This window comes from Streptomyces sp. Y20 (assembly GCF_043195475.1).
GTDB lineage: Bacteria > Actinomycetota > Actinomycetes > Streptomycetales > Streptomycetaceae > Streptomyces.
Genome location: NZ_JBIDDP010000003.1, coordinates 57035 through 112798, shown reverse-complemented (window position 1 = coordinate 112798; position 55764 = coordinate 57035). Strand labels below are relative to the sequence as shown.

Below are 55764 nucleotides of genomic sequence, written 5' to 3'. Positions count from 1 at the left end.
GCTGCGATGGCACGACTGCGGAGCACCCGGCTTCCAGTGCGCCACGATGAAGGCCCCGCTGGACTACGCCGCACCGGGCGCGGGTTCCGTCCGGCTCGCCGTCGCGCGCAAGAAGGCCACCGGGAAGGGCAAGCCGCTCGGGTCGCTGCTGGTCAACCCGGGTGGTCCGGGCGGCTCGGCGGTCGGCTACCTCCAGCAGTACGCCGGCATCGGCTACCCGGCCCGGGTCCGGGCCCGTTACGACATGGTCGCGGTGGACCCCCGGGGTGTCGCCCGCAGTGAGCCCGTCCACTGCCTCGACGGGCAGCGGATGGACGCGTACACGCAGACCGACATCACCCCCGACGACCAGCGGGAGCGCAGCGCGCTGGTCACCGCGGACCGCGAGTTCGCCGAGAGCTGCGGGGCCCACTCGGCGAAGCTGCTGCGGCACGTCTCCACCGTGGAGACGGCCCGTGACATGGACATCCTGCGGGCGGTGCTCGGCGACCGGAAACTGAACTACGTAGGAGCGTCGTACGGCACGTTCCTCGGGGCGACGTACGCCGGGCTGTTCCCGGCGCGGGTCGGCCGGATGGTGCTCGACGGGGCCATGGACCCGTCCCTGGACGCCCGCAGGCTGAACCTGGACCAGACCGCGGGCTTCGAGACGGCGTTCCAGGCGTTCGCGAAGGACTGCGTACGGCGCTCCGGCTGCCCGCTCGGCGGGAAGGGAACGACACCCGCACAGGCCGGTGGCCACCTGCGGGCGTTCTTCCGCAAGCTGGACGCCCACCCCGTGCCCGCCGGCGACGCGGACGGCCGCAGGCTGGGAGAGGCGCTGGCCACCACCGGGGTGATCGCGTCGATGTACGACGAGGGGTCCTGGGCGCAGCTGCGCGAGGCGCTGACCTCGGCGATGCGGCACAACGACGGCGCGGCACTGCTGGCCCTCTCCGACAGCTACTACGAGCGGGACGCGAACGGCCACTACAGCAACCTGATGATGGCCAACGCCGCCGTGAACTGCCTCGACCTGCCGCCGGCCTTCACCGGCCCGGAACAGGCGGAGAAGGCGCTGCCCGCGTTCGAGAAGGCGTCCCCGGTCTTCGGCCCGGGTCTGGCCTGGGCGTCGCTGAACTGCTCGTACTGGCCGGTGAAGGCGACGGGCGAGCCGCACCGCATCGAGGCGAGGGGCGCGGCGCCGATCCTGGTGGTCGGCACGGTCCGCGACCCGGCGACCCCGTACCGCTGGGCGCGGTCCCTGGCCCGCCAGCTCTCCTCAGGCCGCCTCCTCACCTACGACGGCGACGGCCACACCGCCTACGGCCGCGGCAGCGCCTGCATCGACTCGGCGATCAACACCTACCTCCTCCACGGCACCCCGCCGCCCCCCGGCAAACGCTGCGCCTAGCCCGCCCCGCCCGCCCGGCCCGCCCCGGAACCACCCCCTCCGGGGCAGGTGCGAAGCACCCCGCGAAACTGTGTAGACTTACCGTCGTTGCTGATCGCACCATGGTGCGGACAGCGCGCCGCTTTAGCTCAGATGGCCAGAGCAACGCACTCGTAATGCGTAGGTCTCGGGTTCGAATCCCGAAAGCGGCTCTTTCTAGGCCCAGCCCAGACACTGTCTGAGCTGGGCTTTTCCGTTCAGCGGATGCGGCGGCGGCGCAAGGAGCGTGCCGCACGGGTGTCGGTGGTCTCACTTATGGTCTCAGTGGGGCCCGGAACCGGGGCCGACGGAGGCGACTGTGGCGGTACGAAGAACTCGCCCATCCGCCGCATGGCGTCCTTGGACAGGTGGAACCGGCCCTTGACGTACCGCCTGGTCTGACTGATCTGCGTGTGCCGCAGGATCTCCATGATCGTGGGCATGTCGACGCCCAGCTCGTTCAGGATCGTGCCGGCGGTGTGGCGGCTTCCGTCGTACAGGCGGCGGTCATCGATTCCGGCCTCCTTGAGCAGTTCCTTGAACTCCTCGTAGTCGGCGCGAGGATCCAGTGGCCGGCCGTCCGGACGAGAGAACACGACATCGTGCTCCTGCCACAGTTCCCCGGCGGCCTCTCGTGCCCATTGCTGCTGGGCCCTGTGATCGTGCAGGAAGGGAATGAAGACGGGCGGGATCGGTACGGCGTTCCGGCTCTTTTGGTCTTGGGCCGGGTGAAGGTGAGCCCGCCCTCCTTGCGCTCCGGGCATGTGCTCGCGTGCTTCGTGCATGTCTTGGCGCATGGCTTAGGGCAGCCACGCTTGTAGCCCTTGTGTGCGGTGCAGTGCGGCGGGCACGGCTCGAAGCGGTGCAGACGCATCCCGCAGGCGTGCGGGTCGTCGCAGCCGTGTCGCCACGTGAGGCGCTGAAGCTGCCACTCGGGGCGGAACAGCTCCGCTTCCAGGTCGACGTACGACCAGCGCAGCCCGAGCGTCTCGCCTTGCCGGAACCCCATGCCGACACCGACGATCCACCGCATGAAGGTGGGCCGCTTCGCCGCGGCTTCGAGGAACGCTTTCGCCTCGTCCTTGGTGAAGGGGTTGGCCTCGGTCTCGTCAATGCTCGGCGGGTCCACGAGCGTGGCAACGTTCTCGCCGACGATGCGGCGGCGATGGGCGATCTTCAGGGCGCGGGACAGGATGCGGTGCACCTTAACGACATGCGAGGGAGCGTGCCCGGCGTCGAGCATGGCCCGGTACATCCGCTCCAGGTGCTCGGGCTGCAACTTGTCGATGCGGTGCTTGCCGACGCCGGGGATGATGTCGTTGCGGGTCTTGGACCAGTAATCATCAAGGGAGCGCGGCTTGAGCTTCAGGCTCGCGATGTCGGTGAGGTAGGTCTCCATCCACGCCGCGACGGTCGGCTTACGGCCGGCGGCGGGCGCGCGCCCTTGGTCCCGTTGGCGCTCCAGCTCCTTCACCTTGCGCTTGATCTCGGCCTCGGTCCGGGCCCGGCGGTGGCGTCGGTCGGGGCCACCGTCACTCTTGACGCCCATCGTCACGCGGCCGTGCCACCAGCCATCGGCGCCGAAGTAGATGGACGACTCCATGTTGGCCTTGCGGGGGCTCATGTGCTCCTCCGTACGAGAGGCGCCCCGAGCGAGATGCTCGGGGCGCCTCGGTGACGTGCTCGGGTCAGTTGGGCAGCGGGGCGAGGTTGGCCACGTACGCTTCGAGGTCGGCCCGCCGGATCCGGCGAGTGCGACCCAACTTGATGTACTTGAGGGTGCCTTCGGCCATCAGCTCGTAGACAGTCGAACGGCCGATGGCGAGCGCTTCGGCAGCCTCTTCGGGCTTGTACAGGAGTCGGTCAACGGGAGCGGCAATCGCGGTGCTCATCCGGGTGTCTCCTAAGCGGGAGTGTTCTTGGCCCCCTGTCAGGCTCGCGTCTGTCCGAGGCGGGGATTTCTGCGTCATCGCGTCACGCACGTCATTTGTGGGTCTGGCCTGCGGCTCTGCGGTGACGCGGGCCGCGCGGTGCGTGTCACCGGGCGGGGCGAGGCTCTGTCACCTGTGACGCGGGTGGCGCGGGATGACGCAGGTGTCGGCCGTCTGCGTCACCGATCTCCCGGCAGGCCAGGGGCCGTTTTCTGATCCGTGGTGACGTGGGTGACGCAGCATCTCTTCTCTTAGGACAGAGAGAGGGGGGTGCGCGGCTCAGGGCGTGAAGAAGGAGCCGCTGCGCGGCGCGTCTTGCGCAGCAGCGGCAAGCCGCCGGAACAGCAAGAGGAGCACCCCTGGGCGCTGGGTGCTCCTCTTGCTTGTCCGGTGCGGCGCCGGGTGGCGCGGGTCAGAACGCTGCTTCCTGCTCGTGCGGGAGCGTTGTCGCGACGCTGCGGGTCATCTCGATGTAGCGGGCGGCGCTGGTACGGCCCCAGTCGATGAGGACGCCGCGGGCGGCGAGGGTCGGCTGCAGCCGCTTGAGCCGGTCCGAGAGGACCTTGCCGGTGGTGGGCCAGCCCTTGGGCAGGGGACGGCACTCCTCGCCGCTGTAGAGGACGGTGAGGCAGTGCAGCCACTCCGACGACGTCATGCGGACTTCCGCGCCCGCCTCCAGCCCCGCGGCGTGCTTCAACACCGTCTGCGCGAGGAGGTCACCCTCGATCACGTCATCGTTGAGGTCATCCAGGCTGGCCCGGTAGGCGGCCAGCGAGCCGAAGCCGGTCGCCGCATCGAGCTGCGCGCACAGGTGGGCGAAGTCGGCCATCCGCAGGTCGGTGGGGGTGCCCGCCTGGGCGGCCCGCACCTTCACCGTCAGGTCCAGCAGGGAACCGAGAACGACCGGCAGGATCTCCGCGTACTCCGCCCACAGCTCTGCGTCGGTGCGCCGCACGCGGGGCCGCACGAGCCGGAGTGGGAGGAGCCGTTCGGCGAGGTCGGGCCGGATGACGCCAACGTCAATGCCGGTCAGCAGCATGGGGCGCCGGTAGCGCGAGCGCACGACATCACCGTCGGTGAAAAGCGCGCGCTTGATGCTTTCGGCGCCGGTCACGATGCAGCACATGAGGTCGGACAGGTCCGGGGGTAGGTGGGAGAGGTTGTCCAGGGCGGTGACCCATCCGGCGGCGACGGCCGTGATCATGTTCTCCTCGTCCTTCGGGGCCCGGCGCAGGTCACCGCTCATGCCCTCGATGACCCGCACGAGCATTCGGCCGCCGGTGGACTTGCCCGCGCCCTGGGGGCCGGTGAGGAACGGGGCGGGGACGGGCACGGACGGCTCCAGGCAGCCGATGAGCCAGGCCAGGGCCAGGCACTCGGTCTCGGCGCTGGCGAAGTTACACAGGCGCAGCAGAAGGTCGATGCCCTTGCCGTCGGTGTCCTTGGCCGGCAGGGGGAGTTCGCCGGTGAGCTGGGTGCGCCGCCAGCAGACTTCCTGCGGGTCAGGGGTGAGGATGTCCCAGCCGGTGGGGTGGATACGGACGGACTTGCCGTCGTCGCGGCCCAGGTCGAGCCAGGTCGCGCCGTCGAATCCGGGCGCGACGCGGATGTGGGTGGGCTGCACGTCCTCGGTCAGGGCGAGTGCTTCGATCAAGTCCAGCGCCTCCTTGAGCGCGGTGCCGTTGAACACGCCGATCCCGTCCTTGAAGAGGCCGACCATGAGTTCCTGCCGGTGGCTGCCGGTCGTGCCCTGGGAGCGGATGGGCCGGGCGACGGGGTGGCCGTTCTTCTGCGCGTAGACGGTGCCGTCGATGGTGCGGAAGTACCGGAAGTGCGCCTGTGCGTAATCGGTGATGATCTGGCGGGCCGGGGTCTTCTCGTCCTCGGACACGGTCACATCCCCAGTGCGGTGCGGGCGTTGGCCCACGCTTCGGTGCAGTGCCGGACGGATTCACCCTTGTCCTGGGCGGCGGTGAACAGCCGGATGACATGGGCGTCGGTGAGGCAGCCGCATCGGCCGTGCGTGGACAGCACCGCGAGGAACGTCCGGTACACCGTCACGTGCACCGCGCTGCGGGCCTCGGTGATGCGCTGCACCGCCATGGCGATGCCGCGTTCCAGGTAGGCGGGCGTGCGGTGCGGGCACACCCCGCCGGCGCGTGCGGGCACGGTGACGACGTGCGGCGCCGGGCGGACCGGGGACGGCGCCTTGACGGCCAGGGCGCGCACGGCGTCCGGCAGGTCGGCCATGTGGCCGGTGCCGGGCCCGAGGTGGCGGGCGTAGGCCATGGACGACTTGATGTCGACACCCGGGCGGACGGCGTTGCGGGAGGGCATGGCGCCTCGGTAGATCCAGTGCTGCCCGCGGGTGGTCGGCACGGTGCGGGTGGCGGGCAGGGCGGTACGGGCCCATGCGATGGCGTCCGCGTCGTCCAGGTCCACCACGGTCACCCCGGCGCCGCCGGGGTGGTAGGCGACGGCGACGGCCCGCCGCCATGCGGCCGTCCATGCCGGGGAGGTGAGGACGGCCGGATCGGTGGTGGCGGCGGCCCAACCGTGGCACGGGGCCGGGCAGTGGCAGGGTCCCGGCACCTTCATGTTGGGCCGGTCCCCGCAGATGCTGTTCTTGCAGGCAGGGCAGTTGCCGAACGGCACCTTGCCTCGCCGCAGGGGCAGCACCGGCACGCCGGCAGCGGCCAGTGTCAGTGCGGTCCGTAGAGCTTCGGACAGCGTGCTCATGCCGCCGGGCCCTCGCCCGATCAGAGTCGGTTGCGTCATGCTGGAAGACCTCCACTGTTCAGTTGGATAGGTGGAACGAGGGCGGCCCCGGTTCTTGGCGGAATGGGGGGCCGCCCTCGGCGTAGCTAGAAGGGCGGTTTGTCGCGGTAACCGCCGGGCGTCCACGGGTCACGGCCGGTGTCGCGGCGGCGCAGCCACCGGGGCCGCCGCGGGATGGGCAGCAGGACCCGGTGGCGGGTCTCGTCCCAGCAGGTGCAGGGCTCCCAGTTGGTGCCCGCGTACTCGCCGGTCTCCGGGTCGCCGTAGTCGCGGTTGGCGCCGCCCTCCCCGTGGCACAGCTGGCAGTTCGGGCGGGGGGTGTCGGTGAGGATCAAGGCCCGGCGGGGCCAGTGCGTGAGCTGGATACGGAGTCGGATCATGGGTGGTCTCCTGTCAGCGCTTGGAGCCGAAGAGCTTGACGGTGATGCCGCCGACGCTGATCGGGCCGATCGCGGCGGCGATGGACACGGCGGTGTGGACGGCGAAGTCCAGCAGGGCCAGCAGCGCGGCGATGGTGGCCAAGATGCCGATCGCGCCGGCGCCGGCGACGGCGAGCGGGTACAGGAAGTGGCTGAGCGGGCGGCCAGTGGCGTCGGTGGTGTGGACGACGATGACGACCGGCTGTCCGGTGGCTTCGGCGCGACGGTAGGCGCCGGCGGGGATGTGGGCGGCGATGGTTCCCGGCGGGTCGCGGTGCGGCATGGTGGGGCTTCCCTTCGAGTGAGCCGGCCGGCCCGCGCCGGGGTGGCGCGGACCGGCCGGTTGGGTGTCAGGGATGGGTGCGAGACGGGTGTCACGGCGGTGTCAGGTACGCGTGACAGCGGGTCTGCCTAGGGGTTTGGGTGTCAGGGGCCCGTGACGGTGTCAGGTGTCAGGCGGCGGCCAGAGTGGGGACGATGCGCCAGCGACCGGTGGCGTTCGTGGGCTCCAGTCGTCCGTCGATGGCGGCTTCCTTCAGACGTGCGGACACCCACGGACGGGACAGGTTGTGCCGGTCGCACCAGTCCATGAAGTCCTTCGGGCCCACGACCATCTGCCCGGCCCGCTCGAACTCCTCCAGGGCGACCGCGAACAGTTCCCGGGCTTCGTCTGGAGACGGCTTGCGGCCGGTCTCCCGTCCGAAGATCGGCGCGTCGTCGCCTTCCTCGTCGCCCGGCAACTCGGCTTCGGGGTCGATGCCGGCGTCCTCGGGGTCGACCAGCAGTCCGTGTCCCTGCCCGTCGTTCATGTCGTGGTCTCCCTGTACGGCGGTCAGCCGCGGGCTGCCCGCGGCCGGGGCGGGGTCGGGGGTGGTGCGGCCGGTGTAGGCGCGGCCGGCGACCGCGGTGACCGCGTCGGCCGTGACCGGGTCGGCGATCGCGCCTTCCCGCAGTGCCCACGCTGCGAGCTGTTCCATGAGCGGGACGGCGCGGGCGGGGAAGGCAAAGGTGCGGCCCGGGGAGGGGTAGCGGTCCTCGGGGATGCCCGGGGAGACGACGTAGCAATAACCGGGGCGCCGGTTGCCCCACGCCCCGGGGTGCGCGCCGGCGTCGATGACCGCCTCAGGCAGCGAAAACCCTTCGTCGCGGGGGTCGCAGCCGAGCGCAACCACGGACGGCAGAGAGGCCCGGGTGCTGGTGGACATCTGGTCGTACGAGGGACGCTGCAAAGACACGATCAGGGAGACGCCGGCGGAACGGGCTTCCTGCGCGATCCCGGTGAACGCGTCGTCGCCGAGGTTGCGCAGGGTGTTCGCCGCTTCCTCGAACCAGGCCACCAGAAACGGCATACCCGGGCAGCCACATGACCGGCCGGACTGGCAGGAATGGTCGACGCTGTTCTGGGTCTCGGCCGCGGCAGGGACCCACTGCCGGTAGCCGTGAGCGCCGAGCCAGCGGGTCCGCGCGGGGATGACGGCCTTGACCGCCTCCACCATGACTTCCGTCTCCACCCCGCCCTCGGCGGACCAGTCCATGCCGGGCCGCAGCGGCGCGAAGTCCTGGAAGGCCTTCGGGTCGGACACCCAGAGCAGCACGTCCCGACGAGACAGGATCTCCGTCTGAAGGTTCAGGGCGGTCTCGCCCTTACCGGACCCGGTGCCGCCCGCGATCAGGACGTGAGTGCTGTTCCGCTTGGCTTCCGGGTCACCAGGGAGCCAGATCACGAGAGGGGAGCCGTCGTCGTACCGGCCGATGACCAGGGGCTCCGCGATCGAACCCCCGAGGTTCGACGGACCCTCGTACTCCGCGGGCTGCGCGAGCATGTCTTCGGGGACGATGACCAGTTCCCCGCGTCGGCTGGAGTCCGGCGAGGGGTGGTAGCGGACGGCGGAGACGGGCAGGTCCAGCGCGGACGCGATCCGGGCCAGTGCCTTGGAGACGTCGTCGTTGGTCTGCTCGCCCGGCTCCAGCGCCAGCGGCGCGGTGACCCGGTTCGGCTCCACCTTCGTCTGCCCGATCTGCGCACGGGCCAGACCGACCTTCTCCAACAGCCCCTTGTCGCCGCCGCCTCCCTGCGGGTCGGTGTCGTTGCGGCGCAGGATCATGCGGACGTTCCAGGACAGGGCCACGACCGGCCCGCCCATCAGGAACAGGTCACAGAGCGGTTCGGCGGTGGGGCCGGCGAGGCAGGCCGCGGTCACCCACGCCGATCCCGCCGCCACGGTGATGGCCGAGTGCAGGCGGCGCTGCTGGGTGGTGGACTTCCCCGCCCACCAGGTGGCTCCGGTGAGGGCGACGGAGGCCAGGGTGAGGCCCACCCCGGCCGGAGCGGACGCCTCCCATCGCAGCGAACCGAGCGCGCCGGCCAGCCCCGTGCCGCCCCAGCCGAGCCAGGGCGGCAGGTGCGGCATGACCCGGTTGAGCAGGTAGACACCCACGCTGCCGCCCGACCTGGTGGCGTACGGGTCGGCGAGGTAGGCGGTGGCTCCGTCGTGGCCGTAGGCCACCGAACGGCTGTTGCGCGCCATGAACGATCACCCCTTCCCTACTGCTGAGCCCAGTTCATGACCGGCTGCTGCGGCCGGCGGGCACGGTGACGGACGCGGTTGATCTCCTCTTCGAATTCCTGCTGGAAGGTCGCGTAGCAGGCGGCGGCGTTCTTCGCCGCGTCCCGCAGCGCGTCCGCGCTGCGCTGCATCTTGCGCGCGACCTTCTGCGCCCGGATCCGCGAGCCGAACGCCCTTCCCTCCGGGTCCGGCACGGCCGCCAGGACGCCCTTCATGATTTCGGCGCCCATGGCCACCTCGATGGACAAGGTCACCGCGGCGGCTCGCAGGGCGTTGCAGTACTGCCGCACCTGGGCCGGGGAGGTGAACTCCGGTGCCGGCAGCAGGGTTTCGGCGTGCGGACGGCCCCCGCTGCCGGTGCCGCCGCGGTGGTTGTTGGTGGTCCGGTTGATGGTGACGTTCACCGGGGGCGCGAACGAGCTGCCCAGTCCGCCGACGAAGCCGCCGGCCGCGGCCCCGACGTTGGCGAACTTGTTGGACTTCGTTCCGTTGGCGTTGCTGCCGCCCCGGCTGTTGCTGTTGGTGGAAGCCATCGGTCGACTCCTTCGCGGGTCAGTGGGTGCGGCGGACGATGAGCCAGACGGTCTGCGCGGTGCTCCAGATCAGCAGCCACAGCCAGCCGAGCGGGCCGGTGAGCGGCCCGAACCCGGCCGCGGCGGCGAGCCAGCCGCCCGCCAGCGTCGCGAGCAGGGCCAGGCCGATGCGCCAGGCCAGGACCGTGCCGGTTCCGGGGCGGCGGCGCTGCATGAGCGGCACCCACACGGCCGGGCCGACGGCGAGGACGGTGAGGACCAGGCCGGCCCACGGCGCCACGACGTGCAGCACACCGGCCGCGGCCAGGGCGAACACGGCGAGGCCGGTCGGGGCGAGGGCGCCGCGGTGGCGCCACAGCATGCGGCCCACCCATCCGGCGGCCTCCCAGGTGAGGGAAGGCCGCTCGGGGACGACGATGACGAACGGCTGAGCGGCGCGGCGCCCGCGCTGGCGGGGGATGTGGACGGTGTGGACGCCCGCGGCCTTGACGCCGCGGGCACGGGTACGGCTGGACACAGCGAATCTCCTCGTAGGAGGTGGTTGATGGGTGTGCTGTGCTGTTCAGGCCGCGGCGGCCTGGTCGTCCGGGTAGGCGCACGGGGTGCACATGCCGAGCGCGGCCGGGATGACGTATCCGGCGTCCCGGTGGCACTCAGGACAGGTGCGGCGGGCGGTGTTCGCCCGCTCCAGCGCGGCCCACTTCGCCGGGGTCATCGGGCGCACCGGCCGGGCCTGGTCGACGCGGTAGAGGTAGGCGACCAGAGGCGGGCGGCCCCGCCGCCGGGGCCTTTCGAGCTGAGCGGCCACCTCCTGACCACCAGGCCGCAGCCCGCGGGCACGCAGTTGGCGGCGGGTGGCGTAGCCGTCCGGAGCCAGGCGCCACCGGAAGACGGGCAGCGTGCTCACGCCGCGCCGCGCCGTCCGGGACGGCGGCCGGCGACCGACCCGAGCAGCCGCCCGAGACGGGCCCGGCGAGGACCGGGCCGGCCGGACCGCTTCGCCGCGTACATGGCCTCATCGGCGCGGCGCAGCAGCGCGGACAGGTCCTCGCCCGGGTGATCGACGGCCCGTACCCAACCCAGGGACACTGTGGTGTGCACCTCGGGGGCGGCGTCGACCGGCCGGGCCAGGACGCGGGTGAGGGTGTGCAACCGGTCGGCCATGGTGCCGTCGCGGTCGACCACGACGGCGGCGAACTCATCCCCACCGAGCCGCCCGGTCACTCCGCCGGGGGTGGCGCCGTGGGCGAGGCGGGCGGCGACCGTAGTGAGCAGAACGTCACCGGCCGCGTGACCGTGGGTGTCGTTGATCTGCTTGAAGTGGTCGACGTCCGCCAGCACGACCACGGCGCGCGGGTCGCGCAGCAGGCGGCGGGCCCGCCTGGTGAACGCATCCCGCGTCCACAACCCGGTGAGCGGATCACGTCGGGCGGTGGTCAGCCGTCCGTGCAGCCAACGGGCATGTACCGCCCACCCGATGACGGACGGCACGGCCGGTAAGAGCGCGGCGAGGGTACTCACGCGACCACCCGCTTCCACGCAGCCCGCAACCGGACCTCCGAAGCGGAGTGGCCGGCGGCGCGGAAGCGGGCAGCCGTCTCGCGGTAGGACAGGGGCGGGGTCTGGCTGTGCCGGATGTCGTGCACCAGAACATCCAGCGCGTCATCGGTGAGGGCGGGCGCCGGCTCCAGCGCCGGCACGGGCTCGCTGGGGCCCCACACGGGCAGTTCCCAGCGGGCCGTGACGTCGGGCGTGACGGGGGTCGTCACGCTGGTCAGCGCCCTGCCGGTGTCCTCGCCCCGCCGTGCCGCTTCCAGCGTCGACCAGGCGCCGGCGAGGGTCGCGGAGGTCTTGGCCTGGACGCGTGCGACGCGGGCCCCGGCCCCCGTCACGGCCACGAGCCGCGTCTCTTCGGTGGCCGCCTCGGCACGCAGCCGGGCACGAGCCACGGCCGCCTCATCCCGCGCTTCCTGCTGAATGCCGCGGATGGCGTCCAGCGCACCGGGGGTGAGAGCGGTGCGCTCCCACAGCCCATGGACCAGCCACAGAGCCTTCGCGGCGAGAGGCAGCCACGCCACGGCCAGCCACGCGGCGGTAGAGCCGTCGGTGGTGAGCGCGTGGGCGACCAGCACACCGGTGGCGAGCAGGCCAAAGGACCAGCCGACAACGGTCACCGGTGTGCTGTGGTCACCCTGGGCGGCGAGGCGGCGCTCGTAGGCGAGGGTGGCCAGCCATCCGCCGTCGATCCCGAGACCGACGACCAGAGCGACCGGCCACGGCACCGCCCCGCCCAGCCACATCACGACCACCGCAAGGGTGAGCACCATGGACACCGCCGTCATCACGGCGGCCGGTAGAACGGTCCTGGCCTTCATGCCGCACCGCCCGGAAGGCTCGTCGCGGCCGTGCGGTTTGCCAGCGCCGCCCGCTCGGCCAGCACCCGGCGGCGGGCCCGGCGCAGCCGGCGCTCGTCCAGCTCGGACGGCGTGCGGTCGAGGGTGATGATCTGCGCGTCAAGCAGGTCGACGTCCGCGAGGATCAGCGGCATCTCCTGCTCGATCGCGTCCAGCTCCGCGCTGGTGGGCTCCATGAAGTCGGCGAACGCGGTAACAGCGCCCTGAAGTGTGACGATGTGGCTCATTGGGTCGTGGTCTCCCTCGCAGGTGGAACGGCCCGAACAGCGCCCCCGGTGTTCCAGCACCGGGGGCGCACGCCGTTGAAGTCGGAAGGTCCGGCTCCCCACGCCCCGCCCGTACGGACACCGCGTAGCGGGTTCGGACGGGCGGGGGAGGCAACCGGCCGCAGCGCCGACGACGTTGCGGCATGACCCCGCGCACGACTGGCAGCACCCGGCAGACCAGGGCGCCCCGTACACGGGAGGGTCGGAAAGACTCAGGTGGCATTGCCGCGCCTGTCGGTCCCACACGGCGGCGCCTGGCTATGTCGAGACACGACAACCCCCAACTGCTCTGATGACTAGGGATGAAGCACTGCAAGGGGGATCGCGTCCCCACTCTCCGGCCGTTGCTCGCGGTCGCCGGGCCACCTCGCCAGTACGGGTCGAAACCCTGTTCTGTCTGGCCTTCAGCGGGATTGCAGCGTCCCCGCCTTCTGCGCATGCGGCATGAAGCCGCCAACCAGTCGAGTTGTTTGCGTTCGACTGTGCAGTACCTGTTTTACAGGTACTGCATGAGGGGTCGTCAAGTAGCTTGGCGGATCCTCCTGGTGTCGCGCCGGAACTTCCCGACGCACACTCAGCATCGCTGCACGTCACGAGAGTTGATTACCCCCTGCGTAGACAGCCGTGGGACTTCTGGCTACGGTCGAGAAGTCCCTAGACGTCCCGACGGGGGTGCAGATGTCGAACGAGCGGTTACGGTCGGCCCTTCTCGCCCGCGGTATGACCGTGCAGAGCCTCGCTGAAGCGATCGCGGTCAGCCCGAAGACGGTCGAACGCTGGATCACTCAGGGCAAGGTGCCGTACCGACGTCACCAGTACGCGACAGCGGCGGTACTCAAGGTCGACGTCACGACGCTGTGGGAAGACGGCAGGACCATCGACAGCGCGACGGATCTGACCAAGGCCGAGATAGCAACCGTCTACCCGCACCGGCACACCGTGCCGGCGGGGCTGTGGCGAGAGCTCTACGGTCGCGCCGAGCGGAACTTGGACGTACTCGTGTACTCCGGCTTGTTCCTCTCCGAGGATCCCTTGTTCCACGACCTGGTGAAGGCCAAGGTGGAGGCCGGCGCCCAGGTGCGCATCCTGCTCGGAGACCCCGACTGCGCAGCCGTCCGGCAGCGCGGCATCGACGAGGGTCACCAGATCATGGACGGCAAGATCCGCAACGCCCTGTTGCTGTACCGCCCGCTCATGCGCAGCCACCCGGACATCGGTTTCCGGCTGCACGACTCGACGCTCTACAACTCCATCTACCGCGCCGACGACGAGATGCTGGTGAATCCTCACGTCTACGGCATCGGCGCCTATCTGGCGCCCGTCCTGCACCTGCGTCGCCTACCGGGCGGGGGACTCTTCGACACGTACGCGAATAGCATCGACCACACGTGGGAGAACGCCCGTCCGATCACCGCCCAGGACATAGCCAGCATCACGGGAGCCTGAACCATGGGACGCATCGACTACCTGCACGACCCCGACGCCCCGCCGGCCAACTCGGTGGTGCCGTCCGTTGTCGCCTTCGTCCAGAACGATGCCGGCCAGGTGCTGATGATCCAGCGATCCGACAACGGGCGCTGGGCACTGCCGGGCGGTGGCCACGACGTGGGCGAGTCCATCAGCGACACCGTCGTCCGTGAGGTCTGGGAAGAGACCGGGATCAAGGTCGAAGTGGTCGACGTGTCCGGGCTCTACACGGATCCCGGACACGTGATGCAGTACGACGACGGCGAGGTGCGCCAGCAGTTCAGCATCTGCTTCCGTGCGCGGCCGGTCGGCGGTGAACTCCGTACGAGTAACGAGACGACTCAGGTCCGCTGGGTCGCCCCGGCGGACCTGACGGAGCTGGACGTGCACCCCACGATGCGGCTGCGCATCGAGCACGCCCAGGACAAGGCCCGCACGGCGCCCTACATTGGCTGACGCTTGGCGGCACCGACGCGTTCGAGCACCCGGGACGTGCACGCCAGGATTTCGGGTTCGGCTCGGCGGATGAACGTGCCGATGAGGCTGTCCGGACCGTACCGGCCGGCAATCTCGTTGATCCGATCAACCGGGTTCGTGGGGGTGCCGTCCGGCGTGGTGTTCATGTCGCAGTAGCAGAGCGCGTCATTGAGGTGCTCGTGCTCCCGTGGGAACTCGCCGTCCAGCTCCTCGCGCATGCCGCGCGCTTCCGCCTCCATCCAGGCGCAGGAGTGGTGAGCGACCAGGTTGATGACTCGCTCGTCGGCGCCGGCAACGTCGCGGAGGTAGCGCGCACCGTCCAGCGGGTGAAAGCCCGTCTTGGCGAGGTCCGGCGCGTACCCAATGTCGTGCAGGACCGCCGCGGCCTCCAGCAGCTCCGCGTCCTGGTCAAGGACGAGTGCGATTGTGCGCGCCCTGTTGGCGACTCCCAGGCAGTGCTTCCACCGTCGCGGCAGCGGCTCGGCGAGCAGGGACTCAGCCAGGGGATAGGCCCACTCCGTCAACTTCGGCAAGCTACGAACGCTCCTCTCGCGTCGGCACGGCCCGGACCGTCCGCACCCTGCCCTGTCCGCCCCCCGCCAGCACGCCGGCGGCTTCCAGTTTCTCCAGCGCCTTCGTCACCGTGGGACGTGAGACACCGAATCGCTCGGCAAGCGCCGAAGCACTCGGGAAGGCTTCCCCCACTTCGAGCCCGTCAGCCGTGATGACGTCCGCGATCCGCTGATGCAACGGACGCCGATCGACTCGCGCGCCCGAGCGCACGACGTGCCACCGCTCGCCCGGCGCCGGTTCGGCGAGACCGCCCTGCTTCAGTACCCCAAATGCGCGGACAGCGACGCCCCGCGAGACCTTGTAATCGCGCACAACCTCGGTCAGTGACGGCAGCACCGTCATGTCCGGGTCCTCTTCGATCCGCGTCTTCAGCGCATCAGCGATCTTCAGGAAGGTTCCCCGAGGGTTGGCCTGCTGCGACACCTGCTCTCCCTCTCCGCTCGCCCGTCATCCCTCCAAGACTCCCATGACTCGCGGCTGCCACAGAGAGGCCAGAACGTACTGCTGTCGTATCGCGTGCGAGCCTTCTGCCTCGGGGAGAACTTCTCTACCTCATCAAGCCCCGGCTGCGCTCCGCTCCGCCGGGCGCGCTCCCGGCTCCGCTGCGGGCGCCGCTCCTGCCTCGGGCCCGCTTCGCCCGCGCTGCGCCGACGCGCGCTCTTGTAAGGGTTGGCCGGCGGCATGAGGTCAGAACACGTCATGGCTGGGGCGGTCGGCTCCACGGCTTTAGGCAGCCACTTTGGCGCGAGCCTCGCAGATCATGCCTCAACGTCGTGCTTTACCGGGCCGGTCCACAGACTGCCCGACGCGCCGGAAGCTTACGGGGCCGTGATCACTCACGCCAAAGCAGCTCCAGCCCAAAGCCGCTCCACCGACCGCGTGAGGATCTGCACGTATGAGCCGGGCGAGAGTATCGGCGAAGGCGAACCCGAAGGGAAGGGCCGCCATGGATATGCCACCCGATTGGGTGAACGACCTATTAGGCAAGCTCTGTTGCCAGGGAGACTTGCGGGGCAATCAGGAGCGGCACCGGCCAATGCCTCATGCCGCCCCAGCACAGTCAAGAGCCCAGGGAACTGTCCCACGCCAGCAGTTCAGCTCCCTGGGCTAGTCCGGCCCCTCTGAAGATCCATTGGAGCCCTCATGAACGACGGTACGCGGACGAGCCTCGCAAGGCATCTTTCAGCGATTGAGCGAGAGAGATTGTTCCGTTACGACAAAATCGCGTCCCGAATGTGGTATACGAGCGTCGGCCTGCTGTACTCGTCTGGGCTGGTCTCGTGCGTTGCCCTACTGATGGAGATCGTCGAGGGCGACGGCGCGATGGCTGCCGTGTACTTGGGCATGGCAGTCGCTCTGTTCGGGGCGGGCGAGAAGGCCCGCCGTGCCGCAGCGCGGGTCCAGCGACGTCTCCTCCGGGTCGCACAAGCGGCAACCTCGGTGTGAGTTCGGGCCGTCCCTGGGCCGTCCAGCGGCGCACGGCGATGACCAACGACGACAAACGTCGACGGCTCCGCCGCTGGTCAGAGAGCTGACCGGTGACGGAGCCGCAGATCGCAGGCGTGCGAGTTCAGAACTTGTTCTTCTGGGGTGGGCTACTTCTTGAAGGTTTCCGCGAGTGATTGCAGCAATTTAAGAGCCTCCGGTGTTACACCATCCGGCAGAGTAGTTGCGCCACTCTGTTGCTCGCTCACTGATGTGCCGTCACTCGCACCCCGCTCCACGAAGAGACGGGAAGCAGCGGCCGCCTTAATAGACTCACGTTGTTCCGGCGGCAAGTTCACGATAAACGGATCGAGGGCAGCCAAGTCCAGCTGAACAGATTTGGCGCGGCGCTCTTCTTGGCGATGTTGAGATGATTCCTTAGCCATATAGACGCCACCCGCGAGCAGGGCAAGCGAGCCGCCAAATCGGACAGCCATGAACTGCCAAGGAGTCTTTTCATCAACGTTGCTAACCAAGAGGGTGACGAGAAAGATAAGAAAGCTGCACGCGAACACGCTTACCGCACCAAAGCGCCAACTATTCGCAGACTTTCGCTCCTGTTCGGCGTATCGCCCGTATTCGGTTGCAGTACTAGCCAGACCAACTGCATTCACAAGTTCAACCGCTTGATCACGAAGTGCAGCCACCTCGTCTACGATCCGTTGACCTGCTTCTTTCTGTGCATTTAGGGCTTCGTCGGACTGGGCTCGAACCTTCTCTGTAGCGCTGAGCGTATCTTCGGCCAATTTCTCAAGGGCTCTTTGATGAGATTCGCTCCGCGATGCCTCAGCCTCCGAATAACTCGTTTGGTAAGAGTTGATGGCTTGGTCGAGACGCTGACTCTGTGCGGTAACTGTTGCAGTCACAGAGGAAACCTCTGACCGCAACTGTTCCACTTCAGCTTGAGTGGCCTGTATGTTGCCCTGCGCCTCAGTCAACAGCTCTGAGAAATCCGCTTGTGTAGTTGCGGTCAGCTCGTTGATCTTATTTTGCAGACCCTCGACTTGCCCTCTGATGCCTTCAATGGCATTTTGGGCGTCTGTGACGAAATCCGTGGCGGCGGCCCGGAGGCCGCGCGTGTATCTATCCTTCGAGGGCGGCCAAGTTCGGACTGTATCGAATGCCGCATCTAGGTAGCCCTCTGCAGCTGAGACCAAGTAATTCGATCCAGATCCCGTAGCCCACGCGTTTACGTGCTGCTGGACGTTAACGAGATTCTGCTGAAGAGCGCTGAGAGCCTGACCGGTTACGACCATCACCGGCTCTTGGCCCATTTCGGCTATGTACGACAGGCCCATATTTAGGCGGTCGTAATGGTCGCGGTCCTCGGGCGTCACGCGTCCCTCATGGCTTTTGAGGAGGCTACGGAGGTCGGCCACCAAAGACCACACTGGGTGAGCCTTATATTGAATCTCCCACCGCTCAATCCCCATTACAGCACTCCTTGTCCCCACCCAGCCCTCCAAGGCAGGCGCTCAACCGTGCTCTGCCTCAGTTGCAAGATAGTAGCTTCAACCATCAAGAGTGACAGCAAGCACAGTGCCACCTCATACCCCAGAAACACGCATGCACGAGCGCCCTCCCGGGCCGCCCTCGGGCTGTGGAAGGGCGCTGAATGGTGACCGACGTCGACAGCTCGGCAGCAGGTCAGGACGTTGATCGATTAGGCGGCCGCAGGTCACAGCCGCCGGTGATCAGTTGTGGCTGACCTGAGGAAAGTCGCCTGTGGCCGTTGCGTGGCCAGATCGCTCCCTTGTGTGCGCTTTGTCTACGTGTCACACAGTTGAGAGGCGGCGTGATACGGCGGAGGGGGACTCTGCATGTCCGTGTCGAGTGACGAGCCGGTAGCACCGTCGGCCTGGGCGATCGAGAGGTTCGGGCGGCATGCCGGCGCACTGGCGGCAGCCGTGCCGGTCCAACTGGCCAACGCGCACGCGAAGGCTCATGCCGCCCACCTTGCGGTAGGGCTGAAGAAGCGGAGCCCCTACGGGGTCGCCCTCGCAGGACTCGTGCGCGAGTACCTGGCGCAGACGGCGCGGGAGCTGGGGGAGTCCGTGCGCGACGTGCGCGGGTACGAGTACGCAGTGATCAACGATCACGCGCTCTTCCCTTTCAGGTACGCAGACAAGCCGAGGCCGCTTGAACGTGCCCGGTTGCCTTCGAACGCGTCACCCACCCGGCGCCGACTGTTCCGGGCGCACGGGCCCCAGCCGCCAGAGGGGCTGTTCGACCTCGATGACGGGCTGGTGACGGAGGAGTACCTGGGGCTGCACGAAGCGTTCGAGGAGCTGGGAGCTTCTACCAAGCTGATCTGTGTCTTCTTCACGGCCGACGCGGAGAACGGCATCCACGCCATTCACTGGGGAGAAGCCCACCTCGAACCGGACCGGACCTTCCGGTGGCTGTACAAGGAACAGCTCCCCGTCGCTCCCGTGCCGCTTGAGTGACCTGGGCTTCGCCGCTCTCGGTAGAGAGTCCGGCTGACATCACCAGCTGACATCAAAGGCGTCGGACCAGGGCAGACAACGACGGCCTCAGCTGGAATGCCGGGCGGCCACAAGCGCCCGTTCCGAGATGCCACCTTATCTAGCGAACGAACTTGTAAGGCGAAGGTCACCGGAAGTGCTCTACGCGAGAGTGCTGGGCTCCTCGCAAGCTGTTGCGCTGCGTTGTTGTGAAGGGATGCGGTGCTGGGCGGTCCGGCGGGTCTCGATGAGCGTGCGAAGGTCCTTAGGTGTTGGCCAGGGCGCCCGGCGGTGGATCATTCGGTGGCAGTTCGCGCAGATGAGTGCGAGGTCGCTGAGTTTGGTCCGGCCTTTGCCGGCCTCATGCAGCGGGACTACGTGGTGGCACTCGATGTAGCCGTCTCCGCGGTCGCCGTAGACCTGTTCGAAGTCGAATCCGCATGCCTCGCAAGCGAGCCTTCCACCCTGCCGAAGGACTGCGGTGATCTTCTTCTTGCGTAGGGCCTTGTTCCGCTCGCGGCTCCTGTGGCGGCGCATCAGCAGCCGCCCTTCAGGCGCGCTGTAGTCGTCCAGCTCTTCTTCCTCATCTAGAGGAAGACCCTGGAGATCGCCCGCAGCGATGCCCTGCCGGATGAGCTGAGCCACCTCGGTCATCTCGGCTGGCATGGCAAGGAAGTCGTTCAGCACTGCAACATCAAGGGCTCCGCCGTTGGTGGGCTTGCCTTGGTAGTCCGGGTGCCGCGTGGCGATGTCGAACGTCTTCCGGGCAACCCCGTTGGGGTTGCGAAACTTCTCGTTGCGGTCGGCCTCGGCGTGGATCGGCATCAGTTGCAGGAGGCCAGACAACTCGATGACGCGCTGGTCGTTCGCATCGAGCCCCTTCCAGCCGTTCGCCATCACGAGATGACAGGCCAGGATGATCTCGTCACGCGCCCAGTCAGGGTTTTTGACGGTTTTGACCTTGAACCCGGCGCGCTTGAGCCAGGCCGCTGCATGGTCCCTGCCGCCGCTGAACTCCGCGGGCAGCAGTGCCCGGCCGTGATCCCACTTGTGAGCCACGCCGGCGATCGCCTTGGAGTCGTACCATCTGCCCTCGTGTACGAGGACGTATGAGAGTGACGCCTTGAAGCCGTACTTCGCGAGGAACTCCGTCCGGCCCATCTGGTCGTACTCGGCGATGACTTTGAGTACGGCGTCCCGTGTGATCGCACCTATGCGCATGGCTGAAGGCTACGGCCAGGCACTGGCAGCGGGCATCGGTGACTGTACAACCGTGCCTGAAACGGGGGAGTGTTGAGATCTGGCTGGTGTCACGGCTGGCAGCTCCCGGGGGCGTGACGCGCAGCCGAGCACTTGGGCCTCCACTCGTCTGGCGGATGCGATCCCCGAGCCATTCAAGGCCGGGGACGGTCTCAGTCGCGGTCTCGATCGTCGGTTCTTCCGTGAACACCCGCCATAGTCCGCCGGCGTCCAAGACCCCGTGTGACCAGGAGTCGAGTGCGTTTCGCAGACTTCCGCGGACATCCACGGACCAAGATCAGACAACTCGTAATGCGTAGGTCTCGGGTTCGAATCCCGAAAGCGGCTCGGATCAACCCCAGGACTCACTCGCCGTGACCTGGGGTTTTTTCATGTGGCGGATGCGGCGCCGGTCCCGGACCTCGTCAGTCGCCGTTGCCGGGTGGGCCGGCGCGGAGTCCGCCTCCCTCTCCGGGGCGCCGACCCCTGCTCCGGCCGTGCGCCGGGCGGCGCCGCCTGCCGCCTGGCGCACCGGCTCCCCACCGGGATCCGCTGACCGCCGCCTGTCACCCCGGTCGCTTCACGGTCGACGCTCCGGCGTCACCGCTCGTCGTGTCCGCCGTGGCGCTGGCCGCCTGCTCGTGCGCCCGGCGCTCCGGCCGGGCGGAGAGCCAGGTGAGCAGCGCCGCCGCGAGGACGCAGACCGCCGCGACCGGCAGCAGCGAGGCGGCGCTGCCGAACGAGTTCAGGCCGATCGCGCCGATCACGCTGGACAGGGAGATCGCCAGGTACATCACGGCCGCGTTGAGCGAGACCCCCAGCGCTTCGGCCCCCGGCTGGGAGAGCGCCATGACGCGGTGCTGCTGGGGGGCGGTGACCGACCACGAGCCCACTCCGCTGAGCGCCACCACGACGACCGCGGCGGCGAACGACTTCTGGCTGGGCAGCATGGCGAGGAACACCGCGGACAGACCGAGCGTGGCGCAGATGACCACATTCCGTGGCCCGTGCCGGTCGGCCAGGCGGCCGGCCATCAGGTTCCCCGCCGTACCGGCCAGTCCGAACACCAGCAGCAGCAAGGCCACTCGGCCGCCGTCGCCGCCGGTGGCCGGTGCGAAGACCGAGCTGATGTACGTGTACGGCAGGTAGATCCCGACGAAGGCCAGCAGCGTGACGGTGAGGACGCCGGCCACCCTGCGGTCGGTGAGCGGCGAGAGCCGCCGGCGCAGGCCCGTCCTGGCGCCGAGCTTGATCTCGGGCAGCCGCAGCGCGATCACCGGCGCGATCACGACGGCGAGTGCCGTGACGAACCACATGGTCGCCCTCCACCCGAACGCGTTCCCGATGGCGGTGCCCAGTGGCGCGCCGAGGGCGAGCGAGGACGTCAGGCCGACGGTCACGATCGCGATCGCCCGCCCGCGCCGTTCATCGCCGGCGATGGCGGCGGCGGTGGTCCCCGCGTTGGGCGTGAACATCGCGGCTCCCGCCGCGGCCACCACCCGGGATGCCACGACCAGCGGGTAGCCGGGGGCGAGTGCGGTGACGACGTTGCCCACCGCGAAGACGGCGAGCGCCGTGACCAGCACCCGGCGCCGGGACCACGTGCCGGTCAGGGCCGCCAGGACTGGTGACAGCAGTGCGTAGGCGAGGGCGAAGACGCTGACCAGCTGACCCGCGGCGGCGATGCCGACGTGCAGTGAACGGCTGATGTCGGGAAGCAGGCCGGCGATCACGAAGGCGTCGGTTCCCACCGCGAAGGTGCCCAGGGCCAGAACCATCGCATGAGGGCGCCAGCGCTCGCCGTGATCGGGCTGCGCGGTGTCGGTCATCGGGTGCTCCTTTTCCGATGGACATCGTCTGTTACGACGAGCATCGTAATAAGAGTCGATCGTGATCGTAACTACCGACGTACATTGACTCTCTTGCCGGACGGCGGCCAGATGTGATGTGTACGGTCAGAGGCGATCACCATGGAGGCCGTGATGCGCGACACGAAGGACACCTGGCTGCCGGAGCCCGACCTCGACGAGGTCGACGTCGCTACGGTCCTGCAGGCTCTGGCCGACCCCGTACGCCTGCGGATCGTCCGGCTGCTCGACGGCGCGGGTGAGGGTTCCTGTACCAGCCTCGACGTCCCCGTCAAGCGGTCGACCGTCTCCCATCACCTGCGCACGCTGCGGGAGAGCGGCGTCGTCGCGACCCGGCTGGTCGGCAACTCCCGGCTCAGCAGGCTGCGCACGGACGAACTCGAACGCCGCTTCCCCGGCCTGCTGACGTCGATCCTGACGGCCTCCGCACCGCAGGAGCGGCGACAGCACGGCGGATGACCCGGCGGGGGGCAGGGCCACCGCGCGACGAGCGGCGCCGAGCCGACGGGCCGAACTGCTGGGGCCGGCCGGTGGAGGGCGGGGTGCGCGGCGGCTCGGGCGTCTCGTCGGTGTTTCGCGCCGGCACCGGTGCCGGGAGCGGCTACCGGGTACCAGGAAGCGGACCGGTGCGGGGAGAAGAAGGCGGGACGGGGCCCCGGTCGTTCACCTCCGACGGCCGGGGCCCTGTTCGTCCCCGGACCCGGCCTGCGGCGACACTCCCCCGAGTTACGCGACATACGCGCGCGCCGTCGGGCCGGACCCGATGGAATGATCACATCAGGATTCGCCAACGGATCGCTAACATGTGGCCAACGGTTCGTCGGGGGTTGGCGAGCCGGCTGGCCGGAAGTCGCCCGGCGGCGACGGACGCACCCCGCATGCACGGGCGTTCCGGAACCGGACCGGCGGACGGAAGGCGGCGGGAAACCGTTGAGGACAGGGCGGAAATCCGCCAGACAACGGCGGCGGGCACACGCCCGCCGCGGTGCGCGGTCGGCCCCGACCGCGCGGAAAGGCAGTGAAGCGGCGTGATGCGGCGGTGCGAGCTGCGCTTCGGGCTGCTGGGGCCGCCGGTCCTCTACGACCGACCGCCGGACGGGATGCCGGACGCCACATCTGCGGGGCCCCGGCAATCCGGCCGAGCGGACGCGCCCGCGCGCCCGGCGCCCCCCGGCGACGCCGCCGACCGCGGTGTCCGTGCCATCGGCAGTCCCAAAGTCCGCGCCCTCCTCGCCGCGTTGCTGCTGGAGCCCGGGCGGGTGGTCTCGGTCCAGTCGCTGAAGGACGCGCTGTGGGGCGGCGCACCGCCCGTCTCCGCGAAGGCATCCCTGCACAACCACGTCACCCGGCTGCGCCGCCTCCTGGACGACCCCGAACGGCTCAGGGCCGTACCACCGGGGTACGTGCTGCGGGTCGACCACGGCGAGCTGGACGTGCACGTCTTCGACGCCCTGGTCGCCGAGGCGCGGGCCGCGCACACGCGGCGTGACTGGCCGGGCGTCGTCCGCGCCTGCACCACCGGGCTCGGGCTGTGGCGCGGCACCCCGCTCAGCGGACTCCCCGCCGACCTCGGCGGCTACGCCCTCGTGCAGCGCCTCCAAGAAGCCCGGCTGTCCCTGCTGGAGTGGTGGTACGACGCCGAGATCGCCGTCGGCGGAGCGCGGTTGGCGGCGCTCGTGCCGGAGCTGGCGGCCCTGGTCGCGGAGCATCCGCTGCGCGAGGCCTACCACCGTCAGCTGATGCTCGCCCTCCACCGCACCGGCCGGCGGGCCGAGGCCCTCGCCGTCCACCGTGACCTGCGCGCCCGCCTCGTGGAGGAACTCGGGGTCGAACCCGGTCAGGCGGTCCGCGAGGCGCATGTCGAGGTACTGCGGGGGAGTGACGAGGGGCGGCGGCGGGAGGACGGCGAGCACGGCGGTCCCGGCCCGACCGGTGGTGACGGGCGCCGGCCGGGCGAAGACGGCCGGGTGGGCGCCGTCGGCAAGGCCGACGCGACCCCGTCGGCGTCCGCGCCGTGCGACGCTGACGGGCCGGATGCGCGGCAGGCCCCGCGTCCGGCCCAGCTCCCGGCCCCCCCGGCGCATTTCACCGGTCGTGCCGACGTGTGCCGCGCGTTGCGCCACGCGCTGACCGAGCCGCCCGCCCCGGCACCCGCCGTGGCCGTGATCAGCGGCATGGCGGGCGTCGGCAAGAGCGCGCTGGCGCTGCATGTCGGCCATGAGCTGAGGGAACGTTTCGCCGACGGTCAGCTCTACGTCAACCTGCACGGCGCCACCCCCGGGGTGGCCCCGCTGACCACCGCGCAGGCGCTCGCGGCGCTGCTGCGTGACCTCGGTGCCGAGCCGCGGAACATCCCCGAACACCCGGACGCCGCAGCCGCTCTGCTCCGCTCGCTGCTCGCACCGGCGCACCTCCTGCTGGTACTGGACGACGCGGCCAACGCGGCCCAGGTACGGCCCCTCCTCCCGGCCGGCCCCGGCTGCGCGGTGATCGTCACCAGCCGCTCGCCGCTGACCGCGCTCGACGGCGTCCGGCGCTTCCCGCTCACCCCACTGACCGGCGAGGACAGCGCGGCCCTGTTGCGCGCCGTGAGTGGACGGGAGGGGCTGGACGCCGGGCACGCCCTGGTCGAACTGACCGGCCGGCTACCGCTGGCGCTGCGCGTGGTCGCGGCCCGGCTCGCTGCCCGGCGCGCCCTCACCCCCGACGTCCTGGCGAGCCAACTGGCCGACACGGACGGGCGATTGCGCCATCTGGAGTACGACGACCTGAGCGTGCGGCGTTCCCTGGCCGTCGCCCACGACGCTCTCGCCGCCGCCGAGCGCGAGGCCGACCGGGACGCGGCCCTCGCCCTGCGCCACATCGGTGCCCTCGACCTGCCCACCTACGGCGCCCCGCTCGTCGCCCGCCTCACCGGCACCGACGAGCGCCGCGCCGAGGCCGCCCTGGACCGCCTGGTCGACGTCGCCCTCCTGGAGGAGACGGCGTACGGCCGCTACACCCCCCATGACCTGGTCCGTGACTTCGCCCGCGAACTGGCTGACGCCGCCACACCCGCCGGCCTCGCCCCGCCCCCGGCCGCTCGCCCGGCCGGGACCCCGGACGCGGCCGCAGGCGCCGACGCGCCCGGGAACTCCGCCCCCGACACGGCCGCCGCAGCTGCCGAGGTGTCCGGTGACTCCGTGCGCGGCACGGCCGGTACGGCTGCGGATACGGCCGGCACCGCCGTCGCGGCTACCGACGGGGGGACGACCCCCGCTCCGGGCCGACCGGCAACAGGCCGGCCCGCCCCCGGCCGTTCCGGCCCAGGTGTCCCCGTGGTCCCGGCCGCCGGGCCGGGCGCGAGTACCCGCCCCGCACTCGCCGGGGCCGCCCCCCAGGACCCCACCGGCCCCGATCACACCGCACTGCGGTGGTACGCCGCCGTGGCGGAGCGGGTGCTGACGGCCGTCGTGGAACCGGGGCTCGACCAGGACGACCGGCGGCGGCCGACCGGTGCGCAGCCGCTGGAGCACGCGGCGGACGTGGCGGCCCTGGCGTCCTTCGAATCGGCCGAGGAGGCCTACGCGTGGGGCGAGATGGAGCTGGAGAACGTCGTCGCGCTGGTGGAGCGGAACGCCGGAACGCAGGACGCACGCACGGCCGCCGCGCTCTCGGTGCTCGTACGGCTGCTCTTCCCCTATGTCCAGCGCATCGGCCGGGTCGCCGAGATGGAGGTGCTGGGGCGGGCGGCGCTCGCCGCCGCGCGGCGGCTCGCGGACCCGGCGGCCGAGGCGTACGCGCTGGGTGACCTCGCGGGCCTGCATTTCCTGACCGGCCGGCAGAACGACGCCCTCACCCTCACCGACCGGGCCCTGGAGATCTGGCGGCGGCTCGGCGACGCCTCCCGCATCCGGCGCTGCCTCAACAACCGGGGACTGCTGCTGGAGGGGCTCGGCCGGTTCGAGGAGTCGGGGCAGGCGCTGCGGCAGAGCCTCACGTACTCCCGGCTGCTGAACGACTCCTACGGCGAGGCCGTCACATACAGCCACCTGGGCAACCTCTACGAGCACACCGACCCGCGCGCCGCCATCGAGCAGCACCGGCGCTCGCTGGCCATCGGCGACGCGATCGGCGCGGTCATCGTGCAGCACTCGGCGCACTGCAACATCGGCTACGCCCACCTCACTCTCGGCGAACCGGCCGCCGCCGCCCGGCACTTCGAGGAAAGCCTGCGCATCCTGGGCGGCCACGGCGACTGGCACGGGGAGTCGCAGACCCGGCTCGGCCTGGTCCGGGCGCTGCGGCAGCTGGGGGAGACCGGGCGGGCGGCCGGTGAGTGCGCCGAGCTGCTGCGCCGCGCCGAAGCCCGCGCCGACCGCTACACGGGCGGCCTGGCCCTGCACCAGCACGGGCTGCTGCTGTGCGGGGAAGGACGGCGGCCCGAGGCGTGCGACGCCTGGCGCGCGGCACTCGACGCGCTGGACGGCACGGACGAGCACGCGGTCCTGGCCGAGCTGACGGCCCTGCTGAACGGCGGGCCACCCGCATCGCGGTGACAGTCCATCCGCTGCGCGGCCCCGTTCACTTGGCGTCGGCGTAGCACTCCACCACCGCCGTCGTGAACGGGAACCGCACCGGTGTCTCGCCGAAGGTCAGCCGGCCGGCGAGGTCGGCGGAGTCGCGGATGGCCTGGACGACGGTGTCGGCCTCCTCGGCGGGGCAGTGCACGATCACCTCGTCGTGCTGGAAGAAGACCAGCTCGGCCCGGAGCGGCGCGCAGGCGCGGCGCAGCGCGGCGAGCAGCAGCAGGGCCCAGTCGGCGGCGCTGCCCTGGACGACGAAGTTGCGTGCGAAGCGGCCCCGCGCGCGGGAGTCGCCGGAGGAATGGCCGGGAGTCCAGCCGGTACGGCCGTCGGGCTGCGCCTCGGTGCCGTCCTCGCCGACCGGGATGCCCGCCTCCTCCGCCGCGTCCTCGCCCGACCCGGCGGCCGGCGGGCAGGTGCGGCCCAGCCAGGTGCGCACCAGCCGGCCCTCCTCGCCCGCGCGGGCGGCGTCGTCGACGTAGGCGACGGCCTTGGGGAAGCGGCGGCGCAGCGCGGCCAGATTCTTCAGTCCGTCACCGGAGGTCTGGCCGTAGACCGCGCCGAGGACGGCGAGCTTGGCCTGGTTCCGGTCGCCGGAGAATGCGCGCTCGGAGACGGCCTGGTAGAGGTCGCTTGCACGGCCGGCCACCTCCATCAGGCCGGGGTCGCGGGAGATCGCGGCCAGCACGCGCGGCTCCATCTGGTCGGCGTCGGCCACCACCAGCCGCCAGCCGGGGTCGGCGACCACGGCCCGGCGGATCACCTTGGGGATCTGGAGGGCACCCCCGCCGTTGGTCACCCAGCGCCCGGAGACCGTGCCACCGGCGAGGAACTCCGGGCGGAAGCGGCCGTCGCGCACCCAGTCCTGGAGCCAGGACCAGCCGTGGGCCACCCAGATGCGGTACAGCTTCTTGTACTCCAGCAAGGGCTCGACGGCCGGGTGGTCGACGGACCGGATCTCCCAGCGGCGCGTGGACCTCACCTTGATCCCGGCCTGTGCGAAGGCCTTGACCACGTCGGCGGGCAGGTCCGGCCGTACCCGGCGGCCGAAGGCGGCGGACACCTCGTCGGCGAGTTCGGCGAGGCGGCGCGGCTCGCCGCCGCCCGCGTACCGCTCGCCGAGCAGGGAGTGCAGCAGTTCGCGGTGGACGTCGGCGCTCCAGGGCAGACCGGCGTGGTTCATCTCGGCGGCCACCAGCATCCCGGCCGACTCCGCGGCGGTCAGCAGCAGCATCCGGTCGGGGTGGGCCGTCCTGCCGTGCCGCCGCAGCTGCTCGGCGTGGACAGCGAGCAGGTCCGGCAGGGGCAGGCGGGTGCCGGCGGGCTCGAACAGGGGGGATTGTGCGCCCGGTACGGCCGCGCGCTGCGGCGGATCGGGCGGTACGGGTCCGCCGCGGAGGCGGGCCAGGGCGGCGGCGGCCGAGCGTGGCTCGCCTGACCGGCCCTCGTGGCCCAGCAGGAGTGTCTCGGCGTCCTCGATGTCGTAGCACCGCTCCACTCGCACCCCCGTGGCGAGCAGACGCGGGTAGACCTCGGCGGTCGACCGCCACACCCAGCGCGTCACCTCCGGGCGGCTCCGCACCGCCCCGGCGAGATCGCTCTCCCGCCGCACCGGCCCGGCGGGCAGCCCGTCCGGGCCGAGGGGGGCGACGTCCGCGCCACCGTCCTCGGCCGGTGCGAGCGCCCACCGGTCGGTCATGACTGCGAGTGTGGCAGGAGGGTCTGACAATGACCCTGACCTGCGGGTTCAGCCTCCACGGCATCCTCCGCGTCCGTCCCCTACTCCTCCCGCTCGCCCTCCCTGCCCTCTTCCCGCTGCTCCAGCAGCAGGGCCAGCACCTCGCCGACGTGCTCCTCGGTTCCCGCCTTGGTGACGCCGAGGCCGCTGAGCACACCCTGGCCGTTCTCCTGCTCCAGCAGTGCCAGCAGGATGTGCTCGGTGCCGATGTAGTCGTGGCCGAGTCGCAGCGCCTCGCGGAAGGTGAGTTCCAGGGCTTTCTTGGCCTCGGGGCCGTAGGGGATCAGGTCCGGGACGTCGTCCGCGGCAGGCGGCAGCGCGGCGGTCGCGGCCCGGCGTACGGAGTCCAGCTGGACGCCCTGTGCGGTGATCGCCTTCGCGGCGAGGCCTTCCGGCTCGGCCAGCAGCCCCAGGACGAGGTGTTCGGGGCGGCCCTCGGCGTTGCGTGCGGCCACCGCCTCGCTGTGGGCGGCCATGACCACGTTCCGCGCGCGCGGGGTGTAGCGGCTGAAGCCCTGGCTGAGGTCGAGGGTGGCGGACTCCTTCGGCACGAACCGCTTCTGCGCCGCCTGCCGGGTCACGCCCATGCTCTGGCCGATGTCGGTCCAGGACGCTCCGGAGCGGCGGGCCTGGTCGACGAAGTGCCCGATGAGATGGTCCGCCACGTCACCGAGGTGATCGGCGGCGAGCATCGCGTCCTGGAGCTGTTCGAGGGGCTCGGTGTGCACCTTCTTGATGGCCTCGATGAGGTCGTCGAGGCGCACGGATGCCGTGAACTTCGTGTTGGTCGCCATGTGTCAACCGTAGGTTGTCACCTAGGGTCTGTCAACGAGAGGTTGACAGTCCGCGCCGGTCCTGCGGAAAGTTGTCCACAGGGTGTGGACGGCCGTCCCGGCTGTCGGTGCCGCATGGCACCATCGGCAGTGTGACCAGCACCGCCAGCACCGTCGAGCGGGCCTTCCGCGCCGCCCTCTACGACGACACCGACACCGGACTCGACACGGCCGCCTCCCTGCTCGCCGCCGACCCCGCCGCGGACGCCGAAGTCGCGCGGCGTGGCGAGGACTTCGTGGCGGGGGCCTGGCAGCGCGGCTGGCAGCCCGCCGACGTCGTACGGCTGGTGCGGCGCGAGCTGGACGACGTACATGTGCGCCTGACCGTCACGCTGATCCGGGCCCAGGCCGGGCGGGACCGGCCACGCGGGCGCCGCTGGGCCGCTCAGCTGGAGGCCCTGCCCGAGGGTTCCGTGCCCGGCACCGACCGGTTCTCGCAGGCCACCGCCGTCCTGGAGCTGTACCGCCTGCTGCTGCGCCTGCCCTCGCTGGAATTCCTGGAGGACGAGTTCCGCCGGACCCCCGGTCCCGGTGCCTCCCGCATGCTGAGCCGCATCCGCGCGCTCCTCGCCAAAGCCGAGGCGACCGGCTTCCCGGAGGAGGCGGAGGCGCTCAGCGCCAAGGCGCAGGAGCTGATGGCCCGGCACAGCGTCGACGAGGCGCTGCTCGCCGCCGAGGCGCCCGCCCCGGACGCGCCCGGCGCCTGCCGCATCGGCGTCGAGTCGCCGTACGAGCAGGCCAAGGCGATCCTGCTGGACGCGGTGGCCACCGCGAACCACTGCCGCGCGGTGTGGAACGAACCCCTCGGCTTCTCCACGGTCGTCGGCTTCGAGGCGGATCTGGAGGCGGTCGAGCTGCTCTACACCTCGCTGCTCGTGCAGGCCACGCACGCCATGACCGAGGCCGAGGCGGCGCAGCGGGCCGGCGGCCGCAAGCGGACCAAGTCGTTCCGGCAGTCGTTCCTCGCGGCCTACGCGCACCGCGTGGGCGACCGGCTCGCGGCCGCGGCCGAGACCCAGGTGACCCGGGACCTGCTGCCGGTGCTGGCCACTCGCGAGATAGCCGTCACCGGCCGGCTGGAGCGCATGTTCCCGCGGACCACGACCACCCGGCTGCGCGGGGTGAACGACGCCGCGGGCTGGACCGAGGGCGCCCGCGCGGCGGACCGGGCGCAGGTCAGAGCCCGCCGCCGACTCGCCTGACCATCAGTCGCCGACCTGCTGGAAAGCGCTGACGGAGGCGTCCGGACCGCCGCCGCTGCCCCGGCCGGCTACGGGGCCGTACGACCAGGGGAAGGAGCGGGTGGCGCCGGATCCGGGCAGGCTGATCCGCACCGTCCTGGCCGCGAGGGTGTTCTTGTCGCCGTCCTTGCCGCGCACGTAACTGATCGAGAAGGACGCGGAGTCGCCCTTGGCGAGCTTCAGCTTCTGCGCCTTCGCGCCCTTGAGTGAGGGCACGGCGGCCTGCGTGGTGCCGGTCTTCAGCACAGCACCCGCGAAGTGGTCCAGCGTGCAGGGCGCGCTGTGGTTGGTGATGCTGACGGGGACCTCGCCGCTGTCTCCTGCCGCAGGGGCCACGCTCGCCGATCCGATCTGCACGGAGACCCCGCCGATCGCGCAGGCCGAGCCGGCGCTGCCCCCGGTGTCGTTCCCGCCGCCATCGCAGGCGGTGAGCAGGAGGGCGGCGGTGAGGGTGGTGACGGTGAGGGGAATGACGCGCATGAGCAGGTCCCTGTCCACGTGGTGGTGACGGTGCCCCTGCATCATGGCCCCTGAGCGCGGGCCCGCTTCCCGCGGCCCTCCTCGACCGCCGGGATCCGGGGCGGTACCCCGCTCGCCGGACCGTCACCTGAACCCTGGAACAGTAAGGGCTCACTACGCGTCTCTTCCTAGTGCACGGGGGTTCGATCCGGACGGCACGGGCCAAAGGCGGCACGCGCCATCATGGGCGGGCGCCGTCCCCGGACCCGGCCTGCCTGCTCCTGGGCAGGTGGGCCGGGTCCGGTGAAGCAGGCGCCAGGACCGTAATCGCGGGACCACTCCCCGTGCACGTGCATCTGCTCATGCGTTTGCACGTGAACAGAGTTATGATCCGGGTCAGTTGACCACAGCATCCATGGCCACATCAGCCAGTGCACCACCGGGGAGCGACCTGTGGACCGCGACGTTGACAACGTGTACGGGGGGTACGACGTGTACAACGGCATGGCTGCCACGCAGCTGGACGGAGTGGCCTGGCAGAAGAGCAGGCACAGTAATTCGCAGGGCTCCTGCGTGGAGTTCGCGAGACTGCCGGGCGGCGAGGTGGCCGTCCGCAACTCGCGCTTCCCCGACGGGCCGGCGCTCGTCTACACGCGTGCGGAGATCGAGGCGATGCTCCTCGGCGTCAAGGACGGCGAGTTCGACCATCTGGTGGGTATTTGACGCCGGCCCCGCGCGGGACGGCCCGTTGGCAACGATGTCGGAGGGACAGGTACGCCCAGGTGATGCGCTGACGCGCGTAGACGGCGGGCGGCCGCCGGTGCCGTACCGGATCAGCCGGCCGCTTTGAGGCGGAACATCGCCCAGACCACTTTGCCGTCGAGAGTGCCCGCGAGCGGATGCCACCCCCAGCTGTCGGCGAAGGAGTCGACCAGGAACAGGCCGCGGCCCGACTCGGCGGAGAAGTCCTCCGAGTCGCGAGGGACCGGCGTCTCGTGGCTGGGGTCGCGCACCGCGCACACGAGCCGCTCGGTCCAGCGCAGAAGGTGCAGCCGCACGGACGGGCCGCACCCCTCGCCGCGGCGCTGGTCGGCCGGCAGTGCGTGGCGCAGGGCGTTGGTGACGAGTTCGGAGACGACGAGGCAGATGTCGTCGAATCGGTCGCCGACGTCCCACGGGTCGAGGGTGTCGCGCGTGAAGCGCCGGGCCTCGCGCACCGCCTCGTACCGGGCGGGCAGGACGCATGAGGCGGCATCGGACACGGCCGCGGGGTCCAACGGCGGAAGGCCCTGCCGTAACGGCTTGAGCATGGTCGATCCATTCGTCCCCATGCGAGGCACTCCCGGTTGTTCGCGGTCGTTGCGATGCAGCGGTGGCGCGGCACCCATGGTTTCGGATGCGTAGAGCAGATGCAAGGGCAGATGCACGTGCACGTGACCGAAATGAGGTTGCCCGTACCACTTCTTGGCCATTTTTTCTGCCATCTACCCGACGGTTTCCCGCGGTTTCCGTCAGAGGTCCCGACCTCTCCCCCCGCAGACCCCGCCACGACGGCCGAGGTCTTTCCGTTTCCGTAACCGGGCGAGTACTGCTCGAAGTGTTTTAGTGGCAGACTTCGGCCCCTGGAGACGGTTGGGGAGGCTGGCGAACGTGAGCGCGGGAGAGCCCGGATCGGTGGTGCGGCGGATGCTGCTCGGCTCGCAACTCAGGCGACTGCGTGAAGCACGGGGGATCACGCGCGAGGCGGCGGGATACTCGATCCGCGCCTCCGAGTCGAAGATCAGCCGGATGGAGCTGGGCCGGGTGAGCTTCAAGACCAGGGACGTGGAGGACCTGCTGACGCTCTACGGCATCACGGACGAGTCGGAGCGCGAGTCGCTGCTCTCCCTCGCCCGGGAGGCCAACGTGGCCGGCTGGTGGCACAGTTACACCGACGTCCTGCCGACCTGGTTCCCCACCTACGTGGGCCTGGAGGGCGCGGCCTCGCTGATCCGCGTCTACGAGGTGCAGTTCGTGCACGGCCTGCTCCAGACCGAGGAGTACGCCCGCGCGGTGGTCCGGCGCGGCATGAAGGGCGCGAGCGCCGCCGACGTGGAGCGGCGGGTCGCGCTGCGCCTGGAGCGGCAGAAATACCTGCTCTCCGACAACGCCCCCGAGTTCCACATCGTCCTGGACGAGGCCGCCCTGCGCCGCCCCTACGGCGACCGCGAGGTGATGCGCGGCCAGCTCCAGCACCTGATCGACATCTCCGCACGCCCCAACGTGCGGCTGCAGATCATGCCGTTCAGCTTCGGCGGCCACTCCGGCGAGAGCGGTGCGTTCACCATCCTCAGCTTCCCCGACGCGGACCTGTCCGACGTGGTCTACCTCGAGCAGCTGACCAGTGCCCTCTATCTGGACAAGCGTGAGGACGTCGGCCAGTACGAGCAGGCGCTGAAGGAGCTGCAGCAGGACAGCCCCGGACCGGCCGAGAGCCGGGACCTGCTCCGCGGCCTCCTCCAGCTGTCCTGACACCGCTCAACTCCCCCGCATCGCCAGTACGATGACGACCGATCAGACATGGCGTAGATCTGGTGTCCGCTAGCGATTGAGGGATCACATGTCGTCCTACTTCACCGACCTGGCCCAGCAGTACATCGGCGGCGAGTGGCGCCCGGGTACCGGCTCCTGGGACGTCATCGACTTCAACCCCTACGACGACGAGAAACTGGCCTCGATCACGGTGGCCACGGTCGACGAGGTGGACGAGGCGTACCGGGCCGCCGCCCGCGCCCAGAAAGAGTGGGCCGCGACCAGCCCCTACACCCGGCGCTCGGTGTTCGAGCGGGCGCTGAGGCTGATAGAGGACCGCGAGCAGGAGATAGCCGACCTGATCATCGCGGAGCTGGGCGGCACGCGTGTGAAGGCCGGCTTCGAACTGCACCTCGCCAAGGAGTTCCTGCGGGAGTCGGTCCACCTCGCGCTGCGCCCCGAGGGCAAGATCCTGCCCTCCCCGGTCGACGGCAAGGAGAACCGCGTCTATCGCGTGCCGGTCGGTGTCGTCGGCGTGATCAGCCCCTTCAACTTCCCCTTCCTGCTGTCGCTGAAGTCGGTCGCCCCGGCCCTCGCGCTCGGCAACGCCGTGGTGCTCAAGCCGCACCAGAACACCCCCATCGCCGGCGGCACCCTCCTCGCGAAGATCTTCGAGGAGGCCGGGCTGCCCGGCGGCCTGCTCAACGTGGTCGTCACCGACATAGCCGAGATCGGTGACGCGTTCATCGAGCATCCGGTCCCGAAGGTGATCTCCTTCACCGGCTCGGACAAGGTCGGCCGGCACGTCGCCACCGTCTGCGCCGCGAACTTCAAGCGCTCCGTCCTGGAACTCGGCGGCAACAGCGCGCTGGTGGTGCTGGACGACGCCGACCTCGACTACGCGGTGGACGCGGCGGTCTTCAGCCGGTTCGTGCACCAGGGCCAGGTCTGCATGGCCGCCAACCGGGTCCTCGTGGACCGTTCCGTCGCCGACGAGTTCACCGACAGGTTCGTCGCCAAGGTCAGGACCCTCAAGGTCGGTGACCCGCGCGACCCGCGGACCGTCATCGGCCCGGTGATCAACTCCGCGCAGGCGGGCGCCCTCGCGGGCACCGTCGAGCAGGCGCTCGCCGAAGGTGCCACCGCCCTGGTGCGCGGCACCACGACCGGCAACCTGGTCGAGCCCAGCGTGCTCACCGGTGTCCCCGCCGACTCCGCCCTGCTCCAGCAGGAGGTCTTCGGCCCGGTCGTCTTCCTCATCCCCTTCGACGGCGAGGAGGAGGCGGTGCGGATCGTCAACGACACCCCGTACGGCCTCAGCGGCGCCGTGCACACGGGTGACATCGAGCGGGGCGTGGCCTTCGCCAAGCGGATCGACACCGGCATGTTCCACGTGAACGACGGCACCGTCCACGACGAGCCGCTCGTGCCCTTCGGCGGTGAGAAGCACTCCGGCATCGGCCGCCTCAACGGCGAGACGACGCTGGAGGCGTTCACCACGGTCAAGTGGATCTCGGTGCAGCACGGGCGCAGCGGCTTCCCGTTCTAGGTCACTCGATCTCACGGCCGCGGGCGTTGTAGGACAGCATCTGACCTCAATGGCTCGTAGCGTCATCGGTGTCAGGCAGAAGGACCCGGTGAGAGGTGGTCGGTCATGGTCACGCACGTGGCGGCGGAGGCGAAGGGCGACGAGCGCGGAGCACTGCTCGCGTTCCTCGAGGAACAGCGCGGCGGCATCCGCCGGTCCCTGCTGGGGCTGACGGAGGAGCAGGCCCGCTCCCGCCCCAGCGCCAGCGAGCTGTCCCTCGGCGGCCTGCTGAAGCACGTCGTCGAGGTCGAGCAGGCCTGGATCTCCCTGGCCCGGCAGGAACCGCCGGCGGTACGGCGCGACGCGTCGAACTGGAACGAGACCTTCCAGCTGATCGGGGACGAAACGGTCGCCTCGCAGCTGGCGTACTGGGAGCGGGTCGCCGCCGGCACGGAGGAGTTCATCCGCTCGGCGCCGAGCCTGGACGACACCTTCCCGCTGCCGCCCGACCCCTGGTTCCCGCCTCAGGGCCGGGTCTCGCTGCGCTGGCTGTGCCTGCATCTGATCCGCGAGACGGCCCGGCACGCCGGCCACGCCGACGTCATCCGCGAGTCGCTGGACGGAAGGACCGCGTTCGAGCTGGTGGCCCTGGCGCAGGAGGCCTGACCGCAGGGACCCGCGGGCCGGGCGGACGGCCGTACGGCCGTACGGCCGTACGGCCATAATCTGGACCGCATGTCAGCGATCCGTCTTCTCGTGCTGGGCGCGGTCCGCCAGCACGGGCGGGCCCACGGTTACCAGGTCCGCAACGACCTGGAGTACTGGGGCGCGCACGAGTGGTCCCACGCCCAGCCGGGCTCGATCTACCACGCCCTGAAGCAGATGGCGAAGCAGTCACTGCTGCACGCGCACGAGGTCGCGCCCTCCACGGCGGGGGGCCCGCCGCGCACGGAGTACGAGATCACGGACCGGGGAGAGGACGAGTTCTTCCGGCTGCTGCGCGAGTCCCTGGTCTCCTACGACCAGAAGACGGACATCCGGTCGGCGGCCATCGGCTTCCTCGTCGAGCTGCCCCGGTCCGAGGCGCTGGAGCTGCTCAGGGAGCGGATCCGCCGGATCGGGGCGTGGCGGGCGTCGGTGACCGAGCACTACATCCCCGAGGACGGGCCCGGTCAGCTCGGCCACATCGGCGAGATCATGAACCTCTGGGTCCACACCGCCGACTCCGACGCGGCCTGGACCCAGGGGCTGATCGGCCGCCTGGAGGCGGGCGCGTACACCTTCGCGGGCGAGGGCGAGCCCTTCGTCGGCGTGCTCACCGAGGGCCAGGAGAACCCGTACGCCACGGGGGAGCGGCATCCGGAGGACGGCCGCTGACCGAGCCGGGCCGATGACGCTAGTGGTGGAACCCGGTGGCCGCCTCCTTGTTCCGGGTCAGAGGGGCCTGTTGCCGGCGCAGTTCGGGCAGCAGGCGGGTCAGGTCGGCCACGAACAGGTCGGCCAGGTCGTGGGAGAAGCCGTTGCGGCACACGATCCGCAGCACGGACAGGTCCTCCCGGTTGGCCGGGAAGGTGTACGCGGGCACCAGCCAGCCGCTCTCGCGCAGCCGCCGGGAGACGTCGAAGACGTCGTACGCCGTGACGTCGCCGGTCGTGGTGAACGCGAACACCGGCAGCTCGTCCCCGCGCGTGAGCAGCCGGAAGTCGCCCAGGTCCTCGATCCGGCCGGAGAGCGACCGCGCCACGTCCCGCGTCGACTGCTGCACCGCGCGGAAGCCCTCGCGGCCCAGCCGCAGGAACGTGTAGTACTGCGCGGCCACCTGGGCGCCGGGCCGGGAGAAGTTCAGCGCGAAGGTGGGCATCTCGCCACCCAGGTAGTTCACCCGGAAGACCAGTTCCTCGGGCAGCGCCTCCTTGTCCCGCCACAGCGCCCAGCCGACCCCGGGGTACACCAGCCCGTACTTGTGGCCCGAGGTGTTGATGGAGGCCACGCGCGGGAGGCGGAAGTCCCACACCAGGTCCTCGTCCAGGAAGGGCGCGACCATGGCACCCGAGGCTCCGTCCACGTGCACCGGCACGTCCAGCCCGGTGCGCTCCTGGAGGGCGTCCAGGGCGGCGCACAGCTCGGCGACCGGCTCGTAGGAGCCGTCGAAGGTCGAGCCGAGGATGCCGACGACCCCGATGGTGTTCTCGTCGCACAGCTCGGCGGCGGCCTGCGGGTCCAGGTGGAACCGGTCGCCCTCCATGGGCACCTGCCGGGCCTCCACCTCCCAGAAGGCGCAGAACTTGTCCCAGCACACCTGGACGTTGACGCCCATCACCAGATTGGGCCGCGCGCCCGGATACCGGTCGGCGTTCCGCTTCGTCCAGCGCCGTTTCAGCGCCATTCCGGCGAGCATGCACGCCTCGCTGGAACCGGTCGTCGAACACCCGACGACGGCCGCCGGGTCCGGCGCGTGCCACAGGTCGGCGAGCATCGCCACGCAGCGCCGCTCCAACTCGGCCGTGCGGGGGTACTCGTCCTTGTCGATCATGTTCTTGTCGCGGCACTCCGCCATCAGCACCCCGGCCTGCGGCTCCATCCAGGTGGTGACGAAGGTCGCCAGGTTCAGCCGGGAGTTGCCGTCCAGCATCAGTTCGTCGTGCACCAGCTGGTACGCAGTCGCCGGTGGCAGGGGGGCGTCCGGGAGCCGGTGCGTGGGCGGGGCCTCGGTCATGCCGCCGACCGGGTTCGCCTCCCCGAAGAACGGGTTGACCGACATCGGCCGCTTCTCGTGCTTCTGGGGACCTTTGTGCAGAGCCATGGGTGTGCCTCCGGGGGAGGGGAGAAGGAGGGGAGTCAACGGATCGGGGTGCCGTCCTCGCGCAGCTGCATCTGCGGGCGGCCCGTCACCAGCAGCCAGGCCGGCAGTGAGGCGATGGTCAGCAGGGCGATGATCGCGGGCGACGCGACCAGGACGGCGGCGGTGAACAGGCTGACCCAGCCCTGCCGGGTGATGGCCAGCAGCATGCCCAGGACACCGGTCGCCACGCCCAGCGAGGGATGTACGGCCGGTACGAGCGCGTGGGCGCACAGGCCGAGGGCGGTGCCCACGAAGACGGCGGGGAAGATGCGGCCGCCACGGAAGCCGCAGGACGCGGCGACCAGCAGCGCGGCCAGCTTGACCACGCTCATCGTCGCGAACTGCCCGGCCGACCAGCCCTCGGGGTCATGGGCCAGCTGCCCGACCTCCGACAGCCCCTTGAACAGCGTCAGATGGCCGCCCACGGCCGCCAGGGCCCCCAGCACGGCCCCGCCGGCCGGCAGCATCAGCATCGGGTGCCGCAGCCGCCGGAAGCCCGCGTGGACGTACGGGAAGGCGTACACGGCACACAAGCCGAGCAGCGCGGACACGGGCGCGATCACGAGGGCCGCCAGCAGGTCCCCGGCGTGCGGTGGGCCCATCGGCGGCAGCCCGAGATCGAAGGTCGGCCGGGCTACCAGAGTGGTCGTCATGGCCCCGCACGCACCGGCCGTCAGTGGCGCGAACAGGTTGTCCCACAGCCGCCCCCGCATCGGCCGCCCCGCCAGTGCCTCCGAGATCACCAGCGCCGCCGCCACGGGCGTGCCGAACAGCGCCCCGATCGTCGCCGATTCCGCCAGCACCGGCCACAGGGCGCCCGGTGCACGGGGCAGCAGGCGCCCGCCGAGCCAGACCGCGAGGCCCACGTTCACGGCGATGATCGGGTTCTCCGGGCCGAGGCTGGGGCCGCCGGCCAGCATCAGCGCGGTCACCAGCACCAGCCCGGGCAGCACCCCCGGCCGCATGACCGGGGCGTCGAGGCCGAGGGTGGCCGGGTCGGGCCCGGCGTGCCCGGGCACCTTCCAGACCACCAGCCCGACGGCGAGGCCGGTCGCCACGAGCATGACGAACATCCACAGCACCGAGTAGCGGCCGACGCCGAGCGCTTGTGGCAGGGGACCCCACAGCACCCGCTGGAGCTTCTCCGCCGCCGTGCTCACCCCGATGTAGACCAGGCTCGCGGCCACGCCCACGGCGACGCCGGGCAGGATGAACGGCAGCAGGGAGCGTGCCGGGGCGGTGGGGGCGCTCTGGGGCACCTGCTGCGTCGTCTCCTGGGCCACGCGCTCACCATAAGCGGACGAACCGGACACAACATCCCGAACGGCGTCCGGCTTGCACCTCACGCGACGTGAGGCCTCAGCGTGGAGACGTACCGACGACAAGGAGCGGAAAGTGAGCTACTCCGTGGGACAGGTCGCGGGGTTCGCCGGGGTCACGGTGCGCACCCTGCACCACTACGACGAGATCGGTCTGCTCGTACCCGGCGACCGGACGTACGCCGGCCACCGGCGCTACGACGACGCCGACCTCGACCGGCTCCAGCAGATCCTGTTCTACCGGGAGCTGGGCTTCCCGCTCGACGAGGTCGCGGCCCTGCTCGACGACCCGGATCCGGACCCGCGCGCGCACCTGCGCCGCCAGCACGAACTGCTGACCGCCCGGATCGAGACGTTGCAGAAGATGGCCGCGGCCGTGGAGCACGCCATGGAGGCACGCAGCATGGGCATCAACCTGACGCCGGAGGAGAAGTTCGAGGTCTTCGGAGACTTCGACCCGGACCGGTACGCCGGTGAGGTGGAGGAGCGCTGGGGCGACACCGAGGCCTACCGGCAGTCGCAGCTCCGGACCGCCTCGTACACCAAGGAGGACTGGAAGCGGATCAACGGGGAGATGGACGCGATCCACCACCGCATGGCCGGTCTGCTCGCCGAGGGCACGCCCGCGGACTCGGAGGCGGCCATGGACGTCGCCGAGGAACACCGCCGGTTCATCACGCGCGCGTACTACGACTGCGACCACGCCATGCACGCGTGCCTCGGCGAGATGTACGTCGCCGACGAGCGCTTCACCGCCACGTACGAGGACATCCGGCCCGGTCTCGCCGCGTACCTGCGGGACGCGATCGCGGCGAACACGGCCCGGCACCGCACGTCCTGACACGCCGGCCCGGGGCCACTCCCGATGGTGCAGGTCCGGGATCGACCCGGTGGTGCCGGCCCGGGATCACTCCCGGGCCAGCACCACCGCCGTGCCGTACGCGCACACCTCGGTGCCCATGTCGGCGGCCTCCGTCACGTCGAACCGGAAGGCCAGCACGCCGTTGCCGCCACGCGCGCGTGCCTGCTCCACCAGGCGCTCCATGGCCTGGGTGCGGGTCAGCACCAGCGTCTTGGTGAGCCCCTTCAGCTCGCCGCCGATCATCGACTTCAGCCCGGCGCCGATCTGGCTGCCCAGGTGCCGCGAGCGTACGGTCAGTCCGAACACCTCGCCGAGCACCTCCTGCACCCGGTATCCGGGCACGTCGTTCGTCGTCACGACCAGCACGTCCGGCCGGGGCCCCTGGCCGCCGCCGTAGTCATCGAGTCCCATGGGTCACAGCTTTCTCCCGGTCGCCGCACAGTGCATCCTGGAGGCCCCGGTGGAACCTGGGGCGGTCGCCTCACGTTGATAGCTTTGTGCGGCGCCACTTGGATGCAGCAGACGCAGTGACCGCAGCGGCCGCCCCGCCGCCGTAGCCGCCTTCACCCCCAGGAGCCCGGACCCGTGATGACACTCGCCCTAGGCCCGAGCTGGATGGATCCCAACCACCTGCTCGGCACGTACGGCATCTGGGGTCTGCTGCTCGTCGTCTTCGCCGAGTCCGGCCTGCTCATCGGTTTCTTCCTGCCGGGTGACTCGCTGCTGTTCACCTGCGGCCTGCTGATCACGTCGGGCGGCCTCGACTTCCCGCTGTGGGCCGCGATCGGCCTGATCTGCCTCGCCGCGATCCTCGGCGACCAGGCCGGCTACATGTTCGGCAAGAAGGTCGGCCCGTCCCTGTTCAAGCGCCCGGACTCCCGCCTGTTCAAGCAGGAGAACGTGGTCAAGGCGCACGAGTTCTTCGAGAAGTACGGCCCCAAGTCCCTGGTGCTGGCCCGTTTCGTGCCGATCGTGCGGACGTTCACGCCGATCATCGCGGGCGTGAGCGGCATGCGTTACCGCTCGTTCCTGACCTTCAACGTCATCGGCGGCCTCATGTGGGGCGCGGGTGTCACCCTGCTCGGCTCCTGGCTCGGCAACATCGGCGTCGTCAAGAACAACATCGAGGCCATCCTCATCCTGATCGTCCTGGTCTCGGTGGTCCCGATCGCGATCGAGTTCCTCCGCGCGCGCGGCAAGAGCGGGAAGGCGGCCGGCGCGACCGAGCCGGAGGCCCCGCGGCAGCCCGCGTACCAGCAGCAGTACCAGCAGCCGCAGTACACGCAGCCGCCGGCCATGGACGACGCGACGACCCGCCTGCGCCGCATCGACCCGGAACAGCCGTACGAGCAGCCGTACCAGCAGCAGCCGTACCAGCAGGAACAGCCCTACCAGCAGCCCCAGCAGCACTGGAACCAGGGCGGCTACGACCAGCAGCACCACGATCAGCAGCAGTACCCGCGGCAGCAGTACCCGCAGAGCCCCTACGGCGCGGACCAGTACGGCCAGGGTCAGGGCGACCCGAACCAGTACGACCCGAACCAGTACGACCAGAACCGGTACGACCAGAGCCAGTACCCCTACGACCACCGCCGGCAGTAGCGGGCGGGCGCCGGACGCTCAGAAGCCCCTGGTGCGCTTCGCGGCCCGGCGCTTGCCGGCCGAGCCGACGCGCAGGAACAGCCGCGAGATCTCCGACCCCAGGTTGACCCCGATGGCGATGGCCATCGCCAGTGACGCGGCCTTGGCCAGCGACACCAGCCCCTTGTCGACGTTGTTCTGGGCCATGGACAGCAGCCCGAAGTAGGTCGCCGAGCCGGGCAGCAGCGGCCCGATCGCCGCGGTCGTGTACGGCAGCGCCGAGGCGAACCGGTACCGGGACAGCAACTGCCCGAAAAGACCGACGAGCCCGGCCGCCACGGCCGTGGACGCCACGGGCGAGATGCCTCCCGCGTAGTACATCGCGCCGTACACCGACCAGGCGACACCCCCGTTGAGGGTCACCCAGAGCACGGTGGACCGTTCCTGCTGGAGCAGCACCGCGAAGGTGAGCGACAGCAGCATGGAGGCCACGATCTGGATCAGCGGGCGCTTGGAGATGCCCAGCGCCGCGTCCGGGTTCAGCTCACCGCCGACCTGCACGCCGAAGTACAGGACCACCAGGACCCCGACGACGATGCCGACGAAGAAGTACATGACCTCCAGCAGCCGCGCCGACGCCGTGATGTAGAAGCCCGTCAGCCCGTCCTGTACGCCCGCCACCAGCGCCCGCCCGGGCAGCAGCGCGAACAGCCCACCGGTGATCACGGCGGACGCCTTCACGTCCACGTGCGCCAGCGTCAGCGCCACCCCGATCGCCGCGGGCGGCATCGCGGCGACCGTGAACTGGTAGAACTCCGGCAGTCCGCGTCCCGCGCACAGCCACGCGAGCCGGTCGCCGAGCATCGCGCCGACGGCCGCCGCGAGGAACACGATCGGGTCACCGCCGACCAGGATGGAGGCCGCGCCGGCCAGCAGTCCGCTCGCGAGGGTCAGTGCCCAGCCGGGGTACGGGTGCCGGTTGCGGCGGATCTCCGCCAGGCGCCGGTAGGCCTCCTCCAGGGAGACGTGCGTCTCCTGGTCCGTCAGGTCGTCCACGAGCCGGAAGACGGCAGCCAGACGCGTGTAGTCGGTGCCCCGCCGCCGTACCGTCCGGGACGCCGTCACGGGGTCCTCCACCAGCGACGGCTGGTGGGAGATCGACAGCAGGGTGAAGGTGACGTTCGGCTCGCACCGGTCCAGGCCGTAGGAACGGCACACCGCGAACATCGCGGCCTCCACGTCCTCCGCGCCCTCGCCGCCGGCGAGCAGGAGCTCTCCGATACGCAGGGTCAGGTCCAGCACGCGCGGGACGGCCGGGCCCTCCTCCTCCACGCGCTGCACCGGCTCCGGTGCCGGCCGCTCGGTCACCGGCATGCGCAGCATGGTGCGCATGCGGTCCTGCCAGGGCGCGTCCTTGACCAGGCTGACCAGCGGCACCCCGGCGGCCGGTGTGAACGCGGCCGGCGGGCTCTTCGCGTCGTAGGTGCTGGGCGTGCTGAACGCGGACCTCTCCGGTTCGGCACTGGGCGGATGCGGCGTGTGGAGTCCGTCGGGCACCGCGAACTCGGACGTCGTCTCCGGCTCCCCACCGGCCCTGGGAACGTCCAGACCCCGGGGAACGGCGAACTCGGACGTGATCTCCGGGTCGTACCTCGCCTCGTCGGACCGCGGTTTCCGGTCCTCCGTCTCCGTCACCTCGAACCGCTCCCTGAACGACACATTCCGTAAGCCTCAGTATGCGCACACGTACCCGGACGGGCCGCACACCTGCCCGCATGCGAAACGGGCCGCACGCGTGCGCGTGCGGCCCGTTCAGCGGAGTACGGGCTCAGTGGCCGCCCTGCTCCTTGAACCGCTTGTACGACCGCTCGATCTCGATCTCGGCGTCCGTACGGCCGACCCAGTTCGCGCCCTCGACCGACTTGCCGGGCTCCAGGTCCTTGTACACCTCGAAGAAGTGCTGGATCTCCAGGCGGTCGAACTCCGACACGTGGTGGATGTCGCGCAGGTGCTCCACACGCGGGTCGGTGGCCGGGACGCACAGCAGCTTGTCATCGCCGCCGGCCTCGTCCGTCATCCGGAACATGCCGATCGCGCGGCACCGGATGAGGCAACCCGGGAAGGTCGGCTCGTCCAGGATGACCAGCGCGTCCAGCGGGTCGCCGTCCTCGCCGAGGGTGTTCTCGACGAAGCCGTAGTCGGTCGGATAGGCGGTCGAGGTGAAGAGGCGACGGTCCAGGCGGATCCGACCGGTCTCGTGGTCCACCTCGTACTTGTTCCGCGAACCCTTCGGGATCTCGATCGTGACGTCGAACTCCACCGGTGGCTCCTCCATGATCAGCACATAGTTCTGGTGGTTAAGTGTCCCTCACGCAGGTGTGTGATCGCGAAAGGGGCTGGTGGTCGTGCCAGTACTGGGGCCTTGGCGGGCCGCGAGACCGCAGGTGGCGCGGATCGCGAACGCCGTACGACCACGTCTGGCGCGCGCCGCGACGGCAGCCGGGCCGCGGATCGCGCGGCTGACGAAGGCCGTGCGGGTCACACCTGCGCACCTCTCCCGTCCGCGGACCGTCAGGACCTGGCAGTACACCGCGGGCGCCGCCACCGCCGGCCTGGTGCTGGCCGCCGGCGTGGTGACCGTGGCCGGTCCCTGGGACGCCAACGGTCAGCGTACGGCCGAGGGGGACCGCGCCGCCGCACTGGAGGGATCAGGTGGCGCAGATCACGGCCGTTCCGGTACGGCCGCGGGGGCACTCCGGCCCGCGCCGAGCGCCGCGCCCGTCCTGACGGGCCTGGGCGGCACCGGGGGCGCCGTCGGCACCCGGAAGGCACCCTCGGGCGGCAGGGCCCTCCCGGACGTCCTGAAACCGCTCCTGGACGCCCCCGCGCTCGGTGACGACCGCGCGGGGGCCGTCGTCGACGTCGCGACCGGCACCCGCCTCTACGGCTCCGGCGCCGGCAAGGCCCTCACCCCCGCCTCCACCACCAAGATCGCCACCGCCGTCGCCGCCCTCTCCGCCCTCGGCCCCGACCACCGCCTCACCACCCGCGCCGCCCTCGAACCCGACACCCGGGAGCTCGTCCTGGTCGGCGGCGGCGACCCCACCCTGACCGCGCACCCGGAAGCCGGCGGGGGATGGGCCGGCCTGCGCACCCTGGCGGCGGACACCGCGAAGGCCCTGCACCGGCGCGGCATCCACGAGATCACCCTCTCCTACGACACCACCCTCTACACCGGCTCCGCCCTGCACCCCATCGGCGTCAACGACAACCTCGCCCCGGTCAGCGCGCTGGCCGTCGACGAGGGCCGTGCGGACGGCTCCGCCGCCGGGCCGGCGCCCCGCGTGAGCGACCCGGCGGCGGACGCGGCGGCGAGGTTCGCGGGCTTCCTCAAGGACGCCGGCGTCACCACCACGTCCCCCGGCCCGTCCAGGGCCAGCACGCGCGCGCAGACCCTCGCCACCGTCTCCTCGCCCCCGCTGTCCGCCCTGGTCGAGCGCATGCTCACCAACAGCGACAACGACATCGCCGAGGCCCTGGCCCGCCAGACCGCCCTCGCCGGCGGCGACCCCGCGAGCTTCGCCGGCGGCGCCCGGGCGATCACCACCCAGCTGCGCAAGCTCGGCCTGCCCATGTCGGGGGCCGCCTTCCACGACGGCAGCGGCCTCGACCGCGCCGACCGGCTGACGGCGGACCTCCTCACCGCGCTCCTGGTCAAGGCGGGCGACCCGGCCCGGCCCGGCCTCCGCCCCGTCCTCACCGGCCTTCCCGTCGCCGGTTTCACCGGCACCCTGAGCACCCGCTACACCGACGGCGCGGCCGGGGTCGTACGCGCCAAGACCGGCACCCTGACCGGCGTGAACACCCTCGCCGGCACGGTCGTCGACCAGGACGGCCGCCTCCTCGCCTTCGCCTTCCTGGCCTCGCGCACGACCGACCCGGACCAGGCGCAGTCGGCCCTGGACGCCGCGGCGACGGCACTCGCGGGCTGCGGCTGCCGGTAGGGCCGGTGCCCCGGGTGGCGGGGGCCCGGCACGCGCGTCCGCGGCGTCACCGGCTCGGCACGCGCGCGTGGGCCGGCCGTACGGTTCCCGCCGCGGCCGGCCGGCCGCCCGTGATCCCGCCGGGGTCCACGGCCTGCCCCAACGGGGGCCGCTCACGTACCGTTGACGCATGACTGGCTTCGGTGGCACCGCATCTCCCGGGATGGTCGACTGGAACCTCGCGGTGGCGACCGCGACACGGCTCGTACGGCCGGGCCCCGACGTCAGCCGTGACGAGGCCCGGGCCGTCGTCGCGGAACTGCGCCGGCACGCCAAGGCCTCGGAGGAACACGTCCGGGGCTTCACCCGGATGGGCACCGGGGAGATCCACGACACCCCCGTCCTCGTCGTGGACCGGCCCGGCTGGGTCCGCGCCAACGTCGCCGGGTTCCGGGAGATCCTCAAACCGCTCCTGGAGAAGATGCAGGAACGGCGTGGCGGCAACCCGGGCAGCGCCGTCCTCGGCGCCGTCGGCGGCAAGGTCACCGGCGTGGAGCTCGGCATGCTCCTGTCGTTCCTGTCCTCCCGCGTCCTCGGCCAGTACGAGACCTTCGCCCCCGCCGCCCACGACCTCCCGGCCGGCGCGAACGGCGGTGGCCGGCTGCTGCTCGTCGCCCCCAACATCGTCCACGTGGAGCGCGAACTCGACGTGGAGCCGCACGACTTCCGGCTGTGGGTGTGCCTGCACGAGGAGACCCACCGCACGCAGTTCACCGCCGTGCCCTGGCTCCGCGACCATCTGGAGGGCGAAATCCAGTCGTTCTTGGCCGAGACCGACGTGGACCCGATGACCTTCCTGGAGCGCATCCGGGAAGCCGCCCAGTCCCTGGCCGGCGGCCGTCCCGAGGCCGAGGAGGAGGACGGCGGCCGCTCCTTCGTGGAGCTGGTGCAGACGCCCGCCCAGCGGGAGATCCTCGGCCGCCTGACCGCCGTGATGTCCTTGCTGGAGGGCCACGCCGACTACGTCATGGACGGCGTCGGACCCAGCGTCGTGCCGACCGTCTCGGAGATCCGCGAGAAGTTCCAGCAGCGCCGGGCCAAGGGCGCCTCCCGGCTGGACGTCGCCCTGCGCAAGCTGCTGGGTCTGGATGCCAAACTCAAGCAGTACCGGGACGGCGAACGGTTCGTGCGGGCGGTCGTCGACCAGGTCGGCGTCGACGGCTTCAACCGCGTGTGGACCTCGCCCAACACCCTGCCCACCAAGGCCGAGATCGCGCAGCCGGCCGACTGGGTCACCCGGGTGCACCGCAAGGCCGAGTAGTGATCCGTACCCGGGTGCCGTGACACGAATCCGGCCGACGGCGGGCGAACGCGCCCTCAATCACCCGTCCGAGGGACCGTGGGCCATGCGTAGGCGTGCAATGCTCGGGGAACGGCCTGCTTCTGTCACCATCTACACACTCTGTGTGACCGGCTCGGGCTCACCCCCGGAAAACTTCATGAAGGGAACCGGACATGGGTCCCCATCCTGCGGTCGCGGCGATACGCCTGGCGGTTCGCCGCGTCCTCCACGACATCCTGAACGACCACCAGACCTCCGGCGCGTACCCGGGCCGGCAGGCCCCCGGCGAGCGCGAGCGGCCCGGCCGGACGGCCGAGCGGCCCTCCTCCCCGCTCGTCCTCGTCGCGTGCTCCGGCGGTGCCGACTCCATGGCACTCGCCTCCGCCCTCGCCTTCGAGGCCCCCAGACTCGGCATCCGCGCCGGCGGGGTCACCGTCGACCACGGCCTCCAGCCCGGTTCGGGACTGCGCGCCGACGAGGTCGCCCTGCGGTTGCGCGAGCTGGGCCTCGGCCCGGTCGACACCGTCGCCGTGACCGTCGGCCGTGAGGGCGGACCCGAGGCCGCCGCCCGCGACGCCCGCTACGCCGCCCTCGACGCCGCCGCCGAACGCCACGACGCCACCGCCGTCCTGCTCGGCCACACCCGCGACGACCAGGCCGAGACCGTCCTGCTGGGTCTCGCCCGCGGCTCCGGCACCCGTTCCCTGTCCGGCATGGCCGCGGTCTCGGGGGCCGGCGGCCGTTACCGGCGGCCCTTCCTGCACCTCGACCGGCAGACCGCCCGCAAGGCCTGCATGGTCCAGTCCCTCCCCGTCTGGGACGACCCGCACAACGCCGACCCCGCCTACACCCGCTCCCGGCTCCGGCACGAGGGCCTGCCCGCCCTGGAGAAGGCCCTCGGCAAGGGCGTCGTGGAGGCGCTCGCCCGCACCGCCCAGCTGTCCCGCGACGACGCCGACGCCCTGGACGCCTGGGCCGGCCAGGCCGAGGCCGCCGTGCGGGACGCGGCGGGTCTGCTGGAGTGCGCCAAGCTGTACGCCCTCCCGCCCGCCGTGCGCCGCCGGATCCTGCGCCGCGCGGCCATCGAGGCCGGCGCCCCGGCCGGTTCGCTGTTCGCCCGCCACATCGAGGAAGTCGACCGCCTGATCACCGGCTGGCGCGGCCAGGGGGCCATCAATCTCCCGGGCAAAGTCGTCGCCCAGCGCCAGGGTGGCAGACTGGTGATTCGGCAAGGCTGAATCCGGCCCCTCCCGGAGCGACCCTCCGGCGGGCCGGGCAGCCGGTGGCCGTGCATGCGGCCGTAAGTGCGGGACGACCGAAAGTGATGCGGGTGGACGCGAAAGACATGGGTGCCGACCTCCAGCGGGTGCTCATCACCAAAGAAGAGATCGACGCCAAGCTGGCCGAGCTGGCCGCGAAGATCGACGCGGAGTACGCGGGCAAGGATCTGCTGCTCGTGGGCGTCCTCAAGGGCGCGGTGATGGTCATGGCCGACCTCGCCCGGGCGCTGTCCACCCCCGTCACCATGGACTGGATGGCCGTGTCGTCCTACGGCGCGGGCACCCAGTCCTCCGGTGTCGTGCGCATCCTCAAGGACCTCGACACCGACATCAAGGGCCGGCACGTCCTGATCGTCGAGGACATCATCGACTCCGGGCTGACCCTGTCCTGGCTGATCAACAACCTCGGCTCCCGTGAGCCCGCGTCGCTGAAGGTGTGCACGCTGCTGCGCAAGCCGGACGCCGCGAAGGTCGCCATCGACGTGGAGTGGGCCGGCTTCGACATCCCGAACGAGTTCGTCGTCGGCTACGGCCTCGACTACGCCGAGAAGTACCGGAACCTGCCGTTCGTCGGGACGCTCGCGCCCCACGTCTACGGCGGCTGAGCCAGTCGGCTCAAGCCGGGCGGGATGATCGGGAACCCCAGCGGGTCCTGCGCCGTTGAAGCTTGCAGAGACGGGTTTTCCCGGCCGTCGAAACGGCTCCGTGCGGCTTCGGGCAACAATGCTGGGGTACCGTCAGAAGAACTGTCTTATCAAACTCACTATGGCAGGAGGGACGGGGCGGCACCGCTCCGTATGGATGGACGTGAAGCGATACTTCCGTGGGCCGGTCATGTGGATCGTGCTGGCCGTCCTTGCCGTGGTCGTGTTGATGCAGGTCGTCGGCTCGTCCGGCGGCTACAAGACGGTGGACACCGGCCAGGTCGTGGCGGCGATCAACGCGAACAAGGTCGAGTCGGCCAAGCTCACCACCGGTGACGAGCAGAGCATCAAGGTCACCCTCAAGGACGGTTACAAGGTCCAGGGCAGCTCGAAGATCCAGGCGAGCTACATCGGCGACCAGGGCGTGACCATCGCCGGCACGCTCCAGACCAAGTACCAGGACAAGCAGATCACGGACGGCTACACCGTCGCGCCGTCCAAGCAGAACCCGTTCCTCGGCGTTCTGCTGTCGCTGCTGCCCTTCGTCCTGATCGTGGTCGTCTTCCTGTTCCTGATGAACCAGATGCAGGGCGGCGGCTCCCGGGTCATGAACTTCGGGAAGTCCAAGGCGAAGCTCATCACCAAGGACACCCCCAAGACGACCTTCTCCGACGTCGCCGGCTGTGACGAGGCCGTCGAGGAGCTCCAGGAGATCAAGGAGTTCCTCCAGGAGCCGGCCAAGTTCCAGGCCGTCGGCGCCAAGATCCCCAAGGGCGTGCTGCTGTACGGCCGCCCGGGTACCGGCAAGACCCTGCTCGCGCGCGCCGTCGCCGGCGAGGCGGGCGTCCCCTTCTACTCGATCTCCGGTTCCGACTTCGTCGAGATGTTCGTCGGTGTCGGTGCCTCCCGCGTCCGTGACCTGTTCGAGCAGGCCAAGGCGAACGCCCCGGCGATCGTCTTCGTCGACGAGATCGACGCGGTCGGCCGCCACCGCGGCGCCGGCCTCGGCGGCGGTCACGACGAGCGCGAGCAGACCCTGAACCAGCTGCTCGTCGAGATGGACGGTTTCGACGTCAAGGGCGGCGTCATCCTGATCGCCGCCACCAACCGACCGGACATCCTCGACCCGGCACTCCTGCGCCCCGGCCGCTTCGACCGCCAGATCGCGGTCGACCCGCCGGACCTCCAGGGCCGTCTGGAGATCCTCAAGGTCCACCAGAAGGGCAAGCCGGTCGCGCCCGACGTCGACCTGGCCGCGGTCGCCCGCCGTACGCCGGGCATGACCGGTGCCGACCTCGCCAACGTGCTGAACGAGGCAGCGCTGCTCACCGCCCGCGGTGACCAGAAGCTGGTCGACAACAAGGCGCTGGACGAGGCCATCGACCGCGTGGTCGCGGGTCCGCAGAAGCGGACCCGGATCATGTCGGACAAGGAGAAGAAGATCACCGCGTACCACGAGGGCGGTCACGCCCTGGTCGCGGCGGCCTCGCCGAACTCCGACCCGGTCCACAAGATCACGATCCTGTCCCGCGGCCGTGCCCTGGGCTACACGATGGTCCTGCCGGACGAGGACAGGTACTCGACCACCCGCAACGAGATGCTCGACCAGCTCGCCTACATGCTGGGCGGCCGGGCGGCCGAGGAACTGGTCTTCCACGACCCGACCACCGGTGCCGCGAACGACATCGAGAAGGCCACCAACCTGGCCCGCGCGATGGTCACGCAGTACGGCATGACCGAGCGGCTCGGCGCGATCAAGTTCGGCGGCGACAACAGCGAGCCGTTCCTCGGCCGCGAGATGGCGCACCAGCGCGACTACTCGGAAGAGGTCGCCGCGCTCGTCGACGAAGAGGTCAAGAAGCTCATCGAGACGGCGCACAACGAGGCCTGGGAGATCCTGGTCGAGAACCGCGACGTGCTCGACAACCTCGTTCTGCAGCTGCTGGAGAAGGAGACGCTGGGCAAGGAGGAGATCGCCGAGGTCTTCGCCACCATCGTCAAGCGCCCGCCGCGCCCCGCCTGGACCGGCTCCTCCCGCCGCACCCCGTCCACCCGCCCGCCGGTGCTCTCCCCCAAGGAGCTGGCGCTGACGAACGGTGCGAACGGCGCGTCGGCGTCGATCAGCACGGTCAAGTCCACCGCCACGGAGTCCGCCCCGGTCACGGAGCAGACCCCGGAGGACCGCTCCGAGAGCTGATCCTTCCGGCCGACCGGCCCGGAATGCGTGCCGCGCCCCCCAGGTTCTAGCCTGGGGGGCGCGGCGTTGCGCATGCCCGCAGACGTAGAGCGCGTGCCCGACACGCGTGCAAGGCACAGGAACGAGGAACCCAGATGACCGACCCGGTGACGCTGGACGGCCAGGGGCCCATCGGTGAGTTCGACGAGAAGCGCGCCGAGAACGCCGTACGGGAACTGCTGATCGCGGTCGGTGAGGACCCGGATCGCGAAGGCCTTCGGGAGACGCCGGCGCGGGTCGCGCGCGCGTACAAGGAGATCTTCGCCGGTCTGTGGCAGCAGCCCGAGGACGTCCTGACGACGACGTTCGACCTGGGGCACGACGAGATGGTCCTGGTGAAGGACATCGAGGTGTACTCGACGTGCGAGCACCACCTGGTGCCGTTCCGGGGCGTCGCCCACGTCGGCTACATCCCGTCCGAGGCCGGCAAGATCACGGGCCTGTCGAAGCTGGCCCGGCTGGTGGACGTCTACGCCCGCCGGCCGCAGGTCCAGGAACGGCTCACCACGCAGATCGCGGACTCCCTGATGAGCATCCTGGAGCCGCGGGGCGTCATCGTGGTCATCCAGTGCGAGCACATGTGCATGTCCATGCGCGGCATCCGCAAGCCGGGCGCGAAGACCATAACGTCCGCGGTGCGCGGCCAGCTCCGGGACGCGGCGACCCGCAACGAGGCGATGAGCCTCATCATGGCGCGCTGAACACGCCGGTGGCGCGGGCCGGCGGTCAGGCCGCCGGTTCCGCTCCCGTCGGGTTCTGGTCGTCGTCCTCGGGGAGCTTGCACACCCGCTCCAGGAAGAGGGCGGCCGCTATCACGCCGAGGCAGGCCAGGAGCGAGAAACCGGCGTAGAGCGCCTGGTCGCGGCGGGCCGGGATGTCCAGCAGCTCCAGCAGGAAGACGCCCGTGCCGCCGTACATCCCGGCGACGAGCGCGGCCACCAGGGCGCTGGCCTGGCCGAAGACGACCGCCCGGGCCGCCATCAGCGGGTCGACCCCCTTGGCGCCGGGCCGGCGCTCGCGCTGGGCCCTGAGCCGGGCGCGCAGCGAGAGCGCCGTGGCGAGCAGCACCACCGCGATCAGCGCGAGCACGACGGGGGCGGCCAGGGGGACGCTGGGCAGGGTCCCGATCGAGTTCCAGAGGCGGGCGCCCGCCCAGGACAGGATCGCGGCCACGACGAACACGCCGACCAGCACCCTGATGCGCAGCTCTCTCACGGTGTCCCTTCAGTTCCCCCGGACCGTCCCGGTGTGTGGTCGTGGTGGGTCTCGGTCCTGACCCGTCTCGACCTTAACGACTACTCGGGCAGGCGGAGTTCCAGGTCCTCGCGCGGTTCCACACCGTCACGGGTGACGGCGGACAGCAGATCGGCCACCGTGCCGCGGCCGGTGAGCCGCGCCTGCGGATCGACGTCGTGCCAGGGCGCGAGCACGAAGGCACGCTCGTGGGCGCGCGGATGGGGCAGGGTGAGGTGCGGGTCGTCGGAGGTGACGTCCGCGTAGGCCACGATGTCGACGTCCAGCGTGCGCGGGCCCCAGCGTTCGTCCCGGACGCGGTGGAAGGCCTCCTCGACGGCGTGCGCACGCTCCAGCAGGGAGTCCGGGGGCAGGGTCGTCTTCAGGACCACGACCGCGTTGAAGTACGACGGCTGGCTGCCGGGAGCCACGCCCCACGGCTCCGTCTCGTAGACCGGGGAGACCGCCTTCACGCGCACGCCCGGAGTGTCCTCCAGGGCGTCGACGGCACCTTGGAGGGTCTCCAGGCGGTTGCCGAGGTTGGAGCCGATGGAGACGACGGCCCACTGCGGGTTGTGCAGGGTCGTGTCGGCGGCGTCCACCTTCTCGACGACCGAGGCGGGCACCGGCTGGACGGTGGGGTCGCTCTGACCCTGGCGGAAAGGTCGGGTCATACTCGGCTCCGGGTGATGGTGACGGTCACGTCGTCGAAGGGGACGGTGATCGGTGCGTCGGGCTTGTGGACGCAGACCTCGACCTCCCGGACGCCCTCGTGCTCCAGGCAGGTCCGGGCGATGCGCTCGGCGAGCGTCTCGATGAGGTTCACCGGCTCGCCCTCGACCACGGCCGCGACCTCCTCGGCGACGATGCCGTAGTGCACGGTCTTCGCCAGGTCGTCGTCGGCCGCCGCCGGCCGGGTGTCCAGGCCGAGGACGAGGTCCACGATGAAGGTCTGGCCCTCCTCGCGCTCCCTGGGGAACACACCGTGGTGCCCGCGGGCCTTCAGGCCGCGCAGCGCGACACGATCCACGCGAATCACTCCTGCAATCGTCGGGAACGGCCGGTCGGTACCGCGTGCGGGCGGTACACCGGCCTTGGACGAATCTACCCGCGGGCACCGGCAGAGCCGGGCCGCGGGGGCCTGGGGCCGGTCCGCGGCGCGGAGGGTTCACCGGATGTTTCCCCGGGGAACCCGGCCGTGCCGGCGGCTGGTAGCCGCTCATACCCCCGGCGGGTGATTCCAATCACTCTCCGTCCCCGTCCCGCTCTCCTGCGTGCCGAGGGTCCGCCGGGCCCTCGGCCGCTCAGGCGAGGGGCTCGTCGCCCGGATCCACGCCGTTCACGTTCTCCTCGTCGTCCTCGTCGTCGGTCTCGGCCAGGACGGGGGAGGCGTGGTGGGACCAGAGCTTCCAGCCGGCGGGCGTGCGCCGGAACACGTTCGTGGCGACCACGAGCTGCCCGACCAGCGGCCCGAGTTCCGCGCCCTCCTCCGGGGCGGGTCCACCGCTGAGGATGTTCTCGGTGCAGGACACGAGCGCGGTGTCACCGGTGACGGAGACGTGCACGTCGGTGAGGAAGAACTGGATGTAGTCGGTGTTCGCCATGATCAGGGCGTACGACCTGAGGACCTCTCCGCGGCCGGTGAGCACCGGCCAGCCGGGGTGCACGCAGGAGACGACGCCGGTGTCCGCGGGGTCGTGGTACGTCTCGTCCACGCCCAGGTCGACGGGGGCCAGCCAGAGCGCGGAGACCTCGTCGAAATCACCGCGCTCCAGAGCCTCGTAGAAGGCGGTGTTGGCGGCCTCGACCTGCTCGACATCGGTATGGGGGGCGCTCACCGGTCTCCTTCCGCCCCGCGCTCGCCTTCGGCGCCCGGCGCGTGCGCTGTCCCCGGTGGCGCCTCGCGCCCGCCCCCGGAGCCCGGCGCCGTCCCCGCCGTACGCGCTCCCTCCACGGCCCGTGCCACCCGTACGGCGTCCGCGGTGGCGCGCACCTCGTGCACGCGCACCGCCCACGCGCCGGCCTGGGCGGCGAGCGCGGACACGGCGGCCGTGGCGGCGTCGCGCTCCCGGGCGGGCGGGGGCGCGCCCCCGGGTCCGGCGAGGACCCGGCCGAGGAACCGCTTGCGGGAGGCAGCGACCAGCAGGGGGTGGCCGAGAGCGCGCAGGCGGTCGAGGTGGGCGAGGAGGGCCAGGTCGTGACCGGCCTCCTTGGAGAAGCCGAGGCCGGGGTCGACGACGATGCGGTCGGGGGCGACGCCGCCCGCCAGCACGGCCTCCACGCGCGCGTGCAGCTCGTCCACGACTTCGGTGACGACGTCCTCGTAGACGCCCCCGGCGTTGCCGCCCTGGAGGAAGCCCCGCCAGTGCATGACGACGAACGGGGCGCCGGCTTCGGCGACCACCGGGATCATCGCGGGATCGGCCAGGCCGCCGCTGACGTCGTTGACGAGGGCGGCGCCGGCCGCGAGTGACTGTTCGGCGACACACGCGCGCATGGTGTCCACGGAGACGGCGACGCCCTCGGAGGCGAGGCCGCGCACCACCGGGATGACCCGCCGCAGTTCCTCCGCCTCGTCCACGCGCGTGGCCCCGGGCCGGGTGGACTCGCCGCCGACGTCGATCAGGTCCGCGCCCTCGGCCACCAGACCGAGGCCGTGTTTGACGGCGGCGGTCGTGTCGAACCAGCGGCCGCCGTCGGAGAAGGAGTCGGGGGTCACGTTCACGACCCCCATGACCGCGCACCGGTCCCATGCCGGAAGGCCGGCCACTCGGCCGCGCCCGCTGAGGTTGTTCATACGTTCAGCGTAGGCCCAGCAGGGGGCCGGGAACGCGCGGCGACCCGGGCGGACGCCCTCGTGCCGCAGGGGTGGGGCTTCCGCCCGGGCCGGTCCCATCGCCGTACTCCGTCCGGCCCGGACTCAGGCCGCCCGGACGTCCCGTTCGCCCATCGCGTGCGCGCAGGGGCGCTGGGCGGCCGTCCTGCGCCGGCGCAGGAAGCGCGGCAGCGGCAGGGCGAGGTTGACGAAACCCTCCGCCTGCATGGCGGCGAAACCGATGCGGGGCAGGTCGCCGGAGGCCCGGTAGACCACGAACCGGGGCTCCCAGCGCGGCTGGAACTTGGCGTTGAACTTGTACAGCGACTCGATCTGGAACCAGCGCGAGAGGAACACCAGCAGCCCGCGCCAGGCGCGCAGCACCGGACCGGCGCCGATCTTCTCGCCGCGCGCGAGGGCGGAGCGGAACATCGCGAAGTTCAGCGAGACCCGGGCGATGCCGAGCTTCGGTGCGTCCTGGAGGGCGGCGACGATCAGCAGTTCGTTCATGCCCGGGTCGGCGCTGCGGTCACGGCGCATCAGGTCCAGCGAGACGCCGTCCCCGCCCCAGGGCACGAAGTGCAGGATCGCCTTCAGGTCGCCGTACTCGCCCGCCGCGTCGTCGGCCTTGTGCGCGGTGGCGATCAGGCAGTCACCGTCGGACGGGTCGCCGATGCGGCCGAGCGCCATGGAGAAGCCGCGCTCGGTGTCGGTGCCCCGCCAGTCCTCCGCGGCGCGGCGGATCCGCTCCAGCTCGGCGTCGCCGACGTCACGGATACGCCGCACCCGGGTTTCGTAGCCGGCCCGCTCGATGCGCTTGACCATCTGGCGCACGTTGCGCATCGCGCGTCCGGCGAGC

General features: G+C 70.9%; 53 protein-coding genes, 1 tRNA gene and 1 pseudogene (2 of these 55 only partly in view). 22 read left to right on the top strand and 33 right to left on the bottom strand.

The genetic code is table 11. The features are described 5' to 3' along the window. Both ACGFT1_RS08840 and ACGFT1_RS08835 read left to right on the top strand, forming a co-directional pair. On the top strand, positions 1-1393 hold the 3' portion of the coding sequence (locus tag ACGFT1_RS08840) for an alpha/beta hydrolase (protein WP_373908343.1). Its footprint begins 212 nt before the window's first position; only the last 1393 of its 1605 coding nucleotides appear in the window; its start codon lies off the left edge, out of view; its stop codon occupies positions 1391-1393. Positions 1394-1510: 117 nt separating this feature from the next. Then, positions 1511-1584, top strand: a tRNA-Thr gene (locus ACGFT1_RS08835). 45 nt (positions 1585-1629) lie between these two features. Here the strand turns inward: ACGFT1_RS08835 and ACGFT1_RS08830 are convergent. The 13 genes and pseudogenes from ACGFT1_RS08830 to ACGFT1_RS08770 all read right to left on the bottom strand — a co-directional run bounded on the left by ACGFT1_RS08830 (position 1630) and on the right by ACGFT1_RS08770 (position 12280). Then, a pseudogene (locus tag ACGFT1_RS08830) lies at positions 1630-3035 on the bottom strand (tyrosine-type recombinase/integrase). 64 nt (positions 3036-3099) lie between these two features. Next, on the bottom strand, positions 3100-3303 hold the full coding sequence (locus tag ACGFT1_RS08825) for a helix-turn-helix domain-containing protein (protein WP_373908342.1): 204 nt from the start codon (positions 3301-3303) through the stop codon (positions 3100-3102). A gap of 451 nt (positions 3304-3754) precedes the next feature. Then, positions 3755-5233, bottom strand: a complete 1479-nt coding sequence (locus ACGFT1_RS08820; protein WP_373908341.1) for an ATP-binding protein — start codon at positions 5231-5233, stop codon at positions 3755-3757. A 2-nt stretch (positions 5234-5235) separates the two neighbouring features. Continuing rightward, positions 5236-6120 carry a bifunctional DNA primase/polymerase gene (locus ACGFT1_RS08815; protein WP_373908340.1) on the bottom strand — a complete coding sequence of 295 codons (885 nt, stop codon included), beginning with the start codon at positions 6118-6120 and terminating at the stop codon, positions 5236-5238. Between the two features lie 86 nt (positions 6121-6206). Then, positions 6207-6500 carry a hypothetical protein gene (locus tag ACGFT1_RS08810; RefSeq protein ID WP_373908339.1) on the bottom strand — a complete coding sequence of 98 codons (294 nt, stop codon included), beginning with the start codon at positions 6498-6500 and terminating at the stop codon, positions 6207-6209. Positions 6501-6513: 13 nt separating this feature from the next. Then, positions 6514-6822 carry a hypothetical protein gene (locus ACGFT1_RS08805; RefSeq protein WP_373908338.1) on the bottom strand — a complete coding sequence of 103 codons (309 nt, stop codon included), beginning with the start codon at positions 6820-6822 and terminating at the stop codon, positions 6514-6516. Positions 6823-6991: 169 nt separating this feature from the next. Beyond that, positions 6992-9067, bottom strand: a complete 2076-nt coding sequence (traB, locus tag ACGFT1_RS08800; RefSeq protein ID WP_373908337.1) for a plasmid transfer protein TraB — start codon at positions 9065-9067, stop codon at positions 6992-6994. Positions 9068-9084: 17 nt separating this feature from the next. Continuing rightward, positions 9085-9639, bottom strand: a complete 555-nt coding sequence (gene traA, locus ACGFT1_RS08795) for a plasmid transfer protein TraA (protein ID WP_373908336.1) — start codon at positions 9637-9639, stop codon at positions 9085-9087. 19 nt (positions 9640-9658) lie between these two features. Beyond that, positions 9659-10156, bottom strand: a complete 498-nt coding sequence (locus ACGFT1_RS08790; protein WP_373908335.1) for a hypothetical protein — start codon at positions 10154-10156, stop codon at positions 9659-9661. Between the two features lie 45 nt (positions 10157-10201). Beyond that, the gene (locus tag ACGFT1_RS08785) at positions 10202-10546 is read right to left on the bottom strand and encodes an RRQRL motif-containing zinc-binding protein (protein WP_373908334.1); all 345 of its coding nucleotides are present in this window, start codon (positions 10544-10546) and stop codon (positions 10202-10204) included. Next, positions 10543-11160 carry a GGDEF domain-containing protein gene (locus ACGFT1_RS08780; RefSeq protein WP_373908333.1) on the bottom strand — a complete coding sequence of 206 codons (618 nt, stop codon included), beginning with the start codon at positions 11158-11160 and terminating at the stop codon, positions 10543-10545. The genes ACGFT1_RS08785 and ACGFT1_RS08780 overlap by 4 nt, the downstream gene beginning before the upstream one ends. Then, complete coding sequence (locus tag ACGFT1_RS08775) at positions 11157-12014, bottom strand: protein spdB (protein ID WP_373908332.1); 858 nt, start codon at positions 12012-12014, stop codon at positions 11157-11159. Before ACGFT1_RS08775 ends, ACGFT1_RS08780 begins: the two co-directional genes overlap by 4 nt. Beyond that, complete coding sequence (locus ACGFT1_RS08770; RefSeq protein ID WP_373908331.1) at positions 12011-12280, bottom strand: DUF6284 family protein; 270 nt, start codon at positions 12278-12280, stop codon at positions 12011-12013. The genes ACGFT1_RS08775 and ACGFT1_RS08770 overlap by 4 nt, the downstream gene beginning before the upstream one ends. Before the next feature lie 759 nt (positions 12281-13039). Between ACGFT1_RS08770 and ACGFT1_RS08765 the strand changes: the two genes are divergently transcribed. Both ACGFT1_RS08765 and ACGFT1_RS08760 read left to right on the top strand, forming a co-directional pair. Beyond that, positions 13040-13765, top strand: coding sequence for an XRE family transcriptional regulator (locus ACGFT1_RS08765; RefSeq protein ID WP_373908330.1), 726 nt, complete (start codon positions 13040-13042; stop codon positions 13763-13765). Between the two features lie 3 nt (positions 13766-13768). Further along, a complete protein-coding gene (locus ACGFT1_RS08760) occupies positions 13769-14242 on the top strand; it encodes an NUDIX domain-containing protein (protein WP_373908329.1) in 474 nt (157 codons plus the stop codon). Here ACGFT1_RS08760 and ACGFT1_RS08755 read toward each other — a convergent pair. Next, a complete protein-coding gene (locus tag ACGFT1_RS08755) occupies positions 14230-14796 on the bottom strand; it encodes an HD domain-containing protein (protein ID WP_373908328.1) in 567 nt (188 codons plus the stop codon). The genes ACGFT1_RS08760 and ACGFT1_RS08755 overlap by 13 nt on opposite strands. 1 nt (position 14797) lies before the next feature. Beyond that, positions 14798-15259: a GntR family transcriptional regulator gene (locus ACGFT1_RS08750; RefSeq protein ID WP_373908327.1), complete on the bottom strand. Its 462-nt coding sequence runs from the start codon at positions 15257-15259 to the stop codon at positions 14798-14800. 720 nt (positions 15260-15979) lie between these two features. Here ACGFT1_RS08750 and ACGFT1_RS08745 point away from each other — a divergent pair. Further along, the gene (locus ACGFT1_RS08745) at positions 15980-16282 is read left to right on the top strand and encodes a hypothetical protein (protein WP_373908326.1); all 303 of its coding nucleotides are present in this window, start codon (positions 15980-15982) and stop codon (positions 16280-16282) included. A 149-nt stretch (positions 16283-16431) separates the two neighbouring features. Here ACGFT1_RS08745 and ACGFT1_RS08740 read toward each other — a convergent pair whose 3' ends face one another. Further along, complete coding sequence (locus ACGFT1_RS08740; RefSeq protein WP_373908325.1) at positions 16432-17658, bottom strand: hypothetical protein; 1227 nt, start codon at positions 17656-17658, stop codon at positions 16432-16434. A 483-nt stretch (positions 17659-18141) separates the two neighbouring features. Between ACGFT1_RS08740 and ACGFT1_RS08735 the strand changes: the two genes are divergently transcribed. Next, positions 18142-18768: a hypothetical protein gene (locus ACGFT1_RS08735; RefSeq protein WP_373908324.1), complete on the top strand. Its 627-nt coding sequence runs from the start codon at positions 18142-18144 to the stop codon at positions 18766-18768. 180 nt (positions 18769-18948) lie between these two features. Here ACGFT1_RS08735 and ACGFT1_RS08730 read toward each other — a convergent pair whose 3' ends face one another. Together ACGFT1_RS08730 and ACGFT1_RS08725 are read right to left on the bottom strand one after the other, a co-directional pair. After that, positions 18949-20007 carry an HNH endonuclease gene (locus ACGFT1_RS08730; protein WP_373908323.1) on the bottom strand — a complete coding sequence of 353 codons (1059 nt, stop codon included), beginning with the start codon at positions 20005-20007 and terminating at the stop codon, positions 18949-18951. Between the two features lie 584 nt (positions 20008-20591). Continuing rightward, the gene (locus ACGFT1_RS08725) at positions 20592-21854 is read right to left on the bottom strand and encodes an MFS transporter (protein ID WP_373908322.1); all 1263 of its coding nucleotides are present in this window, start codon (positions 21852-21854) and stop codon (positions 20592-20594) included. A gap of 153 nt (positions 21855-22007) precedes the next feature. Here ACGFT1_RS08725 and ACGFT1_RS08720 point away from each other — a divergent pair, with 153 nt between their 5' ends. Beyond that, a complete protein-coding gene (locus ACGFT1_RS08720) occupies positions 22008-22352 on the top strand; it encodes an ArsR/SmtB family transcription factor (protein WP_373908321.1) in 345 nt (114 codons plus the stop codon). A 572-nt stretch (positions 22353-22924) separates the two neighbouring features. Continuing rightward, positions 22925-26431, top strand: a complete 3507-nt coding sequence (locus ACGFT1_RS08715) for a BTAD domain-containing putative transcriptional regulator (RefSeq protein ID WP_373908320.1) — start codon at positions 22925-22927, stop codon at positions 26429-26431. Between the two features lie 25 nt (positions 26432-26456). On the opposite strand, the gene ACGFT1_RS08710 is transcribed toward ACGFT1_RS08715, so the two are convergent. Together ACGFT1_RS08710 and ACGFT1_RS08705 are read right to left on the bottom strand one after the other, a co-directional pair. Beyond that, on the bottom strand, positions 26457-28157 hold the full coding sequence (locus ACGFT1_RS08710) for a bifunctional 3'-5' exonuclease/DNA polymerase (protein ID WP_373908319.1): 1701 nt from the start codon (positions 28155-28157) through the stop codon (positions 26457-26459). 80 nt (positions 28158-28237) lie between these two features. Beyond that, positions 28238-28990 (bottom strand): Clp protease N-terminal domain-containing protein, encoded by a 753-nt coding sequence (locus ACGFT1_RS08705; RefSeq protein WP_373908318.1) that lies wholly within the window; start codon positions 28988-28990, stop codon positions 28238-28240. 131 nt (positions 28991-29121) lie between these two features. Between ACGFT1_RS08705 and ACGFT1_RS08700 the strand changes: the two genes are divergently transcribed. Then, on the top strand, positions 29122-30231 hold the full coding sequence (locus ACGFT1_RS08700) for a DUF2786 domain-containing protein (protein ID WP_373908317.1): 1110 nt from the start codon (positions 29122-29124) through the stop codon (positions 30229-30231). 3 nt (positions 30232-30234) lie between these two features. On the opposite strand, the gene ACGFT1_RS08695 is transcribed toward ACGFT1_RS08700, so the two are convergent. After that, on the bottom strand, positions 30235-30750 hold the full coding sequence (locus ACGFT1_RS08695; RefSeq protein WP_373908316.1) for a DUF4232 domain-containing protein: 516 nt from the start codon (positions 30748-30750) through the stop codon (positions 30235-30237). A gap of 432 nt (positions 30751-31182) precedes the next feature. Between ACGFT1_RS08695 and ACGFT1_RS08690 the strand changes: the two genes are divergently transcribed. After that, complete coding sequence (locus ACGFT1_RS08690) at positions 31183-31452, top strand: DUF397 domain-containing protein (RefSeq protein ID WP_373908315.1); 270 nt, start codon at positions 31183-31185, stop codon at positions 31450-31452. A gap of 110 nt (positions 31453-31562) precedes the next feature. Here ACGFT1_RS08690 and ACGFT1_RS08685 read toward each other — a convergent pair whose 3' ends face one another. After that, positions 31563-32060, bottom strand: a complete 498-nt coding sequence (locus ACGFT1_RS08685) for an ATP-binding protein (protein WP_373908314.1) — start codon at positions 32058-32060, stop codon at positions 31563-31565. 355 nt (positions 32061-32415) lie between these two features. On the opposite strand from ACGFT1_RS08685, the gene ACGFT1_RS08680 reads away from it, so the two are divergent. The 4 genes from ACGFT1_RS08680 (at position 32416) to ACGFT1_RS08665 (ending at position 36145) form a co-directional block, all read left to right on the top strand. Continuing rightward, complete coding sequence (locus tag ACGFT1_RS08680) at positions 32416-33240, top strand: helix-turn-helix domain-containing protein (protein WP_373908742.1); 825 nt, start codon at positions 32416-32418, stop codon at positions 33238-33240. Positions 33241-33328: 88 nt separating this feature from the next. After that, positions 33329-34789, top strand: coding sequence for an aldehyde dehydrogenase family protein (locus ACGFT1_RS08675; RefSeq protein ID WP_373908313.1), 1461 nt, complete (start codon positions 33329-33331; stop codon positions 34787-34789). A gap of 105 nt (positions 34790-34894) precedes the next feature. Then, positions 34895-35434 carry a DinB family protein gene (locus tag ACGFT1_RS08670; protein ID WP_373908312.1) on the top strand — a complete coding sequence of 180 codons (540 nt, stop codon included), beginning with the start codon at positions 34895-34897 and terminating at the stop codon, positions 35432-35434. Between the two features lie 69 nt (positions 35435-35503). Beyond that, positions 35504-36145, top strand: a complete 642-nt coding sequence (locus ACGFT1_RS08665; protein WP_373908311.1) for a PadR family transcriptional regulator — start codon at positions 35504-35506, stop codon at positions 36143-36145. 19 nt (positions 36146-36164) lie between these two features. Here ACGFT1_RS08665 and ACGFT1_RS08660 read toward each other — a convergent pair whose 3' ends face one another. Both ACGFT1_RS08660 and ACGFT1_RS08655 read right to left on the bottom strand, forming a co-directional pair. Continuing rightward, entirely contained in the window at positions 36165-37571 is a 1407-nt protein-coding gene (locus tag ACGFT1_RS08660; RefSeq protein ID WP_373908310.1) for a glutamate decarboxylase, read from the bottom strand. A gap of 35 nt (positions 37572-37606) precedes the next feature. Further along, positions 37607-38893, bottom strand: coding sequence for an ion channel protein (locus ACGFT1_RS08655; RefSeq protein WP_373908309.1), 1287 nt, complete (start codon positions 38891-38893; stop codon positions 37607-37609). A gap of 112 nt (positions 38894-39005) precedes the next feature. Here ACGFT1_RS08655 and ACGFT1_RS08650 point away from each other — a divergent pair, with 112 nt between their 5' ends. Beyond that, positions 39006-39770 (top strand): MerR family transcriptional regulator, encoded by a 765-nt coding sequence (locus tag ACGFT1_RS08650; RefSeq protein WP_373908308.1) that lies wholly within the window; start codon positions 39006-39008, stop codon positions 39768-39770. Between the two features lie 66 nt (positions 39771-39836). Here the strand turns inward: ACGFT1_RS08650 and ACGFT1_RS08645 are convergent, their stop codons facing one another. After that, positions 39837-40202, bottom strand: coding sequence for a YbjQ family protein (locus tag ACGFT1_RS08645; RefSeq protein WP_373908307.1), 366 nt, complete (start codon positions 40200-40202; stop codon positions 39837-39839). Between the two features lie 177 nt (positions 40203-40379). Between ACGFT1_RS08645 and ACGFT1_RS08640 the strand changes: the two genes are divergently transcribed. After that, positions 40380-41393, top strand: a complete 1014-nt coding sequence (locus tag ACGFT1_RS08640; protein WP_373908306.1) for a DedA family protein — start codon at positions 40380-40382, stop codon at positions 41391-41393. Positions 41394-41411: 18 nt separating this feature from the next. Here ACGFT1_RS08640 and ACGFT1_RS08635 read toward each other — a convergent pair whose 3' ends face one another. Both ACGFT1_RS08635 and ACGFT1_RS08630 read right to left on the bottom strand, forming a co-directional pair. Continuing rightward, entirely contained in the window at positions 41412-43067 is a 1656-nt protein-coding gene (locus tag ACGFT1_RS08635; RefSeq protein ID WP_373908305.1) for a threonine/serine exporter ThrE family protein, read from the bottom strand. Between the two features lie 133 nt (positions 43068-43200). Continuing rightward, the gene (locus ACGFT1_RS08630) at positions 43201-43692 is read right to left on the bottom strand and encodes an inorganic diphosphatase (RefSeq protein WP_121791090.1); all 492 of its coding nucleotides are present in this window, start codon (positions 43690-43692) and stop codon (positions 43201-43203) included. Between the two features lie 79 nt (positions 43693-43771). On the opposite strand from ACGFT1_RS08630, the gene dacB reads away from it, so the two are divergent. From dacB to folE, 6 genes are all read left to right on the top strand, one after another. Then, a complete protein-coding gene (gene dacB / locus ACGFT1_RS08625; protein ID WP_373908304.1) occupies positions 43772-45376 on the top strand; it encodes a D-alanyl-D-alanine carboxypeptidase/D-alanyl-D-alanine-endopeptidase in 1605 nt (534 codons plus the stop codon). Positions 45377-45578: 202 nt separating this feature from the next. Beyond that, entirely contained in the window at positions 45579-46676 is a 1098-nt protein-coding gene (locus ACGFT1_RS08620) for a zinc-dependent metalloprotease (RefSeq protein ID WP_373908741.1), read from the top strand. 194 nt (positions 46677-46870) lie between these two features. Continuing rightward, complete coding sequence (gene tilS, locus ACGFT1_RS08615; protein WP_373908303.1) at positions 46871-47935, top strand: tRNA lysidine(34) synthetase TilS; 1065 nt, start codon at positions 46871-46873, stop codon at positions 47933-47935. Positions 47936-48021: 86 nt separating this feature from the next. Further along, on the top strand, positions 48022-48582 hold the full coding sequence (gene hpt, locus ACGFT1_RS08610) for a hypoxanthine phosphoribosyltransferase (protein ID WP_373908302.1): 561 nt from the start codon (positions 48022-48024) through the stop codon (positions 48580-48582). 196 nt (positions 48583-48778) lie between these two features. Then, the gene (gene ftsH, locus ACGFT1_RS08605) at positions 48779-50818 is read left to right on the top strand and encodes an ATP-dependent zinc metalloprotease FtsH (RefSeq protein ID WP_373908301.1); all 2040 of its coding nucleotides are present in this window, start codon (positions 48779-48781) and stop codon (positions 50816-50818) included. Between the two features lie 134 nt (positions 50819-50952). After that, positions 50953-51558 carry a GTP cyclohydrolase I FolE gene (folE, locus tag ACGFT1_RS08600; protein WP_356821310.1) on the top strand — a complete coding sequence of 202 codons (606 nt, stop codon included), beginning with the start codon at positions 50953-50955 and terminating at the stop codon, positions 51556-51558. A gap of 25 nt (positions 51559-51583) precedes the next feature. Here the strand turns inward: folE and ACGFT1_RS08595 are convergent, their stop codons facing one another. The 6 genes from ACGFT1_RS08595 to ACGFT1_RS08570 all read right to left on the bottom strand — a co-directional run. Continuing rightward, positions 51584-52072 (bottom strand): DUF3180 domain-containing protein, encoded by a 489-nt coding sequence (locus ACGFT1_RS08595; protein WP_373908300.1) that lies wholly within the window; start codon positions 52070-52072, stop codon positions 51584-51586. Positions 52073-52152: 80 nt separating this feature from the next. After that, the gene (gene folK / locus ACGFT1_RS08590; RefSeq protein WP_373908299.1) at positions 52153-52764 is read right to left on the bottom strand and encodes a 2-amino-4-hydroxy-6-hydroxymethyldihydropteridine diphosphokinase; all 612 of its coding nucleotides are present in this window, start codon (positions 52762-52764) and stop codon (positions 52153-52155) included. Next, on the bottom strand, positions 52761-53120 hold the full coding sequence (gene folB, locus ACGFT1_RS08585; RefSeq protein ID WP_373908298.1) for a dihydroneopterin aldolase: 360 nt from the start codon (positions 53118-53120) through the stop codon (positions 52761-52763). The genes folK and folB overlap by 4 nt, the downstream gene beginning before the upstream one ends. A 274-nt stretch (positions 53121-53394) precedes the next feature. After that, complete coding sequence (locus ACGFT1_RS08580) at positions 53395-53928, bottom strand: nuclear transport factor 2 family protein (RefSeq protein WP_373908297.1); 534 nt, start codon at positions 53926-53928, stop codon at positions 53395-53397. Then, entirely contained in the window at positions 53925-54887 is a 963-nt protein-coding gene (gene folP / locus ACGFT1_RS08575; RefSeq protein WP_373908296.1) for a dihydropteroate synthase, read from the bottom strand. The genes ACGFT1_RS08580 and folP overlap by 4 nt, the downstream gene beginning before the upstream one ends. 123 nt (positions 54888-55010) lie before the next feature. Further along, a protein-coding gene (locus ACGFT1_RS08570; protein WP_373908295.1) for a phosphatidylglycerol lysyltransferase domain-containing protein crosses the window boundary here: on the bottom strand, positions 55011-55764 show its end. Its footprint extends 1061 nt past the window's final position; the window shows 754 of its 1815 coding nt (coding positions 1062-1815); its start codon lies beyond the right edge, outside the window — the gene reads right to left on this strand; it ends in the stop codon at positions 55011-55013.

Excerpts from the sequence above, each read along its gene's own strand:
- ACGFT1_RS08720 (WP_373908321.1), top strand. The coding sequence starts at position 22,008 with ATGCGCGACACGAAGGACACCTGGCTGCCGGAGCCCGACCTCGACGAG.
- ACGFT1_RS08745 (WP_373908326.1), top strand. The coding sequence starts at position 15,980 with ATGAACGACGGTACGCGGACGAGCCTCGCAAGGCATCTTTCAGCGATT.
- ACGFT1_RS08710 (WP_373908319.1), bottom strand. The coding sequence starts at position 28,157 with ATGACCGACCGGTGGGCGCTCGCACCGGCCGAGGACGGTGGCGCGGAC.
- ACGFT1_RS08805 (WP_373908338.1), bottom strand. The coding sequence starts at position 6,822 with ATGCCGCACCGCGACCCGCCGGGAACCATCGCCGCCCACATCCCCGCC.
- ACGFT1_RS08665 (WP_373908311.1), top strand. The coding sequence starts at position 35,504 with ATGTCAGCGATCCGTCTTCTCGTGCTGGGCGCGGTCCGCCAGCACGGG.
- ACGFT1_RS08765 (WP_373908330.1), top strand. The coding sequence starts at position 13,040 with ATGACCGTGCAGAGCCTCGCTGAAGCGATCGCGGTCAGCCCGAAGACG.
- tilS (WP_373908303.1), top strand. The coding sequence starts at position 46,871 with ATGGGTCCCCATCCTGCGGTCGCGGCGATACGCCTGGCGGTTCGCCGC.
- ACGFT1_RS08695 (WP_373908316.1), bottom strand. The coding sequence starts at position 30,750 with ATGCGCGTCATTCCCCTCACCGTCACCACCCTCACCGCCGCCCTCCTG.
- ACGFT1_RS08680 (WP_373908742.1), top strand. The coding sequence starts at position 32,416 with ATGCTGCTCGGCTCGCAACTCAGGCGACTGCGTGAAGCACGGGGGATC.
- ACGFT1_RS08775 (WP_373908332.1), bottom strand. The coding sequence starts at position 12,014 with ATGAAGGCCAGGACCGTTCTACCGGCCGCCGTGATGACGGCGGTGTCC.
- ACGFT1_RS08705 (WP_373908318.1), bottom strand. The coding sequence starts at position 28,990 with ATGGCGACCAACACGAAGTTCACGGCATCCGTGCGCCTCGACGACCTC.
- ACGFT1_RS08825 (WP_373908342.1), bottom strand. The coding sequence starts at position 3,303 with ATGAGCACCGCGATTGCCGCTCCCGTTGACCGACTCCTGTACAAGCCC.
- traA (WP_373908336.1), bottom strand. The coding sequence starts at position 9,639 with ATGGCTTCCACCAACAGCAACAGCCGGGGCGGCAGCAACGCCAACGGA.
- ACGFT1_RS08735 (WP_373908324.1), top strand. The coding sequence starts at position 18,142 with ATGTCCGTGTCGAGTGACGAGCCGGTAGCACCGTCGGCCTGGGCGATC.
- ACGFT1_RS08660 (WP_373908310.1), bottom strand. The coding sequence starts at position 37,571 with ATGGCTCTGCACAAAGGTCCCCAGAAGCACGAGAAGCGGCCGATGTCG.
- ACGFT1_RS08620 (WP_373908741.1), top strand. The coding sequence starts at position 45,579 with ATGGTCGACTGGAACCTCGCGGTGGCGACCGCGACACGGCTCGTACGG.
- traB (WP_373908337.1), bottom strand. The coding sequence starts at position 9,067 with ATGGCGCGCAACAGCCGTTCGGTGGCCTACGGCCACGACGGAGCCACC.
- ftsH (WP_373908301.1), top strand. The coding sequence starts at position 48,779 with ATGGACGTGAAGCGATACTTCCGTGGGCCGGTCATGTGGATCGTGCTG.
- ACGFT1_RS08640 (WP_373908306.1), top strand. The coding sequence starts at position 40,380 with ATGACACTCGCCCTAGGCCCGAGCTGGATGGATCCCAACCACCTGCTC.
- ACGFT1_RS08730 (WP_373908323.1), bottom strand. The coding sequence starts at position 20,007 with ATGCGCATAGGTGCGATCACACGGGACGCCGTACTCAAAGTCATCGCC.
- ACGFT1_RS08645 (WP_373908307.1), bottom strand. The coding sequence starts at position 40,202 with ATGGGACTCGATGACTACGGCGGCGGCCAGGGGCCCCGGCCGGACGTG.
- ACGFT1_RS08810 (WP_373908339.1), bottom strand. The coding sequence starts at position 6,500 with ATGATCCGACTCCGTATCCAGCTCACGCACTGGCCCCGCCGGGCCTTG.
- folK (WP_373908299.1), bottom strand. The coding sequence starts at position 52,764 with ATGACCCGACCTTTCCGCCAGGGTCAGAGCGACCCCACCGTCCAGCCG.
- ACGFT1_RS08670 (WP_373908312.1), top strand. The coding sequence starts at position 34,895 with ATGGTCACGCACGTGGCGGCGGAGGCGAAGGGCGACGAGCGCGGAGCA.
- ACGFT1_RS08815 (WP_373908340.1), bottom strand. The coding sequence starts at position 6,120 with ATGACGCAACCGACTCTGATCGGGCGAGGGCCCGGCGGCATGAGCACG.
- ACGFT1_RS08675 (WP_373908313.1), top strand. The coding sequence starts at position 33,329 with ATGTCGTCCTACTTCACCGACCTGGCCCAGCAGTACATCGGCGGCGAG.
- folP (WP_373908296.1), bottom strand. The coding sequence starts at position 54,887 with ATGAACAACCTCAGCGGGCGCGGCCGAGTGGCCGGCCTTCCGGCATGG.
- ACGFT1_RS08685 (WP_373908314.1), bottom strand. The coding sequence starts at position 32,060 with ATGGGGACGAATGGATCGACCATGCTCAAGCCGTTACGGCAGGGCCTT.
- ACGFT1_RS08760 (WP_373908329.1), top strand. The coding sequence starts at position 13,769 with ATGGGACGCATCGACTACCTGCACGACCCCGACGCCCCGCCGGCCAAC.
- ACGFT1_RS08715 (WP_373908320.1), top strand. The coding sequence starts at position 22,925 with ATGCGGCGGTGCGAGCTGCGCTTCGGGCTGCTGGGGCCGCCGGTCCTC.
- folE (WP_356821310.1), top strand. The coding sequence starts at position 50,953 with ATGACCGACCCGGTGACGCTGGACGGCCAGGGGCCCATCGGTGAGTTC.
- ACGFT1_RS08770 (WP_373908331.1), bottom strand. The coding sequence starts at position 12,280 with ATGAGCCACATCGTCACACTTCAGGGCGCTGTTACCGCGTTCGCCGAC.
- ACGFT1_RS08725 (WP_373908322.1), bottom strand. The coding sequence starts at position 21,854 with ATGACCGACACCGCGCAGCCCGATCACGGCGAGCGCTGGCGCCCTCAT.
- hpt (WP_373908302.1), top strand. The coding sequence starts at position 48,022 with ATGCGGGTGGACGCGAAAGACATGGGTGCCGACCTCCAGCGGGTGCTC.